Source organism: Kurthia zopfii (assembly GCF_003143955.1).
GTDB lineage: Bacteria > Bacillota > Bacilli > Bacillales_A > Planococcaceae > Kurthia > Kurthia zopfii.
Genome location: NZ_QFVS01000023.1, coordinates 1 through 44,424, shown reverse-complemented (window position 1 = coordinate 44,424; position 44,424 = coordinate 1). Strand labels below are relative to the sequence as shown.

The window sequence follows — 44,424 nt, the reverse complement described above, 5'->3', positions numbered from 1 at the left end:
GCTCGGTCAAATAAGAGAAACCGCTGCAAGTAAAGAAATACACTTGCAAGTACGCTCTATTCCCAAGAAGCTCCCACTTCAAGCGTGAAGAACCGCAAGGTTTAGCTAAGTGGCGAGTAGTTCACAAGATACACCAAAAGAAAAAGCAGTTCAATTAGCATCAGCTATTCAAATGTTCATCGAAAAAGAGGAAATCTCTGAGAAAGAACAGAATTACGGTGGCATTACAGTAAGCATTGGCGTCGCTACGATGGATGAGTGGACTTCATTTGCAACGGTTAATGAACTAATTGATGCAGCGGATCAAAATCTATACATTAGTAAAAAAACTGGGAAAAATAAAGTTGTATTTTAAAGGAGAATAAGGTGAAGAAATTATTTTTTGTTCTTTTTATATTTCTACCTGTACTAAATTTAGTAATTACAACGAGCATTGGCATATTCATGCGTGGAGAACCATTTTGGCCCGTATTTTCCGACAAATTAGCGGTAATGGGTATTTACTATTTTCTTATTAGTATCATTACATTCTTATTTTTTCATAAAATTATTGAAAAAGCAGTCAACACAAAGCGTTAATTTGTGTGACTGCTTTTTTTTATATTACGTAATCTTCAACGAAAACCTTCATCTGTTTTGGCTTAATATAGACGGTTTCACCTTTTGTAATTTCGAGATTTCGGAAATATTCCTGTGGTATTTCAACTTCTAAAAACTCATTCGTATCAATACGATTTAATTCCAAATGGACGACAGCACCAATCGGATGTATATGTGTGACAAGTGCAGTTACAGTATCCGGTATTTTTTGCTTGGAGATGAGTAAGTCATGTGGGCGAGTATAGCCGACTGTTTCCTCAATTTGTACTTCTTCATAACCAGGTAATTGAAGTGAGAAATCGCCATTTTGAAGTGTTCCTTGATGCAATCGACCTTTAAATAAATTAACATTTCCCAGGAAATTATAGACGAATGGAGATGCCGGATGTTCATAAACTTCTGTAGGTGTTCCGATTTGTTCGATTTTCCCTTCATTCATAATGACAATTCGATCAGCGACATCGAGTGCTTCTTCTTGATCATGCGTGACGAAAATAGAAGTGATTGGAAAATCATTATGCAAATTGCGTAGCCATCTTCTTAAATCTTTCCGCACTTTTGCGTCGAGCGCTCCAAAGGGCTCATCAAGTAATAAAACTTTCGGTTCAACAGCTAATGCTCGTGCAAGTGCAACTCGTTGGCGCTGTCCTCCAGAAAGTTGTGTCGGATATCTTGTCGCGAGATGGTCTAGCTTTACAAGTTGTAGCAGTTCCGCAACTTTTTCCTCAATTTGTTGTTTTGAAGGACGATTTTTTCTAGTGCGTACTTTTAAGCCATATGCGATGTTTTCTGCAACAGTCATATGATTAAAAAGGGCGTAGTGTTGGAATACAAATCCGATATTCCGTTGCTTTGCGCTTAATGTTAAAACATTCGTATCATCGAAAAGTATTTCACCAGAATCGAGTGATTCTAAACCAGCGATAATTCGAAGTAAACTTGTCTTACCAGAACCAGAAGGGCCGAGTAAAGCAATTAGTTCACCTGCTTCGACCGCCAGTGAAATGTCGCGTAAAGCGTGATAATTACCAAAATGCTTCTCTACTTTTGAAAGTTGAATGCTCATAAAGTCGTCTCCTTTGTCCGCCATTGAATTAGATTTTTAATGATGATTGTGAATAAAGCTAAAATCGTCATGAGTGAAGCAACTGCAAATGCAGCTGTAAATTGATATTCGTTATAAAGTACTTCAATATGGAGTGGCATGGTGTTCGTCAATCCTCGAATATGGCCTGAAACGACGGATACTGCACCGAATTCTCCGATCACCCGAGCGTTACATAGAATTACACCATATAATAACCCCCATTTTATTTTTGGAAGTGTGATGTGAATGAAAGTTTGCAAACCGCTTGCGCCTAATGAATGTGAGGCTTCTTCTTCCGATTGACCTTGTGCTTGCATGAGTGGAATTAATTCTCTAGCAACGAAGGGAACAGTGACAAAAAGAGTCGCGAGAACAATACCAGGTAATGCAAAAATAATATAAACATCATGTTCGAGTAAATATGTACCGAATAACCCTTGCGCTCCAAATAGAAGGACGAAGATTAATCCGGAAATAACAGGTGATACAGCAAATGGTAAATCAATTAATGTGAGTAATAGATTCTTCCCTTTGAATGAGTATTTTGATATGAGCCAAGCACTAATGATGCCGAAAAGCGTGTTTAATGGCACGACAATCGCCACAACAATCAATGTTAATTTAATGGCAGCAAGTGCTTCACTATTTGAGATGGATGCCCAGTACGTATCAAGACCTTTTTGAAAAGCAGTCGTGAAAATGATGGCGAGTGGCAGCAATAAAAATAAACTGAGAAATAAAACACTCGTCCCAATTAATACATATTGAACCGCCTTAGATTCTTCCGTCGGTTTTTTGAAATTCTTCAATTAAGCTCTCCCTCCTTGAAGTTTTTTTCTTTGAAGAAGCCATTGAATGCAATTCATAGAAAATAGAAAAACGAATGAAAAAACGAGCATGACAAAGGCGATGGCAGTAGCACCGATATAATCATATTGTTCCAATTTCGTCATGATGAGTAACGGTGTAATTTCGGTTTTGAAGGGCATATTTCCAGCGATGAAAACAACTGAGCCGTATTCGCCTAAAGCTCGCGCAAAAGCTAAAGTAAAGCCTGTTAAAATGGCTGGAATACAAGTTGGTAAAATGACGCGATAAATCGTTTGGAAGCGTGTAGCACCAAGACTTGCGGATGCTTCTTCTTCTTCCTTTTTAAAACTTTCAAGCACAGGCTGTAATGTACGCACTACGAAAGGAAGTCCGATGAATGTGAGCGCAATCATAATGCCGATTGGAGTAAATGCGATTTTGAAATCGAAAAACTGACCAATCCAACCGTTTTGTGCATAAATACTTGAAAGCGTAATGCCTGCAACTGCAGTAGGTAAGGCGAATGGTAGATCAACAATACCGTCCATAATTGATTTTCCCGGGAAATCATAGCGTACGAGAACCCATGCAATTAATGTGCCGAAAATGACATTGATCAATGCGGCGATTAATGCGCTACCAATCGTCAATTTGTACGATGAAATCGCACGAGGATCTGAAATGATTTGCCAAAATTCGCTCAGGCTTAATTGTGTAACATTTAATAACAGCATAGAAAGCGGTAGTAGGATGAGAAGTGAAATATAAAAGATTGAAAAACCTAAAGTAAATGAAAAACCGGGTAGTCGAAAAGGTTTTTGTTTTTTGAAAACGCTCGTTTTTTGCATTAAGGTTTACCTCCTTGCTCATAAAGTTGGTCGAACTGTGCTTGATCAGCAAAATAAGCTTCCTGTGCCTTTTGCCATCCACCGAAATCGTCAATCGTTTTTAAATGAAGTTGAGGGAACTGTGAGCGATAGCTTTTTAGAATTTCCTTATTTCGTGGTCGGTAATGATTTTCGGCAATGATATTTTGTCCTTCCATCGTATAAAGGAAGTCTAAATAGGCATTTGCGACTTTTGTAGTGCCACGTTTTTCGCTATTTTTTTGAATAACTGTGACAGGAGGTTCTGCTAAAATGCTAATGCTCGGTGTAATGATTTCGAAACCTTTATCACGCATTTCTTCCAATGTTAAATAAGCTTCATTTTCCCAAGTGATTAAAACATCCCCAATTTCTCGCTCGGCAAAAGTAGTTGTAGAACCTCTAGCACCAGAATCTAAAATTTCGACATTTTTATAAAGTTTTTTCATAAAATCAAATTCATCGAGATGCTGCTCTTTAGCATAGGAAAGCGCAGCTAAATAATTCCATCTAGCACCACCAGACGTTTTTGGATTGGGCGTAATGACAGATACATCTGAGCGAATGAGATCGGACCAGTCTATAATTTTCTTCGGATTGCCTTTGCGAACTAAGAAAACAATGGTGGATGTGTATGGTGCAGAGTGATTTGCCTTTTTGGATTGCCAATCTTTCGGAATGAGTGACCGATGCTTCGAAATTTCATCAATATCATATGCGAGTGCTAATGTTGCAACATCTGCTCGGATGCCATCAATAATGGCACGACCTTGCTTGCCTGAACCGCCATGCGATTGTTGGATTTTCACTTTTTGACCGGTTTCCTCATACCATTTATGAGAAAAAGATTGGTTAATATCTTCATACAATTCCCGAGTAGGATCATAGGATACATTTAATAATTGCACTTCTTCGGCGGAATTTTTTGATGAAGAACAGCCCGCCAAAAGTAATAATGAACTACATACAATGAACGATTTTTTGAACATGACATCCCCCTAACGACAGAAAAGACCACAGACGAAATATTTTCGTCATGTGGCCTTCAGTTGTCTGATCAGCTTGTTTGAATAGTTATACGATAAACAGTTATTTCCGATAAGTCAACTAAGAATTTCCATAATACCTATTTTCTTTATCGGAATTCCATGATATACTTTCGTAAAGATTTTGCTAACCAGACAACTGGAGGCGATTCAGTGCATCTTAACAGATGTATTGAGTCGCCTTTTTGTTTACAAGGAGGGGAAAAGATGCTCACTTTTGATAATTTTTCGGATGTACCAACGATTCCATTAGACGATCAAGTACATGGCGCATTGCGTGCATTAACATGGGCGTATGAAGAATATGGAGAAGAAATTGTCTATGCGTGTAGCTTCGGAATCGAAGGCATTGTACTCATTGATTTAATTTCCAAAGTTAAGGCAGATGCCAAAATCGTATTTCTAGATACGAATGTTCATTTCAAAGAAACATATGAAACGATTGAAAAAGTCGAAAAGATGTATCCACAATTACAAATTGAATTAAAGCAACCTCATTTATCTTTAGAGGAGCAAGCGAAGTCGTATGGCGAAGAATTGTGGAAGTCGAATCCGAATCAATGCTGTCAAATTCGAAAAATGAATCCATTAAACGAAGTATTAACAGGGAAAATTGCGTGGATCTCTGGCTTAAGAAGACAGCAATCACCGACGCGCGCTAAAACAGAATTCATTAATAAAGATGACAAATTCAAGTCGGTCAAAGTCTGCCCGCTCATTCACTGGACGTGGAAAGAAGTATGGCAGTATGTATCAAAATACGACCTACCATACAACCCACTTCACGATCAAGGCTATCCTTCCATTGGATGTGAAAAATGCACAATCCCAAGTTGGACGCAGGATGATTTAAGAGCAGGAAGATGGCAGGGCGAACAAAAAACAGAGTGTGGATTACACGGATAAGGAGAATGAACATGACAAAAGAAATTTTATTAGATGCGATTGCTTTAAGTGATTTAGAATTGATTGGAATTGGAGGGTATGACCCAATCAAAGGATTTTTGAACGAAGAAGATTATAAATCCGTTGTAGAAAATATTCGATTAGCAGACGGTTCAATTTGGAGTATTCCGATTACATTACCAGTAAGCCAAAAAGATGCGGCGTCTCTTTCTGTAGGAGATGAAGCAAATCTTATTTTTGGCGGAGAAAAATATGGCGAAATAAAAATTGAGTCGATTTTTGTGCCGAATAAATTGAATGAAGCGGAAAAAGTGTATGGAACAGCTGATTTACAACATCCAGGTGTGAAAAAATTATTCGAGAGACCTGAAATCTATGTAGGTGGAGCAGTTACTTTAACGAAACGTCAACAACCGAAATTTGAACAATATACGTTTACGCCTGAAGAGACGAAAGCGATTTTCAAAGCGAATGGATGGAACACAGTGGTTGGATTCCAAACGAGAAATCCAGTTCACCGCGCGCATGAATATATTCAAAAGGCTGCGCTTGAAACAATTGATGGCCTGTTTTTAAATCCATTAGTTGGTGAGACGAAATCAGATGATGTATCTGCGGCGATTCGAATGGAAAGCTATGAAGTACTATTGGAGAAATATTATCCGAAGCATCGTGTTCAACTGGGTATTTTCCCAGCAGCAATGCGCTATGCAGGGCCGAGAGAAGCGATTTTCCATGCACTTGTTCGAAAAAATTACGGTTGCACGCACTTTATTGTAGGCCGAGATCATGCAGGTGTGGGTGATTACTACGGCACATATGATGCGCAATTAATTTTCGATCAATTTACGATTGAAGAACTAGGCATTACACCTTTGAAATTTGAACATAGTTTTTATTGCAAAGCGTGTGAAGGAATGGCGACGACGAAAACTTGTCCTCATGGCAAGGAGGATCATATTATTTTATCGGGGACGAAAGTGAGAGAGATGCTACGTGCAGGCATTACACCGCCACCTACTTTCAGCCGTAAAGAAGTAGTGGAAATCTTGATCAATGGTATGAAGGAGGAAGTGGAAGTATGACATCTAATTTAACTTGGCATGAAGCCGCAATTTCGAAAGAAGAGAGAACTACAAGAAATGGGTATGAAGGGAAAATCATTTGGTTTACTGGGCTTTCTGCTTCTGGAAAATCAACGATTGCAAATGCATTTTCTAGAAGATTATTCGAATTGAAAAAAGATGTGTACGTGCTTGATGGAGATAATATTCGACAAGGCTTAAACAAGGATTTAGGTTTTGGCGATGAAGCTCGAAAGGAGAATATTCGTCGAATTGGGGAAGTGGCGAAACTATTAATCGACAGTGGTCAATATGCACTGACAGCATTTATCTCACCATTTCGTGAAGATCGTCAAATCGTTCGAGATCTAGTAAATGAAGGAGAATTTATCGAGGTTTTTGTAAAATGCTCGATTGAGGCTTGTGAAGCAAGAGATCCAAAAGGGCTGTATAAAAAGGCGAGAAATAATGAAATACCACATTTTACTGGTATATCATCTCCTTATGAAGAACCGACTGAGCCAGAAGTCGTACTTGATTCTGAAAACTTCACTGTTGAACAATGTGTCGAAAGACTTTTGAAAGAATTGAATATAAAAACGCATTAATAATTGTAAAATACTTGTAATCCACATTATAATTGTCAAAAGGAGTGCGAGCGATGACGATTATGTTTACTGGATTTCCGGGATTTATTGCGACACAAATAATGATGGAGCTTTTAAAAAATGAAGAAAATCTCGAATTTGTAGCTTTAGTAAAAGACTCTGAAATGAAGAATGCAGTTGAGAAGAAGGTAATGATTACTGAGGGTTTCCCACAAGCTTCGATTGAATTAATTGAGGGAGATATTACTTTACCTAACCTAGATTTAGTAGATGAAAAAGTGGAAGAGTTGCAAAAAAAAGTGACGACTTTCTGGCATTTGGCTGCAATTTACGACTTAGCTGTACCTAAGGATTTAGCTTGGAAAGTGAATGTACATGGTACGAATACCGTCAATGAATTTGTCAAAGGCATTCAAAATTTACAACGCTATATGTATTTTAGTACTGCATATGTGGCAGGTAAAAGAACCGGTAATTTATTGGAAACTGAACTAATTCGACCACAACAGTTTAAAAACTTCTATGAAGAAACAAAGTTTGCTGCAGAATTATTAGTAGAAGATTTAAAGGCTGAAGTTCCAACGACAATTATTCGTCCTGGAATTGTACGAGGACATTCGATTACGGGTGAAACGATTAAATTTGACGGTCCGTATTTCTTGTTGAATATGGTTTCAAAATTAAGAGCATTACCGTTTATTCCGTATATTGGCCATTCAACTTCGACATTGAATACTGTTCCTGTAGACTATATTTATCAATCGGCAGTGTATCTTTCGCAGGCAGAGGAAGCGGTTAGTAAGACGGTTCATTTAACCGATCCAAATCCACATCCCATCCAAGAAATTGTACGCGCGGTGACAATCGAGATGACAGGGAAGTCACCAAAAGGTCATCTGCCACTTAAAATGACACAAAAAATAATGAAAAATAAAAAATTGCAAAGATATTTGCAAGTCGAGCAAGAGTCATTAGATTATTTTTCATGGGATGCGACATTCGATACGACGTTCGCAAAACAGTTGTTACAAAAGGCTGAAATTAATTGTCCAGATTTCATTGCCACATTGCCAGAGATGGTGTCATTTTATGAAAAAAACAAAAATAAAAAGGAATTTCATGTAAAAATATAAGCGCAAGTTCTTTACATTTTTCTAGTCTTGTCTTATACTTTCAATATAAACAAACGAATATGACTTTGACAGTTGTCAAAGGGGAGTAGCTGTAGGATTTACTCAATCCTATACTTGTAGTCGTCAATACATGGCCTATGCCATCGGTTGCAAGAGCATCTTAATTTGCTAAGTGAGACCTTTGCCTTTTATTAGGCATGGGTCTTTTTTGTTTGTCAAAATAAGGAGGAGTTCAAATGGATATTTTATTAGAATACGGTTGGGTACTGCTTGTATTAATCGGTCTTGAAGGTCTTTTAGCAGCAGATAACGCCGTAGTAATGGCAGTAATGGTAAAACACTTACCACACGCACAACGTAAAAAAGCTTTATTCTATGGTTTACTAGGAGCGTTCGTTTTACGATTCTTAGCTCTATTCATGATTACATTAATCGTAGACTGGTGGTTCGTTCAAGCAGCAGGTGCAGCTTACTTACTATTCATCTCGGCGAAACATTTATATGATGCGAGAAAACATAAAAATGCGACGGAAGAAGAAAAAGAAGAGAAATCTTCTAAAAAGCAATCTGGTTTCTGGATGACAGTATTAAAAGTTGAGGCAGCAGACTTAGCATTCGCAATTGATTCGATGCTTGCGGCAGTTGCGTTAGCAGTAACATTACCAAAACTAGGTGATTTCACAATCGGTGGCATTAACGGTGGTCAGTTCACTGTCATGTTCCTTGGTGGTATTATCGGTTTAATCATTATGCGTTTCGCAGCTCAATGGTTCGTAAAAGTATTAGAGAAATATCCTCAACTTGAAACAGCCGCTTTCTTAATCGTTGGTTGGGTAGGGGTTAAATTAACAGTTATGACACTTTCACACCCGAACGTTCTCATCTTACCTGAAGATTTCCCACATTCATTTGCTTGGAAAACAACATTCTGGGTAGTATTAGTCGGAATCGCAGTTCTAGGTTATGTGACGGGTGTTCGTGCCGTTAAGAAAAATGAAGGTAAATAATTCTTTTTTTCAGAGTGCTGGTCGTCAAATGATGATCAGCGCTCTTTTTATGTTCTATAAGATTTATCGGGATCTTAAAAAGGGTTTTTGAAAATAAAAACCATTCGAAATCTACGGGAAAAAGATACGTAGAATAACGAATGGAGTCGTGTAGCTATGACATTTTTAATTTTGCTTTAGTTTTATAATAATGCTGTGCATAAGCTGCGCTATACAATGCTCGTTCATTGTTGGCAAGAGAATCATCGGCTATGACGTGAGCGAAAGTAATCGTACCGACCTGTTGCTCAACAGTTTGTAAAAATCGAGGCAGTTGATAATTAATTCTTTCGTAAGTCGTATTCTTAAATAGGAAAAATAATTGATTATTAAAGAATCCGCAAACAGAAATGATATTTGGATCGGATATTGTATGAAAAATATCTACAACAAACGAATATTTTTTGATAATTTCATCCATCTCTAGTTCATCCAGATCATCGAGTGTGAATAAGAATAAATGAGGTTGATCATTGATCCATTCATTACAAATGATGTTGAAAGCTTCTTCATCCAATGCTTTTGGGATTTTATCATAGCTCATATAAAAATCATCGAATTTTTGGAATAATTTTTTGAATGAAAAAGAATTTGAAAGTTTTTGTAAATAGGTGAGTAGCTTTTGTTGTTTATTCATAAAGCTATTTTGTTCTGCTGAAGTTTTACTTTTTGCCGGACAATTTAATAGAGCTTCTAAAACGTCGATTTGCTTTTGGAAATGACCAGTCATCATTAAACAGTTATAACATTCAATTAAGGCGTTATATTCAATTTCATAGTCCCTTTCTTTAGAATATCCCTTAGCAATCATCCAATAAATATTTGCCTTCTCACCAAATAAATTGTCTAATGTAAGAATATTTTCAAGGTATTTGAAATTTTCAACTGAAAGTTCTCTATGATCAAGTAAGTATAAAATTTCCGAATATTCGATATGGAATCGAATAATGACTGATTGATTCGAAATAGAAAAAGTTTTAATCATACATTGTGCAGCTTGTGCAAAACGAAGAGCATCCTCAAGTTGCTTCTTTTGAATTAGGCAACGTGCGATATGGCAATAGATTTTGCAGGCGAGGTCATGCAGTTCACAATGAATCGCAATTTTTAGACCGATTTTATAAAACTTAATTGCTTGGTCAAAATCTTTTTGTTTGTAATAAACTAATGCGATTAATTCGTAAAGTCGCGTTAAATGCTTACCGTTATTCAATTCGTAACAAAGATTCTCACAGTACTCAAAGAAATCAAAGATTAAATATTCCTCAAATATAAGGAATGATTGCTCTAATAATTGCATTAATGAAGATAATTCAAGTTCGATGTTATTATTTGATTTTGCAATTTTATATTCTTCAAAAAGAATATGTAATGAATTCGACTTGAGTTCTATATCGTCAAGGTCTTGAGTCTTCATACGTCACCTCCATTTTTACAATTTGGCCATAGTATATAAATGAATTTGTTTGTTTGTAAGCTTCAAGAATATACGTTTCTAAAATTTCAGGACACTCTAGAAATGAATTATTATATTTTTTCGCAATCTGTTGTTGTATGGCTGCGAGTTTTTTCGGGTATGGTTCTATTGTTGAATATTGTTCCAAATATAGAGGACGAATATCGACATTCTTATGTGAAATAGTAGAGAGTAGTTCTTTTGTTAATACATCCATACCATCTAATTCTGAATGCCATTGGAAAATTTTCTTATGTAAAATCTGTGAAAAAATAAAGGAAGAATCCTTGTCGCCGCCGAAATCATTTAATACTTTTTTTATATTGGTCGTTTTAAAAATGACGCGCATTAAAGAGTGGCGTGTACTATAGATTAGTGTTTGCATCGTATCTTCAAATAAATCCGAATCCGGAATCGTAAATTTGAAATAACAATCGCGGCAAAATTCTAATATATAGGGCGTATTTTGTACAAGCGGGGGGGTTGAGAGGACTAACGCTTCGTACTTTTTCTCCAACTGACTATATTCATCATATTGATGAGCAGTTAAAGTAAATAAACTATTATTCTCTTGAAGTTTGTAAGCTGGTTGTATTAATAAAGGCTTTAATGAGCGAAGCATCGGCTTTCCCCCTTATTTCGTTATAATAAACCTATAATACCATCTTTTACCGTTAAAAGGTTATTTTATAATTAATTGGTAGATGAAATGAGCGGCGTTGAAAAATCCGAGAAAATGTTTGCCATTATAGTATTTTGAGTTAAAATGAAGTATTGAAAAAAATAAATTACTAAAAAATAACAATAATTTGTGAAGTGAAGAATGGAGAGGGTCAAACATGGGGACAGCTAAAGATATTAATAAGCGATCCACACCTTTCCAAGCGATAGTATCCTATTATTTTATTGCGATTGCGATATCATTTATTTTACTAAGATTACCGGGGGTACATAAAGATGGTGTCCATGTTTCCTTACTGGATAGTCTGTTTACGGCTGTAAGTGCGGTAAGTGTAACGGGTTTAACTGTTTTTGACATAAGTGAAACTTACTCGGTATTTGGGATCATCATGCTACTTGTAGTGTTACAGCTCGGAGCAATCGGTATCATGTCGCTTGGTACATTTGTCTGGCTAATAGTTGGGAAGAAAATTGGCTTAAGAGAAAGACAATTAATCATGGTTGATCATAACCAATATAATTTATCAGGCGTTGTAAATTTAATAAAAGAAATCATTAAAATTCTTTTCCTTATTGAAGCGGTAGGTGCGATGATTTTAACGCTCTATTTTACGCAGTACTATGATTCATTTAAAGAATCGGTATTACACGGTGTATTTACAGCGATATCAGCAACTACTAATGGAGGATTCGATATTACAGGACGTTCATTGGCCGTTTATGCGGATGATTATTTTGTCCAGACAATCAACATGATTTTGATTACACTGGGAGCAATCGGTTTCCCAGTATTAATTGAAATTAAATATTTCCTATTGAATAAGGAACAAAAAAGATTCCGTTTCTCACTTTTCACTAAAATTACGACAACAACGTATGCAGCTTTATTTGTAGTTGGTACTTTAGGAATTCTAATTGTGGAATCATTCAATGCATTTAAAGATATGTCCTGGCATAAAATGCTTTTCGCCAGTATGTTCCATTCCGTTTCGACTCGTTCTGCTGGTTTGACGACTTTTGATGTATCAAAATTCACAGAAACGACCGATATTTTTTTGAGTTTTATGATGTTTATTGGAGCTTCACCTAGTTCAGTAGGTGGGGGGATTCGAACGACGACTTTTGCGATTGCTGTGTTGTTCTTAATAAACTTTGCGAGAGGCAAGGATGAAATTCAAGTATTCGGACGAGAAATATACTTGATCGATGTTTATCGTTCCTATGTAGTTATTATTTTAGCTTCTACAATGGTGCTAGTTTCTACAATGATTTTATTATTAACAGAGAAAAGTGCTACATTACTTCAAATCATTTTTGAGATCACATCTGCATTCGGAACTTGTGGGATGTCGCTTGGAATAACGACGGATCTCTCCTCGCCAGGGAAGGTCATTATTATGATCTTAATGTTCGTAGGTCGTGTAGGGTTGATTTCATTCCTATATTCTCTAGGTGGTAAAGGCGAAAAACCGAAATATCATTATCCAAAAGAGCGTGTTATTATCGGCTAAAAATAAAACCGTTTCACACATGTATATACAATGTGTGGAACGGTTTTTCGATTGCTTCTAAATAGCAAAGATCGGGTACATCATGTAAAGCTAATTTACCTTCAATAGGACGTAGTAACGCAATAAATGAATAATCAACCCTCGCCCATAATAATAAAGTCTACAAGGCCGTCTAAACGACGAATCAAGTCATGTACATGAGAGCATACTTCTGCATCGTCAAAAAGTATTTTCGCGTGAAGGCTTACTTTGCGAATCACTCGAATGGAATTAATGTAAGGAAATACTGACAATAATCGACAAAAGTACATCCCTTTTTGACAAAGAAAACGATTAACGGATATAATAGACGAAATGAATCGGAAGATAAGGATGAGGAATATGACTTCTGAAGAAGTAAAACAATCATTAAAATTATATATTGTACTGTCACGCGCTCATAAAGCGATTAATGAAGTGACGAATCAATTTTTCCAAGAAAATAAAGTAAATCCAACTGAATTTGCAGTTTTGGAGCTTTTATATCATAAAGGTCGCCAACCATTGCAAAAAATAGGTAGTAAAATTCTTTTAGCGAGTGGATCTATAACATATGTAGTTGATAAATTGGAGAAGCGTGGCTATATTACGCGTACAGCTTGCCCATCGGATCGTAGAATTACGTATGCGGAGATTTCTGATGAAGGATCTGCATTTATGGCAGAGTTGTTCCCAAGACATGAAAAAGAGCTTCATGAATTAACGAATGGCCTTACGCCGGACGAAAAAGATGAAGCAATTGAATTGCTAAAAAAATTAGGACTTTCTGTAAAAGATTTATCTTATTAATTTGAGTGCAAAACGACTTTATATGTCTAAATACCCTTTTAAAATAGGGGGATTAAGCATAAATAGTCGTTTTTATTTTTGTTCTATGGTAATGTTTTACATTTTAATAAAGTGGTAATAAAATAAAGAGTAGAATCACGAGAACTAAATGTGCAATGATTAAAAGTGACATACTTTTTATCTTTTCGTAAATTCCTCCGAAAACTATACTTGATAAAAATGCTGCTAACGCACCAATATAGTATCCGCACAGTAATAAAGCCAATGAAAAATGTATGGATGAGAGAATTACCGCAACAGTTGTAGGAAAGTAATTTTTAAATATTTGTTGAATATACCCTCGCCATAGCAATTCTTCTCCTACAACGATGATGACGATTAGTAAAAAATATTGCCAAAAATAAGTGGGAGAATACGTTTCAAGCAATTGTTGGACATTATTAAATGCTACAATAGAAATTTGAGGTAAAAAAGTATAAAAAACTTTAAATCCGATGTAACCTATTAGACCTAAAGCGAGTCCTATGAATAAACAACGAGAAAAAGGGAGAATATTCATAATTTGTCCATTTAAAACAGCTAATATGATGCCGATGATTAGGGTAAGTGTATAGAGAAACCAAAAATATTCAAGTTGTTTGAAGCTAATAAACATAAAGAGTGTTGATAACAATAAAACGGGTATAAATAGTTTTTTCAAAATGATTCCCTCCATAAAAAAATCCGCTCAAAATTGAACGGATTAAGTGTAACATTTAAAACTTATTTAGATGAAGAACTCTCTATAATTTTGTAGCGTTTATGGTTGATCACAGTTTTTTCTTCCATCTCAAGTGATGCGAAGTTTTCCATAATTGTTAAATCAACAATTACAGAGTTTTCGTTTACTTTCTCAACTTTCCCTCTTAATCCATCTTGGAATTCAATAATATCTCCAATTTCCGCAGTTGTCATTATGAACCAGCTCCTCTGTCTACTAATAACTTACATTTTGCATGAAAACGCTTATAATGTAAAATAATTTACTGCAGAAGCTAAAAATAATTTAAAAAGGAAGTAATAATATGAGTGAAATGAACGATTTAGTAGAGAAATTAAAAAATGGAGAGATCAAACAAATAGAGGTCGATAAAAGTAATTTCTATGAATTAAGAGAAATTTTAGTAGAAAGAGAAGATTTTAAATATTTTAGAGGCATTGCTAAGCAAGGTGGCAAAGTCGTATATGAATATTTGGAAGAGGAAAGAAGTTAAAATGTCGATTCATGTCGAAAATTTCATTTCCGAAAACTTGGTAATACTAGTATAATAATGAACGTGGATGAGAAAGGTGGAGAGATTATATGTCAGAGTTAGTATTGAAGAAATTAGAACAAACACGTGAAAAAATGATTCAATGTGGATTAGAAAAAGGCTTCTTGAATGATGAAACAATTCGACTAAGTAGAAAACTAGATGATCTACTCAATCTCTATCAACACCAGGAAGTTCACACTGAATACAACGTAGAATGTAATACTTTAAAATAATACAAATTAATTTTTGTCGTTTTTGGTTTAGATAATAGGAAATGGTGGAAATATATTATAGAACACAGCAACAATCTCATTTCCCCCTTTCTTTAGCAGATAATTTTATCTGCTATTTTTTTTTGCCTTATTTCGCTATACTAAAGAAAAAACAAAGGGGAGATTCATATGAAGAAAGAAACAATTGCGTTTATCGGGACAGGTGTAATGGGGAAAAGCATCGTTCATCATTTATTAAATGCTCAATATGAAGTACATATATACACACGTACAGCATCGAAAGCGGAGTCACTTATTGAAAAAGGAGCGATTTGGCATAGTACGGCTGCGGAAGCAGTAGGAACTGCGGATCTCGTATTTACGATGGTAGGCTACCCTTCAGATGTGGAAGAAGTATATTTTGGGGATACAGGTATTTTCAGCAATTTATCAAAAGGTGCTGTAGTTGTTGATTTGACTACTTCACAACCAGTATTAGCGAAGAAAATTGCACAATACGCGAGCGAGAATCAATTCAAAGCTTTAGATGCACCAGTTTCTGGTGGAGATATCGGCGCGCAAAACGGCACTTTATCAATTATGGTTGGCGGGGAGAAATCTGTATTCGATCAACTACTACCAATTTTTGAAGTATTCGGCCAAAACATCGTTTATCAAGGTGCAGCGGGTGCAGGACAACATACGAAAATGTGTAATCAAATTGCCATTGCTACGAATATGATTGGTGTGGCAGAAGCACTTGTCTACGGCAAAAAGGCAGGACTTGATTTGGAAACAGTTTTAAAATCGATTGAAGCTGGAGCAGCAGGATCTTGGTCATTAAGTAATCTTGGCCCTCGTATGATGAAAGGGGATCAAGCACCAGGATTTTATATTAAGCATTTCTTGAAAGATATGCGAATCGCCTTAGAGGAAGCGGAATTGATGGGCTTACATTTACCAGGGCTTGAGCTTTCGAAAAAACTATATGATGAATTAGTGAATGAAGGAATGGCTGAAAACGGTACGCAGGCACTAATTGCTTACTATAAATAACGAATAAAACGCTTCGCTTCTAAGTGGAGCGTTTTTTTTGCCAACATCTATTGACAATTCAATCGAAATTGTAAAAATAATGTCAAAAATTTGTGAAATAATTGTAAATAATGAAGGGATTACGTACTAAGAGAACGAATTATGCAATATGATTAAAGGAGGCGGAAGCTATAGATACAAATCAGAATAAACAAAGGTCACCAATCGCGCTTTATTTATCATTACCTATTTTATCGTGGGCGTTTTATGATTTTGCCAATACGATTTTTTCTTCGAATATTAATACAGTGTTTTTCCCATTTTATATGGATGAAACAATTGGCACGAATGCAGAGAAGCAACAATTAGCAAGTACTTTTATCTCCTATGCGAACGCAATCGCGAGTATGTTTTTGGTCATCTTCTCCCCGCTATTTGGCGTGTGGATTGACCGCACTGGACTCAAGAAAAAAATGATTGTTTGGTTTGCTTCCATTTCCATTCTGTTTACATTTTTGATGGGGATTTTCGGTGGAATTGACTTTGGGCTAAGTCAATCCGGCATACCAATCAGCATGTTCTTAGTCGTCATAAGTTTTGTCATAGCGAAATTTTTCTATAACTCGAGTCTAGTATTTTATGATGCGATGATGCCGAGTTTAGGGACTAAATCCGAGCTGCCATTAATCTCTGGTTTTGGCGTAGCGGTAGGCTATTTAGGGACGATTGTAGGATTACTCGTCTACATATTAGTAAATGATGGCGATTACTACAAAGCATTTATTCCGACAGCAATTTTATACTTACTATTTTCATTACCGCTATTCTTTATAAATAAAGATGATCCCATTCCAAAAGAAAAGCGCGAGAAAGTACATTTCTTAACGGGATATAAGGAAATTTTCCATACGTTTAAAGAAATGAAAAAGCATAAAAAAATATTTAAATTTATGGTCGCATATTTCTTTATAAATGATGCATTAGCTACAACAATTGCGATGATGGCGGTGTATGCGACAGCAGTATTAGCATTTACTTCTGGTCAATTTATACTTCTTTACTTAGTATCCACTGTGGCAGCGATTATTGGTTCCTTTGTTTTTGGGTATATTAATAAGAGAGCGGGTTCTCATAAAGCAATTACCTATGTAGGAATCATTATGGTTGTGGCGTTAGTAATCGCGGCGGCAGCAACAGCACAATGGTTATTCTGGATTGCTGGAGCTATGTTTGGCGTAGCGCTCGGTTCAATTTGGGTTACTTCAAGAACGTATATTATCGAGCTTTCACCAGTGGAAAAACAAGGTCAGTTTTTTGGACTCTTTGCCTTTTCAGGTAAAGTTTCTTCTATTATAGGGCCAGCAATTTATGGCTCGATTACGTTTATGTTGAGATCACACGGTGCTTTTGCAAGTCGGATGGCACTCGTTTCGTTAATAATAATGACTGTAATTGGCTTAGTTATTCATATGAAAAAATTAAAAAATGAATGATTTCGATACTTTTTGCCTAGTCTTCAATATGGTACAATGGAATTATAAATGAAATGAGACGGAGGACAACAGTCATGAACTCAACAGGTATTTTATTAGAGAGTGGCACAAATGAACTTGAGATTGTGGAATTTGAAGTCGGTTCAAATAAATTCGGCATAAATGTAATTAAAGTAAAAGAAATCATTCAACCAATTCCAGTTACTTTTATCCCGCATGCTCATCCTTTTGTAGAGGGAATTATTCAACTACGTGGTGATGTTTTACCAGTTGTAGATATGAAGAGAGTATTGGGATTAACACATCTGGAAAATGGTGATCAGCATAAATATATTGTTGCTGAATTTAATAAACAACGTGTCGTTTTCCATGTGGACAATGTTTCGATGATTCATCGTATTTCATGGGAACAAATTGAAAAACCTTCGGAAATGTATCAAAACGGTACTTCTCAAGTAATTGGTGTTATTAAACGTGAAGATTCAATGTTGTTACTTTTAGACTTTGAGCGTGTCATTTTAGAAATTAATCCTGAAACAGGGATCAATGTTGAGTCGGTAAAAAAACTTGGCAAAAGAAATCGTTCAGAGAAACGTATCTTAATCGCGGAAGATTCACCATTATTAAGAAAACTTCTAAATGACACGATGAATGAAGCGGGTTATATGAACCTTGAATTTTTCGAGAATGGTAAGGATGCTTATACATTCTTGGAGGAAACAGCAAAAACGAGACAAATTGAAGATGTCGTGCAATTAGTCGTGACGGATATCGAAATGCCGCAAATGGATGGTCATCATTTAACGAAGAAAATTAAAGAAAATGCCAATTTAGCTAAATTACCGGTCGTAATTTTCTCTAGTTTAATTACGGATGATCTAAAGCATAAAGGGGAACGAGTTGGAGCAAATGCTCAAATTAGTAAACCTGAAATTGCAGAATTAATTAAAATGGTCGATCAATACGTTCTATAAAATAAAAAAAGTTGTCACTCTAGCCCAGCAACAACGCAGTCATGTAGGTTATTCAAAGTGAATAGCACAAACTTGATCGTGGCGTTGTATGGCCTTGGAATGACAACTTTTTTTGAATTAATGTCCGTAGAAATAACTGGAAGTATGTAAAAATGGCTTCTTTTTATTCTGATTTGCGATAGGTTTTTTGATGGGTTTCTTCAGAGGTGGTTTAGGGTCACCTAAAAATAGTGTTAAAATCTCTTTTGCTTTTTTCAAACCCATATGTCGAATTGGATTTCGATAATGCGCATCTAATTTACCTAAATGAGGAAGCGCTTTGAAGTCTTCTTTTTGAGGAAGTGTATGAAAATAATAATCAGCACATGAAATTAACACGGAAGATTGCTGCTGACTATACTGTGGGCGATCAACGAAATGAAGACCGATTTTCTTCGCTTTTTTCTCAACGATTAGTTTTTGTAAAGCACGTTTTTTTAAAGAATATAATTCTCTGTTATCAGGTGCTGTTTTCGCATGTTTATTCACTGCATAAATAGCTTGAGCAAGAATTTCTACGCTATATTGTTCAGACATAAAAAGCCACCTTTCATTTTAATATGATTAAAAATATATATGTTCCTTGAATATTCAGACCATTCGGATTTATAAATATTCTACAATCATATCAAGGAATCCCGTTATTGTATAGGTAAAATGAATAAATAAAGGAAGTGATGCATATGGCAGTGCAAAAATCAGCAATTATTGATATTGGTTCAAATACAATTCGCTTAGTAATTTATCAATATTCAACGAAAAGTGGATTAAAAGAACTTGAAAATATAAAAGCTGTCGCAAGGTTAAGAAATTATATAAATGATGATGGAATTTTAGTAGAAGAAGGCATTCAATTACTTCAAAATCTATTGAAATCATTCAAGGAAATGTTAGTAGATTATGGCATTGATAATGTCAGAACAGTAGCGACTGCGTCAATTCGACAAGCTAAAAATGGAGAAGAAATAATCCTTCGCATGAAGGAAATAGTCGGCATCGAAATTGAACTACTTTCAGAAGAAGAGGAAGCATACTATGGCTATTTTGCGGTAGCGCATACGATTTCAACGCCTTCTGCAATTACTATTGATATGGGCGGCGGAAGCACGGAAATAACTTTATTTGAAAATAAAGAATTGAAGCATTCGATTAGCTTACCATTTGGATCCGTATCATTGAAAAAACAATTTATGCATGAGCAAACTCTATCTCGAAAAGAACATCTCGCAGTTTTTGATTTTGCGGAAAAGCAGTTTTCTGAAATCGAGTGGTTGAAAAACGCCAATGTGCCAGTAGTTGGCATTGGGGGAAGCGCGCGGAATATGGCGAAGCTCGATCAAAGCCGAAAAAATTATCCACTAACAGGTGTTCATCAATATCGAATGTCCTATGATGATTTTTTAGAAATTAATGATGAAATTGCTGGAATGACATTTCAAGAATTAAAAAAATTGGATGGATTATCGAGTGATCGTGCAGATATTATCGCACCTGTTTGTGAAGTATTCAGTGCATTAATGCATGTCGTCGGCAGCAGGAAATTCCAGTTCAGTCGAAAAGGGCTACGTGAAGGACTCGTCATGTCAGATTTATTAAAGGAATATCCCGATGCATTTAATCGAGAAGATGTCTTTATGTCGAGCGCAGCTTATTTAGCTTCAGAGTTTGGAAAGGCGAAAGAAAATATACTTCATCATGGTCGATTATCCGAATTACTCTATCGGAAACTTTGTTTGGAGAAAATATGGACATTTGCGGAAGGTGATATCGCTTTATTAAAGCAAGGAGCAGAAGTGTTTCTAATTGGGGAATACTTAGAACCTGATTCAGCGAGCCAACATACATTTTACCTGTTATCCAATCGCTCCATTAATGGCTTAAATCATAAGGAGCGCCTACGTTTAGCGTTGATGGCATCCTATAAAAATAAAGATTCATTTTATCATTATTTAGAGCCTTTTGAAGATTGGTTTTCTAAAGAAGAGATTCAAGTACTAATCAGATTAGCCTCATTATTAAAATTCACTTATTCATTAGATGCTTCAAAACGTAGTGTCATTTATGATGTTCAACTTGATTATGATGAAGCGGAAGAACGTATTCATTTCACGATTTTGACGAATGGATATCCTCTAGCCGAAGAATATCAAGCGAATAGGCAGAAGAAACATTTTGAAAGAGTGTTGAGAAAAGAAATTGTACTACATTTCATTTAGGGGGAATTTAAATTATGGAAGAACAATATAAGGAAATCGCATTACCGAAATATTATAATAACCGCGAGTTAAGTTGGTTAGCATTTAATGAACGAGTTTTACAAGAAGCGGAAGACGAAAGAAATCCGTTATTAGAAAGACTGAAGTTTATTGCGATCTTTAGTTCAAATTTAGATGAATTTTTCATGGTGCGTGTAGCCGGATTACAAGATCAAGTAAGGGCGGGATTCACGAAGCCAGAGAATAAAGCCGGTTTAACACCTAAGGAACAGCTCGCTGCGATTGAAGAAAAAACGACTGAATTAGTAAATCGACAAATGGCTGTATACGAAAAGTTAACAAAAGTGCTATTACCGAAAGAAAATGTCTATATCCATGATTTAAAAGACTTAAATGAAGAGCAAAATCAATTTGTTAAAGAATACTTTGAAGAAATTATTTTCCCAGTTTTAACGCCAATCGCGGTAGATGCATACCGACCATTCCCGACATTATTAAGTAAATCACATAATTTGTTAGTCATGTTGGAAGATAAAAATGCGGAAGCGGAATTCCAAAAGAAAGTGGCGATTGTACAAGTTCCGGCTGTACTTCAAAGATTTATTAAACTACCAAAGGAAAATGATAAAATCGAATGTGTCATGATTGAAGATATAATTATGGCGAATATCGACGTACTATTTAAAGGGTTCTCTGTGAAATCAGTCCAATCATTTAGATTAACACGTAATGCCGATTTAACGATTCATGAAGAAGGCGCGCGTGATTTATTAACAGAAATTGAAAAAGAATTGAAAAAACGTAAGTGGGGTGCGGTTTCAAGAGTAGAAGTCCGTAAAGGTGAAATGCAAGATAATGTGCTGAACTTCTTAATGAAGGAAATTGATGATTGGGATGCACAAGTTGTTGATATTGCAGGGCCAATTGATTTAACCTTTTTATTTGGATTTTGTAAAAATGTTGGCGAATTCCGAGAGGATTTACAATACGAGAGTTTTATTCCTCAACCACCTAGCGATTTAACGTCGGAGGAAGATTTATTTACGAAGGCGCTGAAGCAGGATTTATTTTTCCACCATCCATTTGAATCATTCATACCGATCGTTGATTTCGTTCGAGAAGCGGCTGAAGATCCGACTGTGCTAGCGATTAAGCAAACGCTATACCGAGTGAGCGGCAATTCGCCTGTCATAAAAGCGTTGAAACTTGCTGCTGAAAACGGTAAGCAAGTAACGGTATTAGTGGAACTAAAAGCTCGTTTCGACGAGGAGAATAATGTGCATTGGGCGAAAGAGTTGGAACAAGCAGGGTGCCTCGTTATTTATGGCATGCATAATTTAAAAACACATTCGAAAATCACATTAGTTGTTCGAAAAAAACATGGCAGAATTGAGCGATTCATCCATCTTGGTACAGGGAATTATAATGATGCGACAGCTAAAATCTATACGGATATGGGCATTATTACGACGAAGAAAAAAATCGGAATCGATGCGACGAACTTCTTTAATTATTTGAGTGGTTATACGGAAAAGCCGAACTATCACCATTTAGTCGTATCACCATATGATATTCGCGAAGAATTCATTCGCTTAATCGATGCAGAAATTGAATTTCATAAACAACATAATAATGGCGCAATCTATGCGAAGATGAATTCATTAACGGATAAAGATCTTATTATGAAATTATATGAAGCTTCTATTGCTGGCGTGAAAGTGAATTTGATTATTCGAGGAATTTGCTGTTTAAAACCTGGTATTAAAGGCGTTAGTGAAAATATTACGGTTGTCAGCATTGTAGGTCAGTTTTTAGAACATTCTCGTATTTATTGGTTCCACCAAAATGGAGAAAATAAAATCTTCCTATCTTCAGCAGATATGATGACGAGAAATATGATTAAACGTGTTGAAATATTATTCCCGATTTTTGATACAGGCATTAAGAAGAGAATTATGCATATTATGAAATTGCAGTTAAGTGATAATAGTAAAGCGCGTGTAGCAAATTCTGATGGTGAATACCATTACAAAAAAAGATCGAAAAACAGTAAGATTATTGATAGCCAAGTCATTCTTGCAAAAGAAGTAAATCATGTATTGAGTGACGAAGAATAGATTCAACTTTATGCAGTGCAAACAGGATGATCGTTTGCGCTGTTTTTTTGTGGAAAATCGAAACTATTATTAAATACTAATCCTTTGTAATTTTAGTGAAAAGCTGATGGCAGGAGCGAATAAAAGCGTTTGTATAAAGATTCCCCATATACAATTAATCAATAATTAATGTATAATTATACGTTAATGTGGTTGTTGAATATTTGACGTAAAATGTAAAGTGTTAGTGGACGATTATTCGGGAAATATAATGTTTTTTTGATATGACAACAACTGAATCATTTGTATTTACGCAAAAAGATATGCAAGTAAAATAGTTCTTTTCTCTCAATGGTAAGTGAAACCTTGTTTTTAAGAGAAAGAAAAAATAAAAATAAAAAATAACCTTTTTTGATTATAGTATATGAATTCGGGGAAAAGTTGAGTAATATATTTTGATTTACGTCATTAATTTGATAGTAGAATAATGTCATTTTTGTAAAAAGAATATAATTATTAAAAAAGTATACAAAATTTTATACAACAAATGATATTATATTTGTTCGAAATGCTATAGTATAGATGAAAAGGCTAGCAGGGAGGGACGTCTATGGAAAATTCACCGCTTACGAATGATCAATGGAAGTATGCCGTAAAACAATTGAATAATTTAGGCGATTATTATTGTTTCTTTTTATTGAAAAAGCATCCAACTTATTTCGAAGTCCAATTTGCTAGTAATTTAGCGACGGAGTATTTTGGTGATTTCTCAAAAAATGAACGAGCAGAAACCTACTTCACTCCTTCAAACTGGCAGTCGATTATACAATCGCTGAATGAAAATAAGAAAGCAACAATTCAATTTACACCTAAAAGTATGTCGGAAAAAATAATCACGACTATGATTCTGAAAGAAATAGATGAACTACAAGAATTATATTTACTCGCCATTGATTTAACAGAACAATATGATTTAGGTTCTAGTGAACAACATCAAATTGAGCCGCTAATCTGTCTTGCGATTGATGGTGAAATTCTTTATGGAAATCGAGCGACAATTGGTAGTTTAGGTTATCGAAAACAAAAGTTTATTAGCGCATCCATTGAAAATATTATTACGTCCGTAAATTCTTCTTCTATTTTAGAAGTTTTAAAAAGACTGAATGAAACAAAGGAACTGGAAGAATTTTATGATGCAACAGTTAAAACAATCGATGGGCAAACTTTTAGAATTTATTTGCGTATAACACCGATTATTGTCGACTCGGAAATCGTTGAATTTCATTGTATTTGGCGACATTTAGAACAAACATTTATTGAAAATCAAAAAATGTTTTCATTGCATTACTATGATCAATTAACGGGGATTTGGAATAAGCAGGCGTTAAATGAACACTTTTTAGAGGAAAGTCGAATTGCTCAAAGAAATCGTAATAATTTGGCGATTCTACTAGTGGATGTATTGCGCTTTAAAAGAATTAATGAGAGTTATGGTACGAATATTGGTGATGAGATTTTATGTGCGATTACTCAAAGGCTTAAAACAATTGAATCTGCAGAAAATTATTTATATCGCTTGAACGGTGATGAATTCATTATTATGGTTCAAAATGCGACCGATGAAAAAATAATAGCTATTTCAGAAAAAATAAATAAGATGTTTTTACAGCCATTTACAACTTCAGAAATTGACTTGGATTGTGACTATTCGATTGGTGTGACAATGCAGCAGGAGGAAGCCATCGAATTAGAATCTATGCTGCAACAAGCGATGCAAGCTGTCTATTTTTCGATGGTATATGGTCAAAAACTATGTTATTACGAACCGAGTATGGAAGAATCCTATCGTCATGATGCATTGATGGAGAGTCATTTAAGAAGAGCGATCGAAAAAAATGAACTACATCTGCATTTCCAACCTCAAATTGACTTATCTACTGGCAATGTCGAATCATTTGAAGCACTTTTAAGATGGTCGAATCCTAAATTTGGCGATGTGTCACCTGTGAAATTTATTCCAATTGCTGAAGAATCGGGAATTATTGTAATGATTGGCGATTGGGTGTTGGAGGAAGTTGCGAAAATTTTAAGTGAGTGGAAAAAAAGAGAGTGGCTTCATCTCCGCATCGCTGTGAATATCTCACCATTGCAATTTAAAGAAGAAAATTTCATCGAGAAGATGAAGGATTTAATTGAGCGTCATTCACTTGAACCGTCTATGTTGGAATTAGAAATAACGGAAAGTTCAATGATGGATGTTGATAAAACGATGATTACTTTATCGGAATTAAAAGAGATGAATATGATTATTTCGATTGATGATTTCGGAACAGGATATTCGTCATTAAGTTATATTAAAAGCTATCCGATTGATATAATTAAAATTGATAAATCTTTCATTCAAGAAATGGATTGTGATCAGCGTAACCAAGCCATCGCAAAAACAATTATCCATTTAGCGCATAGTCTAGGGTTAACTGTCATTGCTGAAGGCGTTGAACGTTTGGAACATGTATCGATTTTAAAAGGTGAAAATTGTGAAAAAGCACAGGGCTTCCTTTTCAGTAGACCTGTTCCTTTTGAAGTTATTGAAAATCAATATTTAAATAAATTAAATTAATGAAATCCGAGAAGTCGACAACTGCAAAATGTCAGCTTTTCGGATTTTTATATGCGAGGAAATAGCTCTCATTTTCATTGTATAGAAATATATGGTAAAATAGAAATCGAATAATGAATGACTATTCATTTTATAAAAGGGGATGAGAGAATGTTAGAAAATAAAGTTGTGATTGTTACTGGTGGATCAAATGGTATGGGGAAATATATGGCGAAAAATTTTGCGGATCAAGGTGCGAATGTCGTCATTACGGGTCGAGATTTAGAACGTCTACATAATGCACAGAAGGAGTTACTGCAGACTGCTAAAGGACAAGTAGAAGTATTCCAAATGGATGTCAGAAATGTAGAGCATGTGGATGCGATGGTGCAATTCACACATGAAAAATTTGGCATAATTACGAGCTTAGTAAATAATGCAGCAGGTAACTTTATAGTTCGAGCAGAGGAATTATCTCCAAATGGATGGAAGTCTGTAATTGACATCGTTCTTAACGGTACATTTTATTGTTCACAAGCTGTCGGCAAATATTGGATTGAACATCAAATTAAAGGGGCTATTTTAAATATGGTCGCAACATATGCATGGCAGGCGGGAGCAGGCGTTATTCATTCAGCAGCTGCAAAAGCTGGGGTGCTTTCGATGACGAGAACATTGGCAGTAGAGTGGGGAAGTAGCTACGGTATTCGAGTGAACGCAATTGCTCCAGGACCAATCGATCGAACTGGCGGAGCTGAAAAACTGTGGGAATCTGAAGAAGCAGCGAAACGTACTTTAAAATCAGTACCGTTACATCGTTTAGGTGAGCCAGAGGAAATTGCGGACTTAGCGGCATTTATTTTATCGGATAAGGCAAAATATATGAATGGTGAATGTGTCACATTAGATGGCGGTCAGTGGTTAAATTCACACCCGTTCTAGAAAAAATAGGTCTTAAATACAAAATGTTCTGCATAGAATTATGAATCTGATTTATGTTATGATAAAACCGACATGACGTACTCTATTTTTTAAATAGAAAAGGAGTAGAATTCTATGATTTCCATGAACAGCAAAGAATTATTAGATATGCCCATTCATGATTTTATTATTCCTGCAGAAAAAGTTGCCCATGTGCAGCTAGGGAATAACGCAGAACACGCTTTATTAGTCTTAACAAAAACAGGTTATTCTTCGATTCCCGTACTAGACTCGACGTATCATTTCCATGGATTGATTAGTATCCGCATGATCATGGATTCTATTCTAGGTCTTGAAAGAATTGAATATGAGAAGCTAGAAGATTCAAAAGTTACGGAAATAATGGATCCTGATATTGCAACATTAAATATAAACGATACATTTAAAAGAGCTTTAGATTTAGTAATTAACCACGCTTTTCTATGTGTTATAGATGATGAAGGAACTTTTGTTGGTATTATGACGCGACGTGTTATTTTGAAACAATTAAAAAAACATGTCTATCAATCAAAAAAAAATTAATATTCCGTACATTTAAATGGGGCAAATAGCAGGGAATTGCTGTTTGTCTTTTTTGTGGGAAATTTTCGTAACGGGAGGAATTGTCATGACGACATCAGAAGCTCAAATAATAAAAATACTTGCTGAAGAAGGAAATATGCGAAAAGCAGCAGAACGTTTATTTCTTTCACAACCAGCACTTTCACAAAGGCTCCAATCAATCGAAAAAGACTGGGGAGCACAATTATTCCTTCGCTCTCAAAAAGGTCTTACAGCCACTCCAGCAGGCGAATTAGTCATTCAATATTCAAATGAAATGGCAAACAGACGTGAGGAAGTTTTCGAGCAATTGCAATCTCTGAATTCAAAAGTTCATGGCACGCTCAAAATTGCCTGTGCATCAATTGTTGGGCATACTTGGCTACCGCAAGTACTGAAAGATTTCGTAAAGGAGTATCCAGATGCGAAGATTTCGCTAATAACTGGTTGGTCTTCTGAAATCGTGCGCGCCTTATATGATGGAGAAGCACATATTGGAATCGTACGTGGTCACTCGGATTGGAAAGGTCATAAGAAACATTTATTCCGCGATACTCTATATTTAGTTGATAAGGAAATGAAGTCGATTGAAGAAGTTTTTGAAACGGAACGCCCTTTTATCCAATTTAAAAGTGACTCGAATTATTACCAAGAAATTCAGCAATGGTGGCAAAGACATTTCTCATCCCCTCCAAAGCACCAAATTACCGTCGATCAAATCGAAACGTGTAAACAGATGGCGATGAACGGAATTGGCTATGCGATCCTTCCTTCTATTACATTAACGGGAGAAGAAGATGTCAATCGCATCACATTGACAAATGATGAAGAAAAATTTGAATTGACTCGAGATACTTGGTTGATCGGTTATGATTCAAGTTTTGAATTACGACAAGTTGAAGCTTTCGTAGAAATTGTTCAAAAACACGCTGAATGTTTATACGACTATTCGAAAAATAAGTGAATTTGAATTCTAAAAAATAATCTATGAGTCCCTGTACATCAATTGTATGTACGGTGGGCTCATTTATTCATTTTCGGGAAAAATATAATAAGTAGGTGTTGGAGAAGTTATTTTTTGTTATTTTTGCATGGGAAGGGAAAATATAGCATAATAGTATTGGGAACTTAATGGAAATGAATACGTTACATTTGAGATTAGAAGGAGGTAATTTACATGAATAGAAAACTGACATTCGCACTTTATATCATGACATTTTGTATTGTATCAACATTATTTGGAATCAATGCAAAAGCAGCACCACAATTAGATGTGAATGTCCAAACAGGGTTAGAAGATATTCAAAAAGCCGGAAAAGCCCTACCAGTCACATTTGATATTACAAACAACGGTAGCGACTTTAATGGAACGGTATCAATTAACGCAGCATTCGATGTTGTCGGTGGAAATGCCATTACACAGAAATTAACGCTGAAAACCGGTGAATCCAAAAAAGTTCATTTTTTATTGGATGAATATGCTGAGGCGGAAGGCGACAATAGATTAACGATTTATGAAGGAGATTCTAAATCGGGTAAAAAGCTAAGTTATACAGGAAATGGAGAAGTGCCATCCTCGAAATTAGATGAAGGACAATTAGCTGTTTTTAGTTTGGACTTTCCGAAGAAAAAAGTAGATCCCATTAAGTCTGCGGTAGCGGATGATGAGCAAATGGTCTACAAAAATCTTGAAGGATTTGAAGCACCGACTGACTCAAAAGCATATGATGCCATCTCTTTAATGATGGTTCAAAGTGATGTGCTTAAAACTTGGTCAGAAGAACAGCAACAAGCGTTAGTTGGTTGGTTATATGCTGGTGGTACTCTATATATTGAAGGTGATCATTTTGTTCCGAAGAAGATCGAACAATATAAACCTTTGAAAATTGCAAAAGAAACTAAAAAAATATCGAATCAAGAAGCGAATAAATTATTTAGAACGGAACAATTGAAATTCGATTTAACGCTGAATAATAATGCATTAACAGAAAAGGCGAAAACGGTCATTGGTGATAAAGAAACAACTTTAATTGCCAAAAAGATGATTGGTAAAGGGGCAATTGTTCAAAGTAGCTTCCAGTCAGTACAGAATAATCAAGAAGTTGTTACAGAAATTATGAATAAAGTTTTCGATCAAATTGCGATGCAAGATGAAACGATGTACGGAAATTCATTTTCACAACTTGGAGATGGCACGAAAGCATTCCCTGCGTTCCACTTCTCAATCGCTACGTTATCGGCAATTATTTTCCTCTATATTTTAATTATTGGCCCCTTACTTTACTTCGTTTTAAAACGTAAAGATAAACGCGAGTATGCGTGGTGGATTATTCCAATCGGTGCAGCATTGACTGCAATTACGATTTTTGCGATTAGTTCGAAAGGTCGTTTGACGCAATCGAAGGCGCAACTTTCTTCAATTGTTCAAATTACGGATCATCAAGCGGATGCTTACTTTACGCAATCTGTCTTAACGAATACATCGGATGATTTAAAAATCGAAGCACCAAAATCAGTTTATATGACGCAAATGAAAAACTTTAGTAAAGTAACTGAAGTTGGCAAAACAGCTGTATTAGAAGAAGGTAAAGAAAATAATACTTTAAATATTTTAGATACGAGATATTGGGGTGTTACTTCGATTGCAGGTAAATATTCTGATGCTTCATTTGGAAAAATGGATATTCAAATTGGTATCCAAAAGGGCGTATTAAAAGGCACAATCAAAAATAACTTGGCACAGGATTTACATGATGTAGAGATTTGGTCTGGTTATAAAAAGTATAAAGTTGGAAACATTAAAAAAGGCGAAACTGTCAAAGTGAATCAAAAAGTGAAAGAGCAGTTTTTAGCAAAAGCTTTAGCCAAACCATCAGATGATCTATTCAAACCAAGTGAAAAAGAAGAATTAAGTAAGTATCAAAAAGAAACGATTAAACAGGCGGCATTGAATAATTTAATCTCAGGCGATCAACCAATTGTTGCGGGCTGGAGTGACGAAGAAATCATCCCACTTAGATACGATGGGCTTAAGGTGGCGCAAAGTAATCAAAACTTAATTATTCAAGATTTTGACCAAGAGTTGAAAATTGATGGGCCATTTACTGTACAAGATCAAAGTTTACAACCAGGAATTACGGACTTAACGGGTTCAGGCTATGCAGACATTATGGATGAATCATATGGCTGGATGGTTGATGAAGGTAGATATGAAATTAGTTACGCATTACCGACTAAATTCCCTGTAGACGATGTAAAATGGGCTTCGCTTCAATTTAGATATACACCTACAAGCACAACTAAAATGAAAGTTTATAATTTCAAAGATAGTAAGTATGAAAAATTAGAGAAAAAACAAACGGTGATTACGAAAAATATTGAAAATTATATTTCACAAAATGGTTCTTTATTATTCCACTTGGAAAGAAATTCTGTGGATGATCCAACCATGAGAAAACCGATGCTCCAACTGAAAGGGGCGAGTAAATAATATGATAGAGATTAAAGGATTAACGAAGAAATACGGTAGTTTTGTCGCTTTAGATCATTTAGATTTAACGGTGAATTCCGGTGTAGTATTCGGATTTGTCGGGGCGAATGGCGCAGGTAAATCTACGACATTCAGTATTTTGGCAACGTTATTAGCACCTGACGAAGGTGACGCATTGATCGATGGAAAAAGCATTCGAAAAAATTCTGCTGAAGTACGAAGAAAGATTGGTTACATGCCCGATTTCTTCGGTGTATATGATCAGTTAAAAGCAGATGAGTATTTAGAATTCTTCGCTTCAAGTTACGGTATGAGCGATGCGGATATTCAAAAACAAATTCCGAAAGTGTTGGAACTTGTGAATTTAACGGATAAGAAAAGAGAATATGTCGATGATTTATCAAGAGGTATGAAGCAGCGATTATGTTTAGCTCGAACATTAATGCATGATCCTGAAGTATTGATTCTAGATGAACCAGCCTCTGGATTAGATCCTCGTGCAAGAGTTGAAATGCGCGATGTACTTCATGCTTTGAAAGAAGTAGGAAAGACGATATTAATTTCCTCGCATATTTTACCTGAACTTGCGGAAATGTGTGATGAGATTGGTGTCATTGATCAAGGGAAGTTAATCGCACATGGTGATATTAAAGCGATTCAAAAACAATTATCGCAAGAGAAAACACTTCATATGACATTACTTGAAAATGCGGATACTCAAACGACAATGGCATTTTTAGAAAGTAAACAATTGAAGGCAGAAATAGAAGGTCAAGTTATGACAATTCAATTTGATGGCGATGAACAGGCGATGCATGCATTGTTAAAAGAAGCTTTGCAGCAAGATTTGCCGATCGTTGGCTTTGCGGAACAGAAGAAAGATTTAGAAGATGTATTCATGGCAATTACGAAAGGAGAGGATTAAATGGTGCGACTTCAAAATCCTGTACTTAAAAAGGAATTAAAGCTCCGTTTCCGCTCCTTTAAAAGTTTCTCAGCAATCATTTTCTATTTGCTGACTTTGCTTGTATTCACAGTTGGTTTCTTCCTAGTCGTAACGGATTTTAAAGGGAAGGGATTCATTGGCCCTGAAATGAATGTCGTCTTATTTACGATGTTGACGTTCGTGCAGCTGAGTCTCGTCCTATTTATGACACCTGGATTGACTGCCGGTGCAATCAGCACAGAACGTGAGAAGCAAACATTGAATATATTATTAACGACATCTCAAACGTCATGGCAAATCATTTTTGGTAAACTAACTTCTTCAATTAGTTATTTACTATTATTGCTTTTAGCAGGTATGCCAATTTCCAGTGTTGTCTTTTTATTCGGTGGAATTTCTCCGAGCGATTTTGTATTAACGTATGCATATATGATCGTCATTCTGATCGCTTTAGCGAGTATCGGTATTCTAATGTCTACGTTGATTCGTAAAACGATTGTAGCGATGATTACGACGTATGGCATCATGCTCTTTTTAACGGTCATGACAGCATTTTTCGTCTTTGTCACATTAAGTGTCCAAACGGGATTTGATGGAAGTGAGTTAGGTGGACAAAAACCATTCTCATATTTCTTTATGGCAATCAATCCACTTATTCATATGGCTTCAGTCATTTATCCTGAAGTAAGTGAATCAGCATTAACTGTAACTTCAATGGATTTACCATTATGGGTGACACATATTTCATTTTACGTAATCATTACCGTACTATGTTTATGGATTGCAACGAAAAATATTCGCGTGAATATGAAATAAATAGTTTTAGAGGAGCTTCTCATTGATGAGGAAGCTCCTTTTTTTAGTTAACGAATGCATTCCACTGACAAGTACCGCAAGCATTCTTTTAATCTTGAATATACACTTTAAGTGCAACACAAAAAGAAAATCCAATTGTGGAAGAAAGCTTCTGTTAAAGAACCCTGAATTAAAAGCGCTTGTTAAAAAACTATTTTTAAACAAGCAGTGGTCACCTGAACAGATTGCATCTCGAATTAAGTTCGAGAAATCAGCTTATAGAATTAGTTTTAATACGATTTATCGTGCAATTTACCGAGGCGATTTTAATGAAGCAAACTTAAGTCGTGGACACCGTGGGGCTATTCGAAAACTACGACACAAAGGAAAAACACGTCATACCAAAAATCATCTCGAAAAGCGTGGGAAAATTTCAGTAACGCATACGATTCATGAAAGAGCAATCGCAGCGAATAATCGTTCAACAATTGGTCACTGGGAAGCTGATACGGTAGCTGGTAAAACAGGGAAGACTTGTTTGGCAACGCTTACTGACCGAAAAACACGTTATTTAATAGTGGAGAAAATCGAGAAAAAGAAATCTATGCATGTTCGTGATTCAATCATTCAATTATTGTCTGCCTTGCCAAAAAATAAACGAAAATCCATTACACCAGACCGTGGGAAAGAATTTTCAAAGCATCGAGAAGTGACAGAGCAGTTAGATAAAATCCCATTTTACTTCGCTGATCCACACGCCCCATGGCAACGAGGAACAGATGAAAATACAAATGGCCTGCTTCGAGAATACTTTCCGAAGACAGAAGATATGAACTCATGCACAAAAGATTATATTGAAACCTGTATGGAGAAACTAAATAAACGTCCACGTAAGTGCTTAGGTTGGAAAACACCTTATGAACTCTTCTTTGGCAAGGCGTTGCGTTTAATTTGACAATTCAAAATGCAAAAAAAAGCGAGCCTTATTTCATCATTGAAATAGGGTTCGCTTAATTAGTTAGTCGTCTATACTTTTAAAAGATGTTGTAGTTCGTTTTTGCCATAAATAAGTGAGGAAGAAACTGAAGATTAATACAGTTGCCCCTACGTAAAATGGAGCGGACATATTCCAATCGAATAATGTTCCTGCGATTGCTGGACCGATCATATTCCCTAAAGACATATAGGCGTTATTCATACCAGAAGCAAATCCTTGTTCTTTGCCAGCTGTGTAAGAAATAAGTGTATTAACTGCAGGGCGTATGACAGTTGTAGCTGTTTGGAAAATAGTAGCGACAACTAAAATTAAGAAGAATCCAGAAATGTAAATCATACAAATACTGAAGATTCCTGCGATTATTAAGCTGAAAAGAATGACGCGCATTTCGCCAAATCGCTTGAAAATCTTATCTAAGAATAATGATTGAATAATAACTCCTACGAATCCACCGACCGTTAAAATGATCGCAATATTATTCGGTGTAAATTGGAATTTGTATGTTAGGAACATCGACAGCGATGCTTGGAAATTGGCGATGCCGAAAGTGAAAATGAAGACAACTAATAATAGAACAAAGTAGGGTGTTTTAAAGGAAGTGCGCATATCTTTAATGACATTCCCACTGCCTATACCTTTTGCTTTATCTTTTAGTACCGGTTTTGTTGCAGGGAGGAAGAATAAAGTAAGAATTGCTGCGAAAATTGCTGCGCCTCCAGCTGCATAGAATGGGAAGTGAAGATTGACATTGGATAATAAACCACCGATCCCTGGACCAATCATAAAGCCTAGTGAGATGGATGCACCAATTTGCCCCATAGCTTTCCCGCGTTGCTTGCCAGTCGTAATATCAGCTACGTAAGCCATCACAGGAGTAATAATGAACGCAGAGCCGACGCCTGTAAGGAAGCGGAATATGTATAGTTCAAATAGATGAGTGGCCATACCGAATAAAATCATAAAGACACCATTCATTACTAAGCCAAAAATAATGAGGTTTTTTCGTCCAAGTCGATCGGACATCGTACCTGCCAAAGGTGAGAAAATAAATTGAGCAAGGGCGATACTGGCAATTAAGAAGCCTAAAACTGCTCCTTCACCACCAAAGGTTTTTAAATATTGAGGCATGATGGGAATTATTAAGCCGATTCCGCTCATCGATATAAACATATTGAACATTAAGATCAATAATGCGAATTTAAATTTCTTTTCCATTGAAAGTCTCCTCTATCTAACTGTTTCGTCTATCTAAATAATAGAGATTCTCAACTACATTATCAAGATTTATGTTTCTTGGAATAGAAAAAACAGTTTCAAGCGATAAAATGCTTGAAACTGTTTTAGGCGTTTAGCGGATCGACATTTTGAATTTTAAGAAGAATTCATTGTATTCGCCGATTTTTTCTAAACCAAGGTTTTTATACACATGAAGATTTTCACGTGTTTCTTTCGATGGATAGTAACGTTCATCATTGACCATTTCTGGATCTAAAAGTTTTAATGCGGCTTTATTCGGAGTAGAGTAGCCAACATAATCCGCGTTTTGAGCTGCATTTTTTGGATCTAACATGAAGTTAATAAACTCATGTGCTACATCCACATTTTTAGATGTTTTCGGAATGACCATATTATCGAACCATAAGTTAGAACCTTCGCTCGGTACAGAGTAAGTTAATGATTCATTTTCAGACATCATATCTGCTGCTTGACCAGACCAAGTTAAGGCAACCATCGCATCTTCATTGATCATTAATTGTGTTACTTCATCACCGATAATGGCTTTGACGTTTGGAGCCATTTTGATCAGTTTATCAGTAGCTGCTTTTAATTCGTTCGTTTTAATCGAGTTCAATGATTTGCCCATACTATTTAGACCAACACCCATTACTTCACGAGCGCTGTCGACTAAGACAACTTTGCCTTTTAGAGAAGGATCCCATAAATCATCCCATTTGTCGAAATCATATCCTTTTCCAAGTAATTTCGGGTTGTAAACAATACCTACAGTACCCCAGAAATACGGAATCGAATATTCATTTTTCAAGTCGAATGGTAAATCTAAAAAGTCATCATCGATGTTTTCTAAATTCGGGATTTTTTTATGATCAATTTTTAATAATAGATGTTTTTCTTTCATTTGCTCGATTGTATATTCTGAAGGAACAGCGATGTCATAATTCGTACCGCCTTGTTCAATCTTCGTCATCATCGCTTCATTCGAGTCAAATGTTTCGTATACAACATGAATACCGGTTTCTTTCTCAAATTTTTTCAGTAGAGAAGGGTCGATGTATTCACCCCAGTTATAAACGGTAAGCACTTTTTTATTTGAACCGCCCGATGACTTGTTCAATGCATGTGCAGTATAGAAAAGTAAAGCACATACAGCGAGTAAAGCAACTGTAATTCGGATGAGTGATTTCATTATTTACGCACCCCCACTTTCGTTTTACGGATTGAGATGAAGTGATAGCCTAGTACGAGAATAATCGTTACAAAGAATACTAAACCTGAAATCGCATTGACCGTTAATGACACACCTGCGCGAGCCATTGAATAAATCTCAACTGACAGCGTACTGAATCCGTTCCCAGTGACGAAGAATGTTACTGCGAAATCATCAAGTGAGTAAGTTAGTGCCATGAAGAAACCGGCGAAAATCCCTGGTTTAATATAAGGGATGATAACGCGTGTTAAAATATCACGTTTCGAAGCACCAAGATCTCTAGCGGCGTCGATTAAAGAATTATTCATTTCCTGCAGTTTTGGCAACACCATAATGACAACAATTGGAATACTGAATGCAATATGTCCAAGTAATACAGATGTGAAGCCAAGTTTGATGCCGACCATCGTGAATAGGATTAAGAATGAAGCACCGATGATAACATCAGGACTTACGATTAATACATTATTCATAGAAAGCATCGTGTTACGTAATTTACGGTTGCGCATTGACGCAATCCCAATGGCACCAAGCGTACCGATAATTGTAGAAAATAATGCCGAAAGAAGCGCGACAATAATCGTATTAATAAGAATGATTAAAAGGCGATCATCTTCAAATACAGCTTTGTAATGATCTAATGTAAATGATTCGAAGTTCACCATTGAATCTCCACTATTGAATGAGTAGAAGATTAGGAAGAAAATCGGTGCATATAAAATGATCATGACGAAGGCTAAATAAAATTTAGCACCTTTACTTATTCTTTCCATATTGCGCATCTCCTTTCTCTTTAGAACCTGTTAAGAACATGATAATGAACATAATGATGATTAGGAATACCGCAATTGTTGAACCCATTCCCCAGTTTTGTGTTACGAGGAATTGTTGTTCGATCGCTGTACCTAATGTAATCACTTTGTTCCCTGCGATTAGGCGTGTAATCATGAACAGAGAAAGGGCAGGAATGAATACAGCTTGAATCCCTGCTTTAATACCATTCATCGTCATTGGAATAATGACACGACGGAATGTTGTAATGCGTGATGCACCTAAATCTTTTGCGGCATCCATAAGAGCTGGATTCAATTTATCTAATGAGTTGAAAATCGGTAAAATCATAAACGGAATGAAAATATAAACCGATACGAAAATGAAACTGAAATCTGTGAATAAGATTTGCTGATTGCCGAGGCCGATTTTTTCGAAAAATGCATTGATTGGACCTTTGTTACCGAAAATCCCGATAAATGCATATGTTTTTAATAATAAGTTAATCCAAGATGGAATGATGATTAGGATTAGCCATAAGTTTTTATGTTTTAGTCGCGTAATTAAATAAGCGGCTGGATATGAAATTAATAGTGAAAATACAGTAATCAGGAATGCGTACCAGAATGAACTTAATGTCATTTTTAAATAGACGCTTGTGAAGAACTGTTTATAGTTAGCGAATGTGAAATTACCATCTAAATCAAGTAAAGAATAGTAGCCAACTAATAAAATAGGTGCAATAACGAACAGAATAATCCAAGCATAATAGGGGATGAGTGAAAATACACTACCCTTATTTTTCATCAGATTCTGCTCCGTATGATTCAAGACGTTTATCGAAATCTTCTTCCGTTTCATTTAAACGCATGATGTGAATTGCTTCTGGATCAAAGTCTAAGCCGATTTTTGCACCAACATCTGCTTGCTTCAATGAGTGTACAAGCCACTCGTTACCAGCTTCATCATAAGTTGAAAGCTCGTAGTGAACGCCACGGAATAATTGAGAATCTACTGTTACGACAAGTTTGCCTTTTTCAACAGAAGTTAATTCTAAATCTTCAGGACGTACAACAACGTCTACTTTTTCATTTGGATTTAGACCTTGGTCGACACATTCGAACTCTTGTCCGTTCATGCTCACGACAAAGTCACGCACCATAATTCCAGAAATAATATTCGATTCTCCAATGAAATCCGCAACGAAACGGTTGATTGGTTCATCATAAATATCTACCGGTGTACCACTTTGTTGAATATTTCCTTCATTTAAAACGAAGATTTCATCACTCATCGCTAACGCTTCCTCTTGGTCATGCGTTACGAAGATGAATGTTTTACCTAGTCGTTGTTGAAGCTCACGTAATTCGTATTGCATTTCAGTACGTAGTTTTAAATCTAGTGCTGATAATGGTTCATCTAGAAGAATGATTTCTGGATCATTGACGATGGCACGAGCAATTGCGACACGTTGACGTTGACCGCCAGACATTTCTGGAATTTCTCGCACGCCATATCCAGCTAGATTGACGAATTTCAATGCTTCTTCAACGCGTTGTTTAATTTCTGCTTCCGCAACTTTTTGGATGCGTAAACCGAAAGCGACGTTTTCAAAAACGTTTAAATGTGGAAATAATGCATAGTCTTGAAAGACCGTATTTACTTGTCGTTCATTGGCAGGTACTTTATTGATCTTCTTACCATTGAAGAAAATATCTCCTTCAGTTGGTTCCATAAAACCTGCTATTAATCGTAAAATGGTCGTTTTACCACAACCAGATGGACCTAATAGTGTATAAAACTTACCTCTTTCAAGCTCAAAGCTGACATCCTTCAATACCTGTGTGCCATCACTGTATGATTTCGACACATTTTCAAAGGAAATAATCGTATTTTCTGACATGGTGCTGGGCCTCCTAAGCTACAAATATGATTCTGTTGCGACTAATAGTAGTTGGGTTCTCCCTGCAAATGTATTAAAGATTTGGTGTGAATCAGTTGCTTCGAAATAAGCAGCGTTCCCCGCAGTAGCAGTGAACTCGTCTTTTCCTAATTGAATGCGAATGCAACCTTCCAGTACGTAAATAAAAGTTTCAGAGGGGGATGGTTCAAATTGTTTGAACTCCCCGTGTTCCTCGAATGTTAAAACGACTGGTTCAATCTCTTTTTCATTTGAAGTAGGGATGAGCCATTGGATTTTATAACGTTTTTCTTCATCTGTATAAATCGTTTGATCCTCTGGCGTGTAGACAACTTTTTGGTCGTCAATGTCATCATCGAAAAATTCTTTCGGCGTTGAGCCGAGAACTTCTAATAAATTGAATAAAGTTTCAATGGAAGGGGAATTCAGGTCACGCTCTAATTGAGAGATATAACCCTTTGTTAAATCTGTTCTTTCGCCTAACTCCTCTTGTGTGAGTTCCTTCCTTAGACGTAAGCGTTTGATCTTCTTGCCGATTTGCATAATCCTGCTCCTCGATGAAGTTTAGTTAAAGTAAACTTCTTGTTTTGTTAAAACTGATTAAGTAGTTGTTAAAGTAAACTTAAAGTTTACTCAAACGATACTTATTATTACAAAGTCTATGAAAAAATTCAACCTTTTTTACTGAATTTCTTCAATAATAAATAGTTAGAAGTTCAGAGAGTTATAATTTTCGACATCAAATAAAAAAATCTGCACCAATACTGGCACAGATTCACGAACGATCGCTATTAAAATTCAAGTGTTTTACGGACATTCGCAACATAGGATTGGGATACGGGAAGTTGTTGGCCACACTTCATGATGATGCATAAATTAGAAGCGAAATCACGTGTTATTTTAGAAATATTCCGAATATTGATGATGTAAGAGCGATGAATTCGGATGAAGTTCTCTGGAAGTCTGCAAGCTAAGTCTTTCATCGTCAATGATATTTGATAAGGCTGCTGCTGTTGGTAACACCAATTTTTCTTATTTAAGCTTTCGAAAAATGATACTTCTTCTATTGGAATGGGCTGCCACTCATCTTCATTTCGGCCTGTCACAAATTGAAGTGTTTTCGGTGATACAGAATTCATTGTTGGCAGGATCACGATTAATGCGCCTTTTTTATCTTGAATCGTAATCGGATAACCAATACCGCGATAGTCTGTGTCATTAAAAGGACTATGAATAACTTTTTCAATTTTGCGAGCGCTTTCATATACGGCATGTGCAATGCTTGATTCAACAACTTTATGTCCATCTCGAATACCGATATCGATAATTTTATGGTCATAATAAATATAATCACTTTCTAATGCGATGGCGATTGTCGCGTCATGTGGCATCCAATCATTTAATAGAGAAGCGTACTGTACTATAACATCATTGCCTAAATTACTGTAAATTGACTCCATTGATTACTCATCCTCCTAGATTTCAAGTGAATTCATCGCTAAATAGCTTGTTCTGTCCTAGAAAAATACCTTTTCATCCAAAAATCAATACAATTATCATCTGTTGTTATACAGTAGTTTATAACAACGATAGCTGTTATGCAACAACTAACTGGAAGATTCATACTTTATTTATCTAATATACAGTTTTGTTATCGTTTTTACTACTACTAATTATGCTAAGGGAGATGGATGGAAATGACACAAAAACAAATTCAAGCTTTAGAACAAAAATGGGCTCAAGACGGACGTTGGTTAGGAATTGAGCGACCATATAGCGCTGAAGAAGTATTCAAGTTACGTGGCTCAATCGAAATCGAACATACACTTGCAAAAAGAGGGGCAGCTCGACTTTGGAAATCTTTACACGAAGAAGATTTCATCAATGCGTTGGGTGCTTTAACAGGTAACCAAGCGATGCAACAAGTAAAAGCGGGTTTACAAGCAATCTACTTAAGTGGATGGCAAGTAGCAGCGGATGCGAATATTTCAGGTCAAATGTATCCCGACCAATCTTTATACCCAGCAAATTCAGTTCCCCAAGTAGTAAAACGAATTAACCAAGCTTTACAACGTGCGGATCAAATCGATCATGCTGAAGGTCGCAACGATGGATTTGACTGGTTCGCGCCAATCGTAGCAGATGCCGAAGCAGGTTTCGGTGGTCCTCTAAACGTATTCGAACTGATCAAAGGAATGGTAGAAGCAGGAGCGGCTGGTATTCACTTAGAAGATCAACTAGCTTCAGAGAAAAAATGTGGTCACTTAGGTGGTAAAGTTCTACTTCCTACACAAAATGCCATTCGTAACTTAATCGCAGCTCGCTTAGCAGCAGATGTACAAGGTGTAGATACAATTATTATCGCTCGTACAGATGCAGATGCAGCAGATATGGTTACTTCAGACATCGATCCAGCAGATGCAGAATTCCTAACAGGTGAGCGTACACCAGAAGGATTCTTCAAATCTCGCCCAGGTATCGATCAAGCGATTGCTCGTGGATTAGCATACGCTCCATACGCTGACTTAGTATGGTGTGAAACGTCAAAACCATCATTAGATGAAGCACGTAAATTCGCGGATGCTATTCATGCTAAATTCCCAGGGAAAATGCTAGCATACAACTGCTCACCTTCATTCAACTGGGAAGCGAATCTTGATCAAGAAACAATTGCTCAATACCAAGTTGAGTTAGGTAAAATGGGTTATAAATTCCAATTCGTAACATTAGCTGGATTCCATGCATTAAACCACAGCATGTTCAAACTAGCGAATGACTACCGTGATCACGGTATGGTTGCTTACTCGAAACTGCAACAAGAAGAATTTGCAGATGAGTCAATCGGTTACACAGCTACGAAACACCAACGTGAAGTAGGTACAGGTTATTTTGATGAAGTGTCACAGGTTATTTCAGGCGGAACTTCTTCTACAACAGCAATGAAAGGTTCAACTGAAACGGCACAATTCATTTAAATAGTAGGGGAGCTGTAGAGATTTCCTAGTAAATCGCTTACAACTACAGCTCTAATCCTATAAGAAGGGTGAGGAATGGAATGCAACAAACTTCTGCTACAATCAAAATTTTAGGCGAGCAAAATGCGACGACAAAAGACATTTTAACGTCAGATGCTTTGCAATTCATCGCCACATTACATCAGAAATTTAATGAACGACGATTAGAACTTTTGGAAGCACGTCAACAGCGCCAACATGAATTGGATCATGGAGGTACGCTAGATTTCTTAGAAGAAACTGCGGTAGTTCGTGCAGGTGATTGGACAATTGCACCTTTACCGGAAGATTTGCAAGATCGTCGTGTTGAAATAACAGGTCCTGTCGATCGTAAAATGGTCATCAATGCGTTGAATTCTGGTGCTAAAATGTTCATGGCTTGTTTTGAAGATGCCACTTCGCCAACTTGGGCAAATATGATTGAAGGTCAAAGAAATATGCGAGATGCAATCGCTAAAACCATCTCATTTGAAAATCCTTCAAATGGTAAGAAGTATCAATTAAATGAGGAAACAGCTACTTTATTAGTTCGTCCTCGTGGTTTACACATGAATGAAAAACATGTGGAAATTGACGGCGATCAAGTGTCTGGAAGTTTCTTCGACTTTGGCTTATATTTCTTCCATAATGCGAAAGCAGCACTTGATGTAGGGACTGGACCATACTTTTATTTACCAAAGCTTGAAAGTTATTTAGAAGCGCGCCTATGGAATGATGTATTCATTTTTGCACAAGATGCTTTAAATATTCCTCAAGGGACGATTAAAGCAACAGTGTTGATTGAGACAATACCAGCAGCTTTCCAAATGGATGAAATTTTATATGAACTACGGGACCATTCAGCGGGTCTGAATTGTGGGCGTTGGGATTATATTTTCAGCTATATTAAACGACTGCGCAATAAGGGGGATGTCATTTTACCAGACCGTGGTCAAGTAACGATGACATCGCCATTTATGAAAGCGTATTCGACACTCTGCATCAAAACTTGTCATAAGCGAAATGCTCCAGCAATGGGCGGCATGGCAGCACAAATTCCAATTAAAAATGATGTTGAGGCGAATGAAGCGGCTTTCCAAAAAGTACGTGATGATAAGCGTAGGGAAGCGATGGACGGGCATGATGGTACTTGGGTTGCACATCCAGATTTAGTAGCTGTTGCACTAGAACAGTTTGATGAGCATATGCCAACTCCAAACCAAATTCATAAAAAACGAGAAGATGTGAATGTGACATCGGCTGACTTATTAGAAGTTCCGATTGGATCAATTACGGAAGACGGTTTACGTGTGAATTGTAGCGTTGGCGTGCAGTACATCGCATCATGGCTACGTGGAAATGGGGCAGCACCGATCAATCATTTAATGGAAGATGCGGCAACTGCAGAAATTTCACGTACGCAAATTTGGCAATGGATTCGTCATAAAGATGGCAAATTAATTGATGGCACAGATATTACAGTTGAATTATTTAATGAGATTTTAATAGACGAGCTGAGCAAGTTAGAGGAAGCTTTCGGAGCTGAGCAATACTCAGCGAGTAAAGTAAGTGAAGCGTCAGAAATCTTTAAAAACTTAATTTTACAAGATGATTTTGAAGAATTTTTAACGACTTCTAGTTATAAAAAACTAGCATAAAAAAACACATTGGAGGAGATCTACATGCAAAACCAAAATAATCAAGCTGACCAAAAACTATGTCGCGAGTGCGGTACAATCATTAAAGAGCAAGTTGAATCAACTCTTTATGAATGTGAAAAATGTATGGGTACTTGCGATCATAATGAATAAGCAATAAACTACGAATTTTTTGTGGGCTACGCCCCACCAACGAAGCCTGCTAATAAACGACTCCTATAAAATATGAAAGAGAGACTGCTTTGACATGGCAGTCTCTTTTGCTGTATATATTGAGGTTTTGAGATTTTTTGATAGAATAGGAGTAAGTGGATGAAACAGTAAGAATCGGAGGAGTTTTGAATGAAAAAAGAATTCGTTGTCATCGGCCTAGGTCGTTTCGGTGGAAGTATAGTAAATGAATTAGTACACCAAGGTGCAGATGTTATGGCAATCGACAAATTTGCAGAGCGAGTAAATGAGTTTTCTCAAATTGCGACGCAAGCAGTAATGGCAGATACGACAGACGAAACCGTTCTTAAACAATTAGGCATTCGAAATTTCGACCATGTAATTGTCGCAATCGGTGATGATATTCAATCGAGTATTTTAACGACGCTAATGTTAAAAGAAATCGGTGTTCAAAAAATCACTGTAAAAGCGCAAAATGATTATCATGAAAAAGTACTTCGTAAAATCGGTGCGGATCATGTTGTTCACCCTGAGCGTGATATGGGTATTCGAATTGCCAATAATATGATGTCTAATAATGTCTTGGATTATTTAGAACTATCGGATGAACATTCAATTATGGAGATCAAAGCGAATCATTTATTAGCGGGGCATTCGATTATTGATTTAGATATTCGTGTCCGTTACGGCATTAACATTGTTGCGATTAAACGTGGCAATGAAATTAATGTATCACCATCACCAGATGAGCCGATTCACGAAGGCGATATTTTAATTGTTATTGGAGCAGATGTAGATATTAATCGTTTTGAAAAGAAAATGTTCAATTAAGTATTATAGAAAATCAACTGAAGCGAGAACGTATGTCATATTTTGACGTATGTTCTCGTTTGTTTATTGGTATTGATTTTCAGAAATAACGAATGCTTCCGACGACAAGTGGCGCACTATTTCTTTCAATGGAGAAGATTGTGAAATGACAAAAAAGGCTCTGTGTCAAATGTTGGGGTGAATGAAATTGGATTTTCAATTTCATTCACCTTTTTTTAATTCAGCCCAGATGTAAACCAACCTTCTTATACTTGATTGCTAATAGTATTTTGGCTCTAAATCG

42 protein-coding genes and 1 pseudogene are annotated in these 44,424 nt (G+C 36.2%); 27 read left to right on the top strand and 16 right to left on the bottom strand.

The window, feature by feature from the left end; translation table 11 throughout:
• The first annotated feature begins 109 nt into the window (after window positions 1-109).
• Window positions 110-355 (top strand): GGDEF domain-containing protein, encoded by a 246-nt coding sequence (locus tag DF281_RS09415; RefSeq protein ID WP_109350006.1) that lies wholly within the window; start codon window positions 110-112, stop codon window positions 353-355.
• Between the two features lie 243 nt (window positions 356-598).
• Here the strand turns inward: DF281_RS09415 and DF281_RS09405 are convergent, their stop codons facing one another.
• From DF281_RS09405 to DF281_RS09390, 4 genes are read right to left on the bottom strand one after another with little or no spacing between them, the layout of a single operon-like run.
• Complete coding sequence (locus DF281_RS09405) at window positions 599-1,666, bottom strand: sulfate/molybdate ABC transporter ATP-binding protein (RefSeq protein ID WP_109350004.1); 1,068 nt, start codon at window positions 1,664-1,666, stop codon at window positions 599-601.
• Window positions 1,663-2,496: a sulfate ABC transporter permease subunit CysW gene (gene cysW / locus DF281_RS09400; RefSeq protein WP_109350003.1), complete on the bottom strand. Its 834-nt coding sequence runs from the start codon at window positions 2,494-2,496 to the stop codon at window positions 1,663-1,665. The genes DF281_RS09405 and cysW overlap by 4 nt, the downstream gene beginning before the upstream one ends.
• A complete protein-coding gene (cysT, locus tag DF281_RS09395) occupies window positions 2,497-3,345 on the bottom strand; it encodes a sulfate ABC transporter permease subunit CysT (protein ID WP_109350002.1) in 849 nt (282 codons plus the stop codon). It lies immediately after the preceding gene.
• Window positions 3,345-4,352, bottom strand: coding sequence for a sulfate ABC transporter substrate-binding protein (locus DF281_RS09390; protein WP_109350001.1), 1,008 nt, complete (start codon window positions 4,350-4,352; stop codon window positions 3,345-3,347). The genes cysT and DF281_RS09390 overlap by 1 nt, the downstream gene beginning before the upstream one ends.
• A gap of 264 nt (window positions 4,353-4,616) precedes the next feature.
• On the opposite strand from DF281_RS09390, the gene DF281_RS09385 reads away from it, so the two are divergent.
• The 5 genes from DF281_RS09385 to DF281_RS09365 all read left to right on the top strand — a co-directional run bounded on the left by DF281_RS09385 (window position 4,617) and on the right by DF281_RS09365 (window position 9,127).
• Window positions 4,617-5,315 (top strand): phosphoadenylyl-sulfate reductase, encoded by a 699-nt coding sequence (locus DF281_RS09385; protein ID WP_109350000.1) that lies wholly within the window; start codon window positions 4,617-4,619, stop codon window positions 5,313-5,315.
• Entirely contained in the window at window positions 5,273-6,400 is a 1,128-nt protein-coding gene (gene sat, locus DF281_RS09380; RefSeq protein WP_109349999.1) for a sulfate adenylyltransferase, read from the top strand. The genes DF281_RS09385 and sat overlap by 43 nt, the downstream gene beginning before the upstream one ends.
• Complete coding sequence (cysC, locus tag DF281_RS09375) at window positions 6,397-6,987, top strand: adenylyl-sulfate kinase (protein ID WP_109349998.1); 591 nt, start codon at window positions 6,397-6,399, stop codon at window positions 6,985-6,987. Before sat ends, cysC begins: the two co-directional genes overlap by 4 nt.
• A 53-nt stretch (window positions 6,988-7,040) precedes the next feature.
• Window positions 7,041-8,120, top strand: a complete 1,080-nt coding sequence (locus DF281_RS09370) for an SDR family oxidoreductase (protein WP_109349997.1) — start codon at window positions 7,041-7,043, stop codon at window positions 8,118-8,120.
• 236 nt (window positions 8,121-8,356) lie between these two features.
• Complete coding sequence (locus tag DF281_RS09365) at window positions 8,357-9,127, top strand: TerC family protein (RefSeq protein ID WP_109349996.1); 771 nt, start codon at window positions 8,357-8,359, stop codon at window positions 9,125-9,127.
• 154 nt (window positions 9,128-9,281) lie between these two features.
• On the opposite strand, the gene DF281_RS09360 is transcribed toward DF281_RS09365, so the two are convergent.
• Together DF281_RS09360 and DF281_RS09355 are read right to left on the bottom strand one after the other, a co-directional pair.
• On the bottom strand, window positions 9,282-10,583 hold the full coding sequence (locus DF281_RS09360) for a tetratricopeptide repeat protein (RefSeq protein ID WP_109349995.1): 1,302 nt from the start codon (window positions 10,581-10,583) through the stop codon (window positions 9,282-9,284).
• Window positions 10,564-11,244 carry a hypothetical protein gene (locus DF281_RS09355; protein ID WP_109349994.1) on the bottom strand — a complete coding sequence of 227 codons (681 nt, stop codon included), beginning with the start codon at window positions 11,242-11,244 and terminating at the stop codon, window positions 10,564-10,566. Before DF281_RS09355 ends, DF281_RS09360 begins: the two co-directional genes overlap by 20 nt.
• A gap of 217 nt (window positions 11,245-11,461) precedes the next feature.
• Between DF281_RS09355 and DF281_RS09350 the strand changes: the two genes are divergently transcribed.
• Window positions 11,462-12,814, top strand: coding sequence for a TrkH family potassium uptake protein (locus tag DF281_RS09350; RefSeq protein ID WP_109349993.1), 1,353 nt, complete (start codon window positions 11,462-11,464; stop codon window positions 12,812-12,814).
• 381 nt (window positions 12,815-13,195) lie between these two features.
• On the top strand, window positions 13,196-13,642 hold the full coding sequence (locus tag DF281_RS09345) for a MarR family winged helix-turn-helix transcriptional regulator (RefSeq protein ID WP_109349992.1): 447 nt from the start codon (window positions 13,196-13,198) through the stop codon (window positions 13,640-13,642).
• Window positions 13,643-13,745: 103 nt separating this feature from the next.
• Here DF281_RS09345 and DF281_RS09340 read toward each other — a convergent pair whose 3' ends face one another.
• Entirely contained in the window at window positions 13,746-14,342 is a 597-nt protein-coding gene (locus DF281_RS09340) for a CPBP family intramembrane glutamic endopeptidase (protein ID WP_166636133.1), read from the bottom strand.
• Window positions 14,343-14,404: 62 nt separating this feature from the next.
• Window positions 14,405-14,596: a YkvS family protein gene (locus DF281_RS09335; RefSeq protein ID WP_109349990.1), complete on the bottom strand. Its 192-nt coding sequence runs from the start codon at window positions 14,594-14,596 to the stop codon at window positions 14,405-14,407.
• Window positions 14,597-14,706: 110 nt separating this feature from the next.
• On the opposite strand from DF281_RS09335, the gene DF281_RS09330 reads away from it, so the two are divergent.
• The 5 genes from DF281_RS09330 (at window position 14,707) to DF281_RS09310 (ending at window position 18,651) form a co-directional block, all read left to right on the top strand.
• Complete coding sequence (locus tag DF281_RS09330; RefSeq protein WP_109349989.1) at window positions 14,707-14,895, top strand: hypothetical protein; 189 nt, start codon at window positions 14,707-14,709, stop codon at window positions 14,893-14,895.
• Between the two features lie 89 nt (window positions 14,896-14,984).
• On the top strand, window positions 14,985-15,170 hold the full coding sequence (locus DF281_RS09325; protein WP_109349988.1) for an aspartyl-phosphate phosphatase Spo0E family protein: 186 nt from the start codon (window positions 14,985-14,987) through the stop codon (window positions 15,168-15,170).
• A gap of 168 nt (window positions 15,171-15,338) precedes the next feature.
• Window positions 15,339-16,205, top strand: coding sequence for an NAD(P)-dependent oxidoreductase (locus DF281_RS09320; protein ID WP_109349987.1), 867 nt, complete (start codon window positions 15,339-15,341; stop codon window positions 16,203-16,205).
• Window positions 16,206-16,375: 170 nt separating this feature from the next.
• On the top strand, window positions 16,376-17,677 hold the full coding sequence (locus tag DF281_RS09315) for an MFS transporter (RefSeq protein ID WP_109349986.1): 1,302 nt from the start codon (window positions 16,376-16,378) through the stop codon (window positions 17,675-17,677).
• A gap of 74 nt (window positions 17,678-17,751) precedes the next feature.
• Window positions 17,752-18,651: a chemotaxis protein gene (locus tag DF281_RS09310; RefSeq protein ID WP_109349985.1), complete on the top strand. Its 900-nt coding sequence runs from the start codon at window positions 17,752-17,754 to the stop codon at window positions 18,649-18,651.
• 117 nt (window positions 18,652-18,768) lie between these two features.
• Here DF281_RS09310 and DF281_RS09305 read toward each other — a convergent pair whose 3' ends face one another.
• Window positions 18,769-19,227, bottom strand: coding sequence for a YkyB family protein (locus tag DF281_RS09305; protein WP_109349984.1), 459 nt, complete (start codon window positions 19,225-19,227; stop codon window positions 18,769-18,771).
• Window positions 19,228-19,373: 146 nt separating this feature from the next.
• Between DF281_RS09305 and DF281_RS09300 the strand changes: the two genes are divergently transcribed.
• From DF281_RS09300 to DF281_RS09255, 10 genes and pseudogenes are all read left to right on the top strand, one after another.
• Window positions 19,374-20,906: a Ppx/GppA phosphatase family protein gene (locus tag DF281_RS09300; RefSeq protein WP_109349983.1), complete on the top strand. Its 1,533-nt coding sequence runs from the start codon at window positions 19,374-19,376 to the stop codon at window positions 20,904-20,906.
• Window positions 20,907-20,920: 14 nt separating this feature from the next.
• A complete protein-coding gene (locus DF281_RS09295) occupies window positions 20,921-23,023 on the top strand; it encodes an RNA degradosome polyphosphate kinase (RefSeq protein ID WP_109349982.1) in 2,103 nt (700 codons plus the stop codon).
• Between the two features lie 589 nt (window positions 23,024-23,612).
• On the top strand, window positions 23,613-25,622 hold the full coding sequence (locus tag DF281_RS09290; RefSeq protein ID WP_109349981.1) for a sensor domain-containing protein: 2,010 nt from the start codon (window positions 23,613-23,615) through the stop codon (window positions 25,620-25,622).
• Between the two features lie 150 nt (window positions 25,623-25,772).
• Entirely contained in the window at window positions 25,773-26,543 is a 771-nt protein-coding gene (gene fadH / locus DF281_RS09285) for a 2,4-dienoyl-CoA reductase (protein WP_109349980.1), read from the top strand.
• A gap of 114 nt (window positions 26,544-26,657) precedes the next feature.
• Window positions 26,658-27,104, top strand: a complete 447-nt coding sequence (gene cbpB, locus DF281_RS09280) for a cyclic-di-AMP-binding protein CbpB (protein WP_109349979.1) — start codon at window positions 26,658-26,660, stop codon at window positions 27,102-27,104.
• 85 nt (window positions 27,105-27,189) lie between these two features.
• Window positions 27,190-28,086 (top strand): LysR family transcriptional regulator, encoded by an 897-nt coding sequence (locus DF281_RS09275; protein ID WP_109349978.1) that lies wholly within the window; start codon window positions 27,190-27,192, stop codon window positions 28,084-28,086.
• Between the two features lie 213 nt (window positions 28,087-28,299).
• Window positions 28,300-30,612, top strand: coding sequence for a hypothetical protein (locus DF281_RS09270; RefSeq protein WP_109349977.1), 2,313 nt, complete (start codon window positions 28,300-28,302; stop codon window positions 30,610-30,612).
• Between the two features lies 1 nt (window position 30,613).
• Window positions 30,614-31,537: an ABC transporter ATP-binding protein gene (locus tag DF281_RS09265; protein WP_109349976.1), complete on the top strand. Its 924-nt coding sequence runs from the start codon at window positions 30,614-30,616 to the stop codon at window positions 31,535-31,537.
• Window positions 31,538-32,374: an ABC transporter permease gene (locus DF281_RS09260; RefSeq protein ID WP_109349975.1), complete on the top strand. Its 837-nt coding sequence runs from the start codon at window positions 31,538-31,540 to the stop codon at window positions 32,372-32,374. It abuts the gene before it with no gap.
• 118 nt (window positions 32,375-32,492) lie between these two features.
• Window positions 32,493-33,308, top strand: a pseudogene (locus DF281_RS09255) (IS30 family transposase); the annotation flags it as partial.
• A 63-nt stretch (window positions 33,309-33,371) separates the two neighbouring features.
• On the opposite strand, the gene DF281_RS09250 reads toward DF281_RS09255, so the two are convergent.
• The 7 genes from DF281_RS09250 to DF281_RS09220 all read right to left on the bottom strand — a co-directional run bounded on the left by DF281_RS09250 (window position 33,372) and on the right by DF281_RS09220 (window position 39,948).
• A complete protein-coding gene (locus DF281_RS09250; protein WP_109349973.1) occupies window positions 33,372-34,565 on the bottom strand; it encodes an MFS transporter in 1,194 nt (397 codons plus the stop codon).
• A 133-nt stretch (window positions 34,566-34,698) separates the two neighbouring features.
• Complete coding sequence (locus DF281_RS09245; protein WP_109349972.1) at window positions 34,699-35,775, bottom strand: ABC transporter substrate-binding protein; 1,077 nt, start codon at window positions 35,773-35,775, stop codon at window positions 34,699-34,701.
• Window positions 35,775-36,569 (bottom strand): ABC transporter permease, encoded by a 795-nt coding sequence (locus DF281_RS09240; protein WP_109349971.1) that lies wholly within the window; start codon window positions 36,567-36,569, stop codon window positions 35,775-35,777. The genes DF281_RS09245 and DF281_RS09240 overlap by 1 nt, the downstream gene beginning before the upstream one ends.
• On the bottom strand, window positions 36,553-37,374 hold the full coding sequence (locus DF281_RS09235; protein ID WP_109349970.1) for an ABC transporter permease: 822 nt from the start codon (window positions 37,372-37,374) through the stop codon (window positions 36,553-36,555). Before DF281_RS09235 ends, DF281_RS09240 begins: the two co-directional genes overlap by 17 nt.
• Window positions 37,364-38,470 (bottom strand): ABC transporter ATP-binding protein, encoded by a 1,107-nt coding sequence (locus DF281_RS09230; protein WP_109349969.1) that lies wholly within the window; start codon window positions 38,468-38,470, stop codon window positions 37,364-37,366. The genes DF281_RS09235 and DF281_RS09230 overlap by 11 nt, the downstream gene beginning before the upstream one ends.
• Window positions 38,471-38,488: 18 nt before the next feature.
• The gene (locus DF281_RS09225; protein ID WP_109349968.1) at window positions 38,489-39,031 is read right to left on the bottom strand and encodes a helix-turn-helix domain-containing protein; all 543 of its coding nucleotides are present in this window, start codon (window positions 39,029-39,031) and stop codon (window positions 38,489-38,491) included.
• A 248-nt stretch (window positions 39,032-39,279) separates the two neighbouring features.
• Window positions 39,280-39,948, bottom strand: a complete 669-nt coding sequence (locus DF281_RS09220; protein ID WP_109349967.1) for a LytR/AlgR family response regulator transcription factor — start codon at window positions 39,946-39,948, stop codon at window positions 39,280-39,282.
• 237 nt (window positions 39,949-40,185) lie between these two features.
• Here DF281_RS09220 and aceA point away from each other — a divergent pair, with 237 nt between their 5' ends.
• From aceA to DF281_RS09205, 4 genes are all read left to right on the top strand, one after another.
• Window positions 40,186-41,463 carry an isocitrate lyase gene (gene aceA / locus DF281_RS09215; RefSeq protein WP_109349966.1) on the top strand — a complete coding sequence of 426 codons (1,278 nt, stop codon included), beginning with the start codon at window positions 40,186-40,188 and terminating at the stop codon, window positions 41,461-41,463.
• A gap of 80 nt (window positions 41,464-41,543) precedes the next feature.
• On the top strand, window positions 41,544-43,139 hold the full coding sequence (gene aceB / locus DF281_RS09210) for a malate synthase A (RefSeq protein ID WP_109349965.1): 1,596 nt from the start codon (window positions 41,544-41,546) through the stop codon (window positions 43,137-43,139).
• A 24-nt stretch (window positions 43,140-43,163) separates the two neighbouring features.
• Complete coding sequence (locus DF281_RS14830; RefSeq protein WP_197721260.1) at window positions 43,164-43,292, top strand: YhfH family protein; 129 nt, start codon at window positions 43,164-43,166, stop codon at window positions 43,290-43,292.
• A gap of 189 nt (window positions 43,293-43,481) precedes the next feature.
• Window positions 43,482-44,141: a potassium channel family protein gene (locus DF281_RS09205; protein WP_109349964.1), complete on the top strand. Its 660-nt coding sequence runs from the start codon at window positions 43,482-43,484 to the stop codon at window positions 44,139-44,141.
• The last annotated feature ends 283 nt before the right edge of the window (window positions 44,142-44,424 follow it).

Coding starts and splice junctions, on each gene's coding strand:
- DF281_RS09405 (WP_109350004.1), bottom strand. CDS start 1,666: ATGAGCATTCAACTTTCAAAAGTAGAGAAGCATTTTGGTAATTATCAC.
- cysT (WP_109350002.1), bottom strand. CDS start 3,345: ATGCAAAAAACGAGCGTTTTCAAAAAACAAAAACCTTTTCGACTACCC.
- DF281_RS09390 (WP_109350001.1), bottom strand. CDS start 4,352: ATGTTCAAAAAATCGTTCATTGTATGTAGTTCATTATTACTTTTGGCG.
- DF281_RS09385 (WP_109350000.1), top strand. CDS start 4,617: ATGCTCACTTTTGATAATTTTTCGGATGTACCAACGATTCCATTAGAC.
- sat (WP_109349999.1), top strand. CDS start 5,273: ATGGCAGGGCGAACAAAAAACAGAGTGTGGATTACACGGATAAGGAGA.
- cysC (WP_109349998.1), top strand. CDS start 6,397: ATGACATCTAATTTAACTTGGCATGAAGCCGCAATTTCGAAAGAAGAG.
- DF281_RS09370 (WP_109349997.1), top strand. CDS start 7,041: ATGACGATTATGTTTACTGGATTTCCGGGATTTATTGCGACACAAATA.
- DF281_RS09365 (WP_109349996.1), top strand. CDS start 8,357: ATGGATATTTTATTAGAATACGGTTGGGTACTGCTTGTATTAATCGGT.
- DF281_RS09360 (WP_109349995.1), bottom strand. CDS start 10,583: ATGAAGACTCAAGACCTTGACGATATAGAACTCAAGTCGAATTCATTA.
- DF281_RS09355 (WP_109349994.1), bottom strand. CDS start 11,244: ATGCTTCGCTCATTAAAGCCTTTATTAATACAACCAGCTTACAAACTT.
- DF281_RS09350 (WP_109349993.1), top strand. CDS start 11,462: ATGGGGACAGCTAAAGATATTAATAAGCGATCCACACCTTTCCAAGCG.
- DF281_RS09345 (WP_109349992.1), top strand. CDS start 13,196: ATGACTTCTGAAGAAGTAAAACAATCATTAAAATTATATATTGTACTG.
- DF281_RS09335 (WP_109349990.1), bottom strand. CDS start 14,596: ATGACAACTGCGGAAATTGGAGATATTATTGAATTCCAAGATGGATTA.
- DF281_RS09330 (WP_109349989.1), top strand. CDS start 14,707: ATGAGTGAAATGAACGATTTAGTAGAGAAATTAAAAAATGGAGAGATC.
- DF281_RS09325 (WP_109349988.1), top strand. CDS start 14,985: ATGTCAGAGTTAGTATTGAAGAAATTAGAACAAACACGTGAAAAAATG.
- DF281_RS09320 (WP_109349987.1), top strand. CDS start 15,339: ATGAAGAAAGAAACAATTGCGTTTATCGGGACAGGTGTAATGGGGAAA.
- DF281_RS09310 (WP_109349985.1), top strand. CDS start 17,752: ATGAACTCAACAGGTATTTTATTAGAGAGTGGCACAAATGAACTTGAG.
- DF281_RS09305 (WP_109349984.1), bottom strand. CDS start 19,227: ATGTCTGAACAATATAGCGTAGAAATTCTTGCTCAAGCTATTTATGCA.
- DF281_RS09300 (WP_109349983.1), top strand. CDS start 19,374: ATGGCAGTGCAAAAATCAGCAATTATTGATATTGGTTCAAATACAATT.
- DF281_RS09295 (WP_109349982.1), top strand. CDS start 20,921: ATGGAAGAACAATATAAGGAAATCGCATTACCGAAATATTATAATAAC.
- DF281_RS09290 (WP_109349981.1), top strand. CDS start 23,613: ATGGAAAATTCACCGCTTACGAATGATCAATGGAAGTATGCCGTAAAA.
- fadH (WP_109349980.1), top strand. CDS start 25,773: ATGTTAGAAAATAAAGTTGTGATTGTTACTGGTGGATCAAATGGTATG.
- cbpB (WP_109349979.1), top strand. CDS start 26,658: ATGATTTCCATGAACAGCAAAGAATTATTAGATATGCCCATTCATGAT.
- DF281_RS09275 (WP_109349978.1), top strand. CDS start 27,190: ATGACGACATCAGAAGCTCAAATAATAAAAATACTTGCTGAAGAAGGA.
- DF281_RS09270 (WP_109349977.1), top strand. CDS start 28,300: ATGAATAGAAAACTGACATTCGCACTTTATATCATGACATTTTGTATT.
- DF281_RS09265 (WP_109349976.1), top strand. CDS start 30,614: ATGATAGAGATTAAAGGATTAACGAAGAAATACGGTAGTTTTGTCGCT.
- DF281_RS09260 (WP_109349975.1), top strand. CDS start 31,538: ATGGTGCGACTTCAAAATCCTGTACTTAAAAAGGAATTAAAGCTCCGT.
- DF281_RS09250 (WP_109349973.1), bottom strand. CDS start 34,565: ATGGAAAAGAAATTTAAATTCGCATTATTGATCTTAATGTTCAATATG.
- DF281_RS09245 (WP_109349972.1), bottom strand. CDS start 35,775: ATGAAATCACTCATCCGAATTACAGTTGCTTTACTCGCTGTATGTGCT.
- DF281_RS09240 (WP_109349971.1), bottom strand. CDS start 36,569: ATGGAAAGAATAAGTAAAGGTGCTAAATTTTATTTAGCCTTCGTCATG.
- DF281_RS09235 (WP_109349970.1), bottom strand. CDS start 37,374: ATGAAAAATAAGGGTAGTGTATTTTCACTCATCCCCTATTATGCTTGG.
- DF281_RS09230 (WP_109349969.1), bottom strand. CDS start 38,470: ATGTCAGAAAATACGATTATTTCCTTTGAAAATGTGTCGAAATCATAC.
- DF281_RS09225 (WP_109349968.1), bottom strand. CDS start 39,031: ATGCAAATCGGCAAGAAGATCAAACGCTTACGTCTAAGGAAGGAACTC.
- DF281_RS09220 (WP_109349967.1), bottom strand. CDS start 39,948: ATGGAGTCAATTTACAGTAATTTAGGCAATGATGTTATAGTACAGTAC.
- aceA (WP_109349966.1), top strand. CDS start 40,186: ATGACACAAAAACAAATTCAAGCTTTAGAACAAAAATGGGCTCAAGAC.
- aceB (WP_109349965.1), top strand. CDS start 41,544: ATGCAACAAACTTCTGCTACAATCAAAATTTTAGGCGAGCAAAATGCG.
- DF281_RS14830 (WP_197721260.1), top strand. CDS start 43,164: ATGCAAAACCAAAATAATCAAGCTGACCAAAAACTATGTCGCGAGTGC.
- DF281_RS09205 (WP_109349964.1), top strand. CDS start 43,482: ATGAAAAAAGAATTCGTTGTCATCGGCCTAGGTCGTTTCGGTGGAAGT.